Below are 57,671 nucleotides of genomic sequence, written 5' to 3'. Positions count from 1 at the left end.
ATCAAAGCTACTTGTAGTCGCAATTGCGATTGCTCTTCTCAATATCGTGTCGCACCTTTTGTTATCGAAGTTCTTTACTGAGTACTCATGGGTCGAAATGTCTTTGGCCTCAATTCCGTTTATCATGATGTTGATGTGCGTGTTTGCAGTGCGCTACGCAGCGAGAACTCTAAAGGAAAGCGATAAGGACGAAGGCTAAGGTCGTAACCTTAGCCTGTATTCAGTCATTGAGCTATGCACTGTTTTAAGGAACTTTATCTATCAGTTCAGGCATAATTTCGAACAAATCTCCGACCAAACCATAATCTGCCACCTCAAAGATTGGCGCATCTGGGTCACTGTTAATCGCCACGATGACCTTTGAGTCTTTCATCCCGGCCATATGCTGTATCGCGCCGGAGATTCCAATGGCAATGTATAGATCTGGGGCTACTATCTTCCCTGTTTGACCAACTTGTAGATCATTAGACACATACCCCGCGTCCACTGCCGCTCTCGATGCGCCTATTGCACCGCCGAGTTTATCTGCAAGCCTCTCTACCAAAGCAAAATTCTCTTTACTCGCTAGGCCTCGACCACCTGAAATTACAACGTTTGCGCTCGACAAATCGGGTCTTTCGCTCACCGTTTGTTCAATACCAATAAACTCACTAGTCGTATTTACAGTCTCTGTCGCATCGAGATTAACGACAGGAGCCGAATCTTGACTCACCGCACATGCTTGAAACGCAGACCCGCGAACGGTCATCACGATTTTACTATCGTTCGATTGCACCTTAGCAAGCGCATTACCGGCATAGATTGGACGAATGAATGTATTTGGGGACACAATACTGATCACGTCTGATACTTGCCCGACGTCTAACAACGCGGCAACTCTTGGCAGCAAGTTTTTACCGAAGGTCGTGGCAGCCGCCAACACATGGCTGTGGTCTTTCGCTAAACCAAAGACAGCTGGTGTTAACGTTTCTGCTAGTGGGTTTTGGTATCTTTCATCGTCTATTTGATAAACCTGACTTACTCCAGCAGCGCCAATCAGTGTATCGGTAACACTCGAACATTGATGCCCAATGACCAATACTGAGACGGCTCCACCTAACTGTGATGCGGCGTTTAATGCCTTCAGCGTATCTGGAGCAATGTTGTTATTGTCATGCTCGGCAATGACCAAAACTCGCGTATCCATAAGACTCTCCCTAAAGCACATTGGCGTTGTTTTTAAGCTTATCCACCAGCTCATCGACCGTGGTAACCATCACCCCTGCGCTTCTAGCAACTGGCGGTGTAACTTCCAGTATTGTTTGATGGCTAATCACATCGACATCGAGGTCTTCTAACTTGATAAGGTCCATCGGCTTTTTCTTAGCTTTCATAATATTAGGAAGTGACGCGTAACGAGGCTCATTTAACCTAAGGTCAGTACTGATGATCGCTGGCATTTCTAGGCGATTGGTCTCTAACCCACCATCCACTTCCCTGGTTACAGTTACGTGTGTATCTGAAGCGACCAGCTTTGATGCGAAAGCACCCTGAGGACGGTCGGTGATCGCAGACAACATCTGAGCGACCTGATTGTTATCGGTATCGATGGACTGTTTTCCGAGTAAAACTAATTTAGGCTCTTCTCGTTCCAAGATTTGTTTAAGCACTTTGGCAACCGACAACGGCTCTAGCTCTTCTATCGCTTCAATATGGATTGCTCGGTCCGCTCCGAGTGCCAGCGCCCCGCGCAACGTCTCCTGCACGCTAGTATCACCAACTGAGACCACTATAACCTCCTCGGCAACACCAGCTTCCTTTAATCGAATCGCCTCCTCCACCGCAATTTCACAAAACGGGTTCATCGACATCTTCATATTACTTGTCTCAACCCCGGTTCCATCGCTTTTTACACGGATCTTCGCATAAGGGTCTATTACACGCTTTATCGCCACTAATACCTTCATGTTCACTCCCTAATTCGACGTTCAACGGCTCGGATTGACCATAAACTGAGCTTAGTAAAGTTTACGTTTACGTCAACTGCACTATATTTATACGTAGGAATTTTTGAATCCGATGTTTGGCAATAAAGGTGTACATAATGGAAAGAGAATCAATGGAGTTTGATGTCGTGATTGTCGGTGCAGGACCGGCTGGCCTCTCGGCAGCCATTCGGCTAGCTCAGCTTTCTCATGATCAAAACCAAACACTTTCCGTGTGCGTGATTGAGAAAGGGTCGGAGGTTGGCGCACATATTCTTTCTGGTGCCCTATTCGAAACCAGAGCTTTAGATGAACTGCTACCAGACTGGCGTGAGATGAATGCTCCCATAGCTAATCCTGTTTGTGACGACGAGTTTATTTATCTAACAACACATTTAAATCATCTAAAAGTTCCTAGCGCAATGGTGCCTTGTACTTTAAAAAACTCATCAGATAATCACGCGATAAGCCTAGGCAAACTCTGCAGCTGGCTTGCACAGCAGGCAGAGCAGTTGGGCGTAGAGATCTTTCCTGGCTTTGCCGCGAGTAAAGTGTTGTATGACTCTGAGCAACGCGTTATCGGGGTGCAAACCACGGATATGGGACTCGATAAACAAGGAGAGAAAAAGCCAACATTCGAGCCCGGTATCAATTTATTAGCCAAATACACTGTGTTTGCTGAAGGATCCCGCGGACATCTAGGTAAGTCGCTCATCAACAAGTTCTCATTAGACAAAAATAAGCAGCCACAACACTATGCACTCGGCTTTAAAGAACTTTGGCAACTCCCTGACGATCATCCTCACTACTCAAAAGGCAAAGTGCTACATGGAGTTGGGTGGCCATTGTCCGAAAGCGGTACCACAGGTGGCAGCTTTCTATACCATATGGAATCAAACCAAGTTGCGGTAGGTTTGATAGTTGATCTCAACTACTCCAATCCTCACCTGAATCTATTTGAGGAGTTTCAACGCTTCAAACATCACCGTGCCATTGCCAAATATTTGCAAGGTGGAGAACGCGTGTGTTTTGGGGCTCGCGCTATTACCAAAGGTGGAATACGTTCACTGCCTAAACAACAATTCCCTGGAGGATTACTGATTGGCTGCGATGCCGGCACATTAAATATGGGGAAGATCAAGGGTAGCCATACTGCAATGAAATCAGGAATGATTGCGGCTGAGGCGATCTTTGAACAAATTTCGGCCGGACTAGCTCATCAAGAAGCCGACTATCAAACACGGTTTGAAAGCTCGTGGTTATATAAAGAACTGGCATCGACGCGAAACTTTGGTGCCAACCTCCACAAGTTTGGTGAACCATTGGGCGGGCTACTTAATGTAATTGAACAAAACTGGTGGTCTCGACTATTTAAGACTCCCATTCCTTGGAAAGTGACTGATAATATTGAGGACCATATGATGCTCAAAATGAAAGATAGTACAACGCCCATAAACTATCAGAAACCAGATGGCGTTTTGAGTTTTGACAAACCCTCTTCATTGTTTTTATCTGGCACACAGCATGAAGAAAACCAACCCTGTCATTTACACCTTACTGATCCTACTTTGGTATTGGATACACATATCCCCCTCTACAATGAGCCGAGTCAACGCTACTGCCCTGCTGGTGTCTATGAAATCGTTGATGTGGAAGGAAAACGGAAACTACAAATAAACGCAACTAACTGTTTGCATTGTAAAACCTGTGATATTAAAGACCCTTCAGCGAATATCGACTGGACAGCGCCCGAAGGTGGTGGAGGACCGAGCTATAGAGGAATGTAGCGGTCAACATAAGGCAAACGTCCTTGTCCTATTATCTTTTCTTCTATCAACTAGTGAGGGCTAATCTTAGCTCTCATGCCGAATAGTATGCTCAGCACTCCAGATTAAATGCCTTAGCTCTATCTCATCTTGCTTTCGACGTTTGGCATCTCCGCATTCTTTATCTGAGGCTGATCGCCCTCGACTTTCTAACTCTTGCACCACTTCTTCACTATAGCCATATGCCAGAGACTGACAAAGTTCATAATTGTCCTGATACTTTAATGGGGTATGATCACATCCTACGAGAGCAGTAAATAAAATCCCCAGCAAGTAGCGAAGTCTCATTAACTTAACCATTAAGATGCCCATTATTTTTCAAGACACACTTTCTGAAAGTCATTCCACTCTCCCACGCCTGGCGCTACTTCCATACATCCTGATTTTGTATCCATCACCGCTGTTAATGTCGTAATAAAATCAGAACCATAGGCTGCGAGTTGGGCGATGGGTTTAGTATTCAGGACATATTTAGCGGCATCAACATTGCCCTCCGGCGTATTGTCGATGAACTGCTGTGCGAATTCTGCTCGCCACTCTGTATAGGCGGTAGCAACCGTGCGCTGCTTGCTTTTCTCTCCTAAACCAACGGATTCTGCGAAAGCTTGCATGACGCCTGGGCGCTCAGAGTGGTTTGCATGACCAACACCAGCAGGACGTTTAATTATGTAGTTCTCACCATCAAGCATCTCTACGCCAACGGTGTTACCAGTGCTATCAGCAAAGTTAAAGTGAGAAGCCACTACTGTGCGGTATTGGTCGAGGATCTTTTCCGCATCATCAACACTCTTAGCATTGCGCACGAGATAGTTTTGAAGTGCACCTAGCTCAATTGCGCTGTCTGCTTCTAGCCCAACACCCTTAGAATCCGTGCCTTGGAAGTTAATCACAACGCCAATATCTTTACCTAGCGTCTGACCTGAGCCATAGAAGCCAGACGCCATCACTTGTACATAGTCATCCGCTTGCAATACCCAGTAGTTGCCTCCAGAAAGCGATGGCGTATCGTTTACCTGACCAACAACACCCGTACCAGCAAAACTTACGGTTGTACATCCACTTAGTGCAGACTGAGCTGCCGACGCCAATGCTGCATCTAGCTGCGATAGAGTGAACATGGTTTCCAAAGAAATGCCACCTACTGTTGCCAATGCCTCAACGATTTCAAAATATTCCGGGTTTAACTTTCGTGAGTTTTCCAGCACCTTCATCGAGCTTTTCTCGAACTCGACCACATTTATCCCTGCTAGCTTATAGACGTATTGCGCTTCCTTGATACCACGTCGCACTTCTTCGCCTACCTGCTTTTCAAATAGCTCAGCGTAGTCTGCCGGCTTTACGCCGCGAATATCCACAATAGGTAGGCTTTCTTGCTGCACAAATGCTTGCGGAGCATAGTAAGGCTGATTTACATCCAGGCCTGGAGCTGGCTCAAGAGAAATCGCCTGAGCTGCGCCAGATAGTGCAAGTGCAGTAGCAAGGATTGCGCGTTTAGTCGTTAGCATGGTGTTTACCCTCATCTATTTGGTTAGTCAGTTGAGACCGTTCAAGTCTCTGTGTCTGGCTATTAAATTATCATTTCAAGTTTCCGAAATTCAGATACCATTAAGGGACTAATTCCAGAAAAACGGACAAACGCTATGGCAGAAATAGAAACTGAAGGATTCGAGTTTTTTGGCGTTGAAGAGACGGTATTTCGAAAAATGGTCATAGAGCGGATCGAAGCTCTCATGGTTCAAGAAGGACTCTCTAAAAACGGACTGGCTAAAAAGGCGGACATTGGTCGTTCTGCTCTTTATGAGAAAATGGATCGAGAAGCGAAGAGCCACTTCACCATTTTGGACTTTTTCCGAATAGCCAAAGCGCTCGACGTCAGCTTACTGCAATTGTTTCCGATGACTCAGTTAGAACGATTACATGGTGGTCAGTTGCCGCTTTCTGCCAGTACGCTAAAGTTCCTCGATCTCATGTTAGCGGCCCCGAAAGAGGACATCGAGTTTCTCTCTAACTTCTACGCGTCTTTGAAAAAACGCGATGGTGACAGCGAAGGCTAACACCCAAAATACGCATCCATAATTCGTATAATGCGCCCCAATCATTTCCGAATAATGGAAATGCCCTCTAGTAATCTAAGCCTCAATCACACACAACGTGCTTACTTTGAGCTAAAGATTACCGGAGGTAGCCATGAAAGCCATCCATAGAGTTTTTCTAACCCTTTTACTAACACTTGCCCTGTGCTCTACAGCATTGGCTGCTAAATCACCAGAGGCTACATCTAGAACCAATCAAACAGAACAATATGCGATGGTCATCGCCTCAGGGAAATTGCTCAGCCTTACCCAATGGAAAGTTGAAGTCGACTTTGGGCAAGAATTGGAGATAGGGATTAGGAACAAAGATTTATTGAGAGATGAAAGCGGTAAAACTCTGACTTTTAACTCTCCAATGGACGCTCTGAACTATATGAACGTTCTAGGATGGACCCTGGTCTCTGCTACTACGTCCGACAATCGATTTACCGCCATTATTAAACGATCAGCGGAATAACCACGAGTTAACTAATATAGGAGTGGTTATGCGAAGAACTAACGATATTGCTGTGCGCATGAATTATGAGGTTGCCGAGACTCATACTCAGTGTCCACAACCTCTGTGCAAGAAAGCAGCTCAAAGCTATCTAAGCGAACTTAAACATAGTTTGGGTAGTACGGATGCTGCTAGCCCGATCGGTGAGAAGATATTGGTCTTAGCCTGTTTGGCGTTAGTGCATAGCTAAACATTTGTCGACTATAGACTGCCACTTAAAAGAGCACTTAAGGGACAGCCCTTAGTCACGGAGCCTGATTGGTCGCTTGACTATGACAAAAGGATAAAACTGATCCAAATACTTCATCTATTGACCAATATGGTTCAGAGAAAACACCTGAGTAAAAGTACCATTATTGCAGAAGCTTATTGTGCTGCCCTTGAGCTATTTGAAGACATTGGGTGCGGTATGCAAAAGGAAAGCCCCAGCGGTTGCTGAGGCTTTTCGGTATATAAGCTAATAGCGCATTATTGAGCTTTCAAAGCAAACTCATCCAAACGTACTTCAGTTTGCTTACCGATATCACCATCCATATTGATACCCGATGTATCGGTGATACGCATTCTGGTATAAATAACGGCACTGGTATTATCACCAGAATTAAACGAAAGTAACGCTTGGCGGAATGACTTCTTCACAGCACCTTTAGGGCTATCAGAAAGATCAGTAACGTGAATTGATTTCTCTTTCAGTGTCTTGCCGTTTGCACCGAGCACACCAGCAAGTAGTTGGCTCGGTGAGTTATCACCCTTCTTGTCGTTGTAGTAGAACGAAAGTGTATAGTCAGTGTTAGGTTTCAGACCAGCGACTTCTTGACTCACACCCGGTGTTGCTGAGAAGTCATCGGTCGCATTTCTAAAGCGAATGCGCACTGATCCTTCATCATCAAAAGCCGTGTCTTTTGAGCTACCAACATCGCCTTTTCCGTTCTTGTTATCCGCTTCTTTACGCCAGAAATCACTCTTACCTTTGTTGCTTCTAAACTCAGTAAACTGGGGATCTTGTAACAGCTCATTTGAAGAAGAGGTAATCACTTGAGTAGATGCTTGTGCTGCGCCCGCCATTAGGCTCGCAGCCGCTAATCCAAGTAAGATTTTTTTCATTATAGATGTCCTTGTTATCGTTGTAGGGTCTCCAGATGGATAACAAACATACTACAATGCTATTGTATTACTTAATGTGATTAAGCAAGCAATTTTAGACGATGACATAAGCCAAGCAAACATATCGTCATAAAAGCAAAGGGTTACAAAAATAAAGACCTCTACCTTTTCAGGTAGAGGTCAAATGACTCATAACGCTGACAATAAATATTTAGATAACTAGCCCACCGTCTACCTCAATCACGCGACCATTCACATATTCGTTTTCAAGAATATAACGAACGGTATGGGCGATTTCTGACGGATCAGCCATTCGACGCACTGGCACCATATTCTCTAGGCGCTCACGCGCTTCTGGTTTCATGGAAGCAGTCATCGACGTTTCTACAACACCCGGTGCAATCGCTACCGAGCGGATACCGTAACGAGCCAGTTCTTTACCCCACACCGATGACATGGTCGCAACTGCTGCCTTAGAAGCTGCGTAGTTGGTTTGCCCCATATTACCCGCTCGTGACACGCTAGAGATATTGATGATGACACCGCGAGAGTCTGACTCAATCATCTTCACTGCAGCCTCACGACCGCACAGAAAAGTACCAGTAAGATTGACATTAATGACCGCGTTAAAGTCACCTAGAGACATCTTAGTGATTTCGCCACCCCTTGCTTTGACGAGCATGCCATCACGAAGAATGCCGGCATTGTTGACAAGACCGTTAAGAGCACCAAATTCAGTGACAATGTCACTAAACACCTGCTCCACTTGTTCTTCATTCGTGACATCGACTTGATAAGTTTGCGCTTTTACCCCAAATGCCTCGCAGAGTTCTTTTGTCTCTGTTAAGGCGTCTTGATTGACATCGAGCAGTGCCAAGCTCGCTCCCTGCGAAGCTAGGCTTGTCGCCATAGTTTGACCTAATCCTTGTCCTGCACCAGTAATAGCGATAACGCTCTGTTCAAGTTCCATTTACTTCTCCCTTCTACTGCTTATTGCTAAAAAACTCAAAAAGACTTGAGAAATCTAACTCCGCATTTCCGTTTCGGTTATGGAGTGCGTAGAGACTGTGAGCTAACGCTCCCATGGGCACTGAAGATTGGCTCAATTTCGCCGCATCTAACCCAAGCCCCAAATCCTTTGACATCAACTTACACATAAAACCGGGAGTATATTGGTGGCTCGCTGGCGCGTGCTCCAAAACTCCCGGACAAGGGTTATATAGTTCTAAAACCCAGTTTCTTCCAGAACTCTGTAGCATAATATTTGATAACACCTCAGGATTGAGATCGTTATCCACACCAAGATTAAGGGCTTCACATGTCGCTGCCATGACAGAACCCAATAATAAGTTATTGCATATCTTTGCCATTTGGCCGTCGCCCGCTTTCCCAGCGTGAAACACGTTTTTTCCCATATGGGACAAGATTGCTTTCGCCTTACTAAAAGCAGAGTCCGTTCCGCCAACAATGAAGGTCAGCGTGCCAGCCGAGGCACCTGCAACACCACCAGAAACAGGCGCATCGACAAACTCGATGCCTTTTTCAGAGGCAACGCCTGCGACTGCTCTCGCCGTATCCGGGTCAATCGTCGAGCAATCAATCAAAAACGTGTCGTTCGAGATGAGCTCAAGCACCCCCTCATCAGATTCGGTACCAAGGAACACTGTTTTAACATGCTCACCCGCAGGCAACATGGTTACGACGATATTGGCACTCTCTACGGTATCTCTTAGACTTGAACACCCCACCGCACCCTCTTGCTTCAACGCTTCAATCAGCGCTGGCACACGGTCATAAACACGAACGGCAAACCCAGCTTTAAGCAGGTTACTTGCCATAGGAGTTCCCATGTTTCCAAGCCCGACAAAAGCAATCGTGGTGTTAGCTTGCTCGTTCATAATTATCTCCTTATTTATTCCACCGTAGTTGACTCAATAGTGTCCAAGTTTGGCGAGAGGATGCTCTTCATCGCGCCATAATGAGGTGAATAACTCATCAATGACGCTTCTATCCACCAAGCTGACATGTTGATACTTCCAGTTCGGCATACCATCCTTATCAACTAAACGAGCGCGCACGCCTTCCTGAAACTCACCGAGAAGAACACTTCTAAGTCCGAGGATTAGCTCAAGTCGGAAGCAGTCGGCTAAAGATAAGTGACTGTAATTCTTGATTTGTCTAAAACAGATGTGTGCTGTAATAGCGCTACCGTCCATAAGGTTTTGCTTAGCAGCCTCCATCCACTTTTCGTGACAAGGTAACGCCATGATATTGGCGTATACATCGGTGAGGTTATCTGAGTTACATGCTAACGATATATCAGGAAGTAGTGGTTTAAGCTGCGCTTCAGGCTTAGCGATATTGGCCTTGTCGGATAACTCGCTAAGGATTTCAGTGATGTAGTCATAGCTGTCTTCAACGCTATCCCACTCAGCGCTTTGAAGTTGTCCTATCAATCTCTGTTTATCAGAAGGCGCGTTTAGATGGTCAGCGAGATGGATATCTAACGCATCGGTGGCATTCATCATAACGCCAGTTAGTCCGAGAAACAGACCAATATTGTCTTCTAGTTGATTTAAAAAATAGGTGGCACCTACATCGGGAAAGAGACCGATATTAATCTCTGGCATCGCGAGTCGAGAGTCTGGCGTTACCACCTTATGGCTCGCCCCCATAAACAGCCCCATTCCTCCGCCCATGACAATACCTTCTCCCCATGCAATGATGGGTTTGCAATAAGTATGGATTAGGTAGTCGCACTCGTATTCGGTCGCAAAAAACTGCTCGCCATAGGCTTTTGCATCGTCTAAAGGCCCCTGTTTCATCTTGTCATGCAGAGCGCGTACATCGCCCCCAGCACAAAAGGCCTTATCGCCTGAGCCATCCAATAGAACGCAAAGTACGTTGTCATCCTCATGCCACACCTCTAACTGCTGCTTCAACAGCACTAACATGTCGAAGGTCAGTGCGTTGAGCGCCTTCGGATTATTGAGTGTAGCAATACCAATCACATTGCCATTGTCACAGCTAACTTCCTGGAACTGGACTGGTGCCATAAAACCTCCTAACGATTCTTCCATTGAGGTGGACGTTTCTCTAGAAATGCATTCACGCCCTCTGCTTGATCCTCGGTATCGAATAATTGAATAAATAACTCGCGCTCTTTGACTAAACCGTGTGATATAAAATGACCTCGGTTGCTTTGAATTAGCGTTTTACATGCTGCTACTGATGAAGGCGACTGATTGGCGACTTGTTTAGCAAGCTTACTCGCAGCTGCTAAGGCTTGCCCCTTATCTACAACCTCCTCAACCAGCTTAATTTGCAATGCTTGCTGCGCTGAAACTTGCTCACCACACAAGATTATTCGTTTTGCCCAGCCCTCCCCGACTAACGCCGTGAGATTTTGTGTACCACCAGCACAAGGCAATAATCCCACTTTCGCTTCAGGCAAGGCGAGCACAGCGTGTGACTCAGCAATACGAATGTCACAAGCTAGCGCGACTTCTAGGCCTCCTCCCATAGCGTAGCCATTGATGGCGGCGATCGACACTCCACGAAACTCTGATAAGGCTTCGAACGCTTCACCAAAAGTGCGTGACATCAAACAAGCACTCTCTTTATCGCCGCCTGCAAACACATTTAAATCTGCACCAGCAGAAAAAAACTTCTCTCCTTGCCCGGTGATAACTAAAGCATAGACCTCTCTGTTAGCGTTCAGCTCATCGACTAAGCTTTTTAGGTTGTTGAGACTTGCCGCCGTCCAGGTGTTCGCTGGCGGGTTGCTGATCGTGATCGTTGCAACGTGGTCCTGTATCTGATGAGGAATCAATGATGACTCAGACATGAGGCGTTCTCCTTATCCGCTCATTTTGAAGGTAGCACTATTCGATCGGGTAACTGCTATTTAGCAATCGCCTTGCAATGATGAGGCGCATGATTTCGTTGGTACCCTCAAGGATCTGATGAACACGAACATCTCGGAAGTGACGCTCTAACGAATACTCCTTGATGTAGCCATATCCACCAAATAGCTGAAGTACACCGTCACATACCTTAAAGCCAACGTCGGTCGCGTAGCGTTTCGCCATCGCGCAATATGTCGTGGCATCTGCGTGCCCAGCGTCGAGCTTGAACGCTGCCAAGCGAACCATTTGCCTTGCTGCGACCAACTCAGTAGCAAGATCAGCTAACTTAAATTGGAGTGCTTGAAAGCTCGCTAGAGGTTGACCGAACTGCTTTCTTTCTTGCAGATATTGAGTCGCCTGGTTTAGCGCGTGCTGCGCGGTCCCGACTGAACAGGTCGCGATATTGATACGCCCACCATCCAAACCTTTCATGGCAAATGTAAAGCCCTCACCTTCACGACCCAACAACTGATTCACTGGTACTTTCACGTTCTGAAAAGTAATGGCTCTTGTGGGTTGGCTATTCCAGCCCATCTTTGGCTCTTTACGGCCGAAGCTGATTCCTTCGGAATCTGCATCCAGTACAAATGCAGAAATCCCTTTTGCGCCGACCTCTCCGGTTCTCGCCATCACCAACAACACTTCAGTATCTCCTGCACCAGAGATAAAAGTTTTAGCGCCATTGAGCACGTAATAGTCGCCCTCAAGACTCGCATTTGTAGTGAGTGACGCTGCATCGGAACCAGCATTAGGCTCAGTTAAACAGTATGAGCCAAGCCATTCTCCAGAGATAAGCTTAGGTACAAATCGCTGACGAGCGGTATCGTCCGCAAAGCTGGCGACCATCCACGTCACCATGTTGTGAATCGTCATGAAAGCTGTCGTCGATGTGCAGCCCATACTTAGCTGCTCGAAAACGATGGACGCATCTAGCCGACTTAACCCCAGCCCACCTTGCTCTTCCGGTGTATAAAGGCTAAGAAAACCAATATCACCCGCTTGTCTTAGAACGTCTTTGGGAAAATGGCATTCTTCGTCCCATTTTGCAGCATTTGGAAGTAGGCTCTCTGTTGCGAACTGACTTGCTGTGTCCGCAAAGGCTCGCTGGTCTTCGTTAAGTTCAAAATCCATCATTTACCCTCCATTTGCGAAGCTCACCTTTTTTCAGCGAAGCTGAATCGTTAAATTGGGACCATCAGACACATCTTCTTCAAACCATTTTGCGGTAACGGTTTTGGTCTCGGTGTAAAAACGAACGGCTTGTTTACCGTAGGCATGAAGATCGCCATAGAAGCTGCCGCGCCAGCCTGTAAATGAAAAAAATGGTAGCGGAACTGGGATCGGAACATTGATCCCTACCTGACCCACGAGCACCTGATGTTGATATTTGCGTGCAGCTCCACCGCTCGCTGTAAAGATAGACGTACCATTGCCGTATGGATTGGCGTTTACCAAAGCAATTGCCTCCTCTAAGCGGTCCACCTCTATACACACCAATACGGGTCCGAATATCTCTTCTTTATAAATCGCCATCTCTGGTGTCACTCCTTTAAACAAAGTTGGAGAGACCCAGTTTCCGTTCGGATAACCTTTGACAGTACTGTTGGAGCCATCTAGCAGGCACTGCGCTCCCTCTGACTTCCCTTTTTCAATTAGATCCAACACACGTTTTTTCGCTTGTTTACTAATAAGTGGTCCATAAGCGGCTGAGGCATCATTCCATGCGCCAGGCTGGATCGTCTTCATTGCATCACTAAGTTCATCAATCCACTGATTTGCGCTACCGACAAACACCGCTACGGAAATCGCCATGCAACGCTGCCCCGCTGCGCCCACCGACGAACCCACCAATTGGTCAATAACCTGCTCTTTATTTGCGTCAGGCATGATCACCATATGGTTTTTCGCGCCCGCAAAGGCTTGTACTCGCTTGTGATTTGCCGTTCCCGTTTGATATATGTATTGAGCGGTGGGTACTGAACCAACAAATGAAACCGCGCAAATGTTTGGGTGAGTTAGCAAGTAGTCAACCTGGGGCTTCGACCCATGAATAACCTGCAAAATACCTTTTGGCGCACGCGCTTGATGGAATAGCTCAGCGAGTTTTAATGCGGTAAAAGGAACTTGCTCTGAAGGCTTGAGAACAAAGGCATTGCCTGCTGCTATGGCAATCGGGAACATCCAAAGCGGTATCATGGCTGGAAAATTAAACGGAGTAATACCACAGCACACACCAAGTGGCTGAATGAGCGAATAGCTATCGATATCTGTCGCCACATTCTCGACGGTTTCGCCCATCATATTTGAGGCAATGTTTGCTGCTTGCTCCACCACCTCGATCCCACGCCACACATCACCCTTGGCATCTGCCAGGGTCTTGCCTGTTTCTTTGGAGAGCACTGCTGCGATATCGTCGTGGTGCTCTTTCAGTAAGTGCTGATAACGAAGCATTAAACGAGCACGTTCTGACACTGCCACCTCACGCCACACTCTTTGAGCTAAAACAGCTTGCTCAATGGCGGCTTCCATCTCGTCCATCGGCGTCAGTGGCACCATTCCAATGACATCGTTGGTACTCGGGTCAGTGACGTCAAGCCATTCTGTCGCATTAGAGACGATGGCTTGACCATCAATAAAATTTCTAACGTTGTTGGTCATGAGTAAGTCCTCATAATGTCCGTTAAATATTCGGTACTTCGATGGCGACCGCGGTTGCCTCACCGCCACCAATACACAAAGTGGCAATTCCTTTTAGAGGTTTATCTGATTTGAGTGCTCTTTCTCTCAGCGCATGTATGAGCGTCACTAGAATTCGGGCGCCACTCGCACCGATTGGATGCCCTAAGGCGCAAGCACCACCTTTAACATTGACCCTTTCTGGGTCGAGTTCTAGCTGGTCAATTGCTATTTGAGTGACAACAGCAAAGGCTTCGTTGATCTCCCAAAGATCAACATCGTTTTTATTCCACTGGAGCTGCTTGAGTAGCTTTTGAATGGCATCCATGGGTGCCAGTGTAAACTCTGAAGGTCTTCTAGCAGCTGTTACCTGTCCCTTAACAACAGCGAGCGACGCGAGTCCCAAGTCTAGGCCTTTTGCTTTGCTTATCAGCACTAATGCCGCAGCCCCGTCCGAAATAGCACTGGAGTTTGCTGCTGTGATGGTACCGCTGCTATCAAAAGCGGGTTTTAGCGAGGGGATTTTACTGACTCGGATAGAACTGGGTAGCTCATCATTCGATATAAAAGTGTTGTTATCTAATTGGATCTTGGCGGTTTCTTGTGAAAACGAGGCATTTTCTATGGCACTTTTCGCTCTCATTGCTGAGCGTACCGCCCATTCATCCATTTGTTCACGGCTGTAGCCGAGTGCATCGGCGGTTCTCTGACCGTAAACACCCATTAGCTCGCCGTCATAGGCATCTTGAAGCCCGTCTAGGAACATATGATCATAAGTCGTTTTGTGCCCAATACGCATGCCATTACGCCCTTGCGGCAACAAGTATGGCGCATTGGTCATACTCTCCATCCCGCCCGCTACCGCACACGCAGCTTCCCCCGTGCGAATCTGAGTGGTCGCCATCATCACAGCTTTCATCCCCGACCCACACACCTTGTTGACGGTTGTGCAAGGCGTGTTGAGATTGAGATTCGCGTTCAGAGCAGCTTGTCTGGCCGGAGCTTGACCAACGCCTGCAGTCAGCACGCAGCCCATTACGACCTCATCAACGACGTCTACGTCTAGCCCAGATTCTTTCAGCGCCGCGCTAATTGCGATGCCTCCTAAATCCGTCGCACTAAATGAAGCAAGATCACCCTGAAATTTTCCCATCGGCGTTCGCTTCGCTGCAACTATCCAGACTTCGTTGTCTTCAACATGCTTATCCATCACCTTGCTTCCTCACCCACTTCATTGTTAATGATTAGCTTGACGTTTACGTAAGCATAGCACTAACATTTACGTAAACGTAAAGAAACAAGTTGCTAACTTGTCAATTTATCTTTACTCAATACAGCAGTGGTAGAGTGAAGACTGACCTGAGCCCAGTTAATCGGAGAGCAGTACCGTGGAAACCTATAAGATCAGCGAACTCGCAAAAGAATTTGATATTACGACAAGAAGCATTCGTTTTTATGAAGATGAAGGTCTAATCCAACCGGACCGAAGCGGCAGTATGCGTCTCTACAATCGACGCGACAAAATACGCCTTAAACTCATACTGCGAGGAAAACGCCTAGGTTTCTCACTCGCAGAGATCAGGGAATTGTTTGAGCTTTATGATACTCATCAAGAAGGTGACCAACTCACCAAAATGTTGAAGATCATTGACGAGAAAGAAGCCGTTCTCAAAAGACAGCTCGATGACATTAATACACTACTGGAAGACTTGACCGTTGCGCGAAAACGCTGCGAAGACGCATTAGCAAAAGACTAGAACGCTCAGTAAACCATTGCGCAACAAGCGTTCGTGACTAGGTCAATGTCCAGTATGAGGAGGAATTATGCTCGCTCAGTATCGCCCCATGGACTTTGGCTTAGATGAATCCATCAACCTACTTCGTGAACACGTGAGCGGGTTTGCGAACGAATGTATCGCGCCTCTCGCCGCTCAAATCGATGGGCAAAATGCTTTTCCAAATGAATTGTGGTCACAACTAGGAGACATGGGCTTACTCGGCGTTACCGTCGCTGAACAGTATGGCGGCGCAGATATGGGCTACCTTGCTCACGTCGTTGCCTTGGAAGAAATCAGCCGAGCTTCCGCCTCCGTCGCTCTTTCTTATGGCGCGCACTCAAACCTTTGTGTCAATCAAATATACAGAAATGGCAATACACATCAACGTGAAAAATACCTGCCAAAGCTCATTGATGGGTCGCACGTTGGCGCGCTCGCAATGAGTGAAGCAAATGCTGGTTCAGATGTGGTGAGTATGCAGTTAAGAGCCGAGCGCCACGAAGACCACTTTTTACTTAACGGCTGCAAAATGTGGATCACTAATGGTCCCGATGCCGATGTGCTAGTTGTCTATGCCAAAACCGATCCGAACGCTGCGCAACACGGTATTACTGCTTTTATCATCGAGAAGCAGTTTGATGGATTCAGCCATGCTCAAAAACTCGACAAACTTGGTATGCGCGGTTCAAACACCTGTGAGCTGGTATTCCAAGACTGCAAGGTACCGATTGAGAATGTGTTGGGTGAAGTAAACCAAGGCGTCGAGGTATTGATGAGCGGCCTTGACTACGAACGCGTCGTCCTAGCTGCCGGCCCCGTCGGCATTATGCAAGCCTGCCTTGATCTCGTCGTTCCTTATGTTCATGAACGCAAACAGTTCGGACGCGCCATTGGTGAGTTTCAGTTAGTTCAAGCCAAGCTTGCTGATATGTATACCCGTTGCAACGCTGCTCGCTCTTATCTGTATGCGGTTGCTAACGCTTGCGATAGAGGCAAAGTAACCCGCAAAGATTCTGCAGGCGTCATTCTGTACACCGCTGAACTAGCAACGCAAATGGCGCTCGATGCGATTCAACTACTCGGCGGTAACGGTTATATCAACGAATATCCTGCAGGTCGACTATTGAGAGACGCTAAACTCTATGAAATTGGCGCAGGGACCTCCGAAATTCGTCGGATGCTGATTGGTCGAGAGCTTTTTGACGAGTCGCGTTAAGGAGAGGCTATGCCACAAATTATCACCAAAATTAAGCCTGATTCTGAGTTATTCAAAGATAATACTGTCGCGATGGAGAGCCTAGTCTCGACGCTGCAAACTAATCTCGCCCAAGTTAAGCAAGGCGGCGGAGAAAAGGCGATTGAGCGTCAACGCAAGAAAGGCAAGTTGCCAGTGCGAGAACGCGTTGAAGCTCTCATTGACAAAGGCTCGGAGTTTCTTGAGATCGCCCAATTTGCCGCTTGGGAAGTCTACGATGAGTCAGTACCTTGTGCAGGGGTTGTTGCGGGCATCGGCCATGTATCGGGCGTAAGGTGCATGATTGTCGCGAATGACCCAGCGGTGAAAGGTGGGACTTACTATCCTTTAACCGTAAAAAAGCACTTGAGAGCACAGGAAATCGCAGCGAAATGTCACCTACCCTGCATCTACTTGGTAGATTCAGGTGGTGCTAACCTGCCACATCAAGCCGAAGTGTTTCCGGATAAAGAGCATTTCGGGCGGATCTTTTTCAATCAAGCTCGCATGTCTGCAAAGGGAATCCCGCAGATCGCCGTCGTTCTGGGTTTGTGTACCGCTGGTGGGGCCTATGTACCCGCCATGGCTGATGTGTCGATTATGGTGAAGCAGCAAAGCACGATTTTTTTGGCGGGGCCGCCACTGGTCAAGGCTGCGACAGGAGAAGAAGTGACAGATGAGGAGCTTGGTGGCGCGGATGTTCACTGCAAAAAGTCTGGCGTTGCGGACTATTATGCTGATTCAGAAAGTCATGCCATTGAACTCGCTCGAGAAGCGGTCTCAAACACCAACCAATCCTTGGATGAAGCAACAGCAGCGTCATTTCTTCCTCCCAAATACGACATCACAGACATCTATGGCATCGTCAACCGCGATTTAAGACTCTCATTTGATGTCCGAGAAGTGATAGCCCGATTAGTAGACGGTTCTGATTTCGATGAGTTTAAAGCACTCTATGGCTCAACCCTGGTATGTGGCTTCGCTAGAATTGAAGGTCAGCTAATTGGTATCGTCGCCAACAACGGCATCCTATTCTCTGAGTCTGCTCAAAAGGGGGCGCACTTTATCGAGTTATGTGCCAAGCGTAAGGTTCCCCTGCTCTTCTTACAAAACATCACCGGATTCATGGTTGGAAAACAGTACGAAGAAGGCGGCATTGCTAAGCACGGAGCCAAACTTGTCATGGCCGTTTCATGTGCAGACGTCCCTAAGTTCACTGTGATCATCGGAGGTTCCTATGGTGCGGGAAACTATGGGATGTGCGGCCGAGCGTATGACCCAACTATGATGTGGATATGGCCTAATGCTCGTATATCGGTAATGGGTGGGATACAAGCCGCTAATGTCCTCACTCAGGTGAAACATGATGTGAAAAAGCGTCAAGGTGAAGAATGGGAGCCTGCTCAAGCAGAAGCTTACAAACTAAGTATTGTTGAGCGCTACGAGCGAGAAGGTAGCCCCTACTACGCGAGTGCGCGGCTCTGGGATGATGGAATCATCGACCCTAAAACAACACGCAGCGTGTTGAGTCAAGCTCTCAAAGCCTCGCTCAATGCGCCTATACCCGACAGTGAGTTTGGTATCTTTCGAATGTAGGGGAAAGCTATGAGTGACCATATACGTCTTGATATCACCGCGTCTGGTGTCGCTACCATTACTTTGAATCGCCCTGACAAACGAAATGCGTTCAGCAGCAAAACGATCAGTGAACTCATAGCCGCGCTAGATTCTCTTTCCAACCAACGAAATGTCCGGTGTTTGATCGTGCAAGGAGAAGGCAAACACTTCTCTGCTGGTGCTGATTTAGCATGGATGAAATCAATGGCTAATAACAGTCGTGAAGAGAACGTCCAAGACGCCAAGCGGCTTGCGCTACTGTTGTCATCGCTGGATAACATTCCAGTGCCAACTATCGCCATCGTTCAGGGTTGCGCCTTTGGAGGAGCGTTAGGGCTACTATGCTGCTGCGATATCGTCATTGGCGAAGAGTCTAGTCTTTGCTGCTTTAGCGAAGTAAAGATTGGTCTGATACCCGCTACTATAGCCCCCTATGTCGTTCGAGCCATTGGATCTCGCTCGGCAAGACGATACTTGCTGACCGCTGAAACAATCACGGGAAAACAAGCACTTGAACTGGGTCTTTTTCATGAACTGACACAGGACGGCGATTCTGAATGTGTTGCGGCGGACATAGCCAAACAAATCCTATCCTCTAGTCCATCTGCCATCCGAAACACAAAATCATTAATTAAAAAATGCCATTTTCATATCGAAGATCCTCTCATCAATCACACCGCAGAGCTTATCGCAGACGCAAGAGTCTCTGAAGATGGCCAGCATGGACTGCAATCGTTCTTCTCAAAAACAACACCAGGCTGGGTTTGGAAGGAATAGCAAACATGAGAAACGACGACCACTCAACAAGCTTGCACAAGCTTTTACCAAAACAGGTCAACATCGTTGAAGTTGGTGCGAGAGACGGGCTGCAGAATGAAAAAATGGTGCCTCTCGACGTCAAAGTCGCCTTAATTGATAAACTCTCCCAAACTGGTCTCTGTTACATTGAAACAGGCGCGTTTGTTTCTCCAAAACGTATTCCCCAAATGGCGAGTTCCGCTGAAGTCTTTGAGGCGATTAACAGAAAGCCGAATATTACCTATTCAGCCCTTACCCCAAACTTAAGAGGTTTAGAAGAAGCCATTCAGGCGGGCGCTGACGAAGTTGCCGTATTTACTTCTGCATCCGAAACGTTCAGTCAGAATAATATTCACTGCTCCATCAACGAAAGCCTAAAGCGCTTCGAGCCCGTTATCGCTCTAGCGGCTTCTGAAAATATCAAAGTTCGAGGGTACCTCTCATGCGTCGCTGATTGCCCGTACGAAGGTCCAACCCAGCCCGCTCAAGTAGCCTCCATAGCAAAGGTAATGAGTGATCTCGGGTGCTATCAGGTATCGTTGGGCGACACGATTGGGACAGGAACACCTTTAAGAATTGCTCGAATGATTGAGTCGGTATCCCATTTATTGCCAGCCCACAACCTTGCCGTCCATTTCCACGATACCTACGGCCAAGCCCTCGCCAACATTTTTCAAGCTTTACAAATGGGTATCAACACCATTGATAGCAGTGTGGCTGGACTCGGAGGCTGCCCTTATGCTCCTGGCGCAAGCGGTAATGTGGCGACAGAGGATGTTCTGTATCTATGTGAGGGGTTGGGTATCAATACTGGTGTCAACTTAGAGGAAGTAGTTAGAACAGCTCATTATATCGCCAAGACTTTAGGCAAAGCACCAAATTCAAAGGTGGCACGCTCTCAAACGCCATATTGACGCTTCCATCATAGCAGTTCGATACCCATACCTTTCGCTATATAGACAACGACAAAGAAGCACCCTATCGATACCAATGCCCCGACACCCAGGGACCACCAAAAAGAATAACGACTCAGCAGGAGTGGAAAGAGAAGAAACATTGGCAACGTCGGCAATACATACCAAAAGGTATAGTAAGCATGATTGGCTAGCTTTTGCTGACCTTGCCCTTCTACATACATCCAGATTAAAGCAAGAATGGTCACCACAGGTAACGCTGCGATCAAAGCGCCAAGTTTGTCACTTCTCTTTGCTACTTCAGAAATCAATACTACTACGCCAGCTGTGAACAGGTATTTGGTGATAATCCATAACATATTCCCTGCTCCTTAACCCTAATGAGGAGTTGCTGTTATTCGCGAATCACTACGTCATAGAAGCGTCTTACATTTACCGTTAGCTGGCCCCACTCCGAAGAAAGAACCCTCTGCTGATGATGTTCGAATGCCTTTTGATCTTCGAACTCTTCATAGACATCAAACCTATTTGAAATAGTCGAATGCTTAGATACCTTGAAGACTAAACAACCCGGCTCTGCCTCGGTTAGCCTTGCGTGCTCAACCAATGCATTTGTTACCACATTTAGCTCTTCTGTCGGAACTTCTATATAACCCTTTAATATGACTGTAGACATCAAAATCCCTTTAGACAATTCATGTATAAATAATGCTTTTGATCAATAGTTTACGAAGCAGGTAATGAAGGTCAATCCGATAGATACAAAAAAACCCGGAGTCAGGCACTTCGGGTCGAGGGTCAATAGATATTGGGGTATCTAATGATTAAAGCAGTTCAACAGATTGTTGAGCGATAACGAATTCTTCGTTAGTTGGGATAACCATAGCAACCGCGTCTAGCAGTTCAGATTTACCGATGATGCCTGCGTTACCGAAGCGTGCATCTTCGTTGCCTTTCGTATCTTCAACGAAACCTAGTAGTTTTAGGTTGCTTAGGATTTCACGACGGATGTCTAGAGAGTTCTCACCAATCCCGCCAGTGAAGATTACTGCATCTAGGCTAGATAGTGGGATCATGTAAGAACCGATGTACTTAGCTACGCGGTATGTGAATACCTCGAACGCTAGTTTCGCGCCTTCATGACCTTCTTCCATCGCTTCTAGGATGCCACGTGCGTCTGACGTTAGACCAGATACACCTAGGAAACCAGATTTTTTGTTAAGCGTTTCGAAAACTTTCTCTTGGCTCCAGCCTTTTTTCATCAAGAACTCAATGATACCTGGATCAAGGTCACCAGAGCGCGTGCCCATCATAAGACCAGCTAGCGGAGTAAAGCCCATTGACGTATCAACACTTTCGCCGTTGCTGATAGCACATACTGATGCGCCGTTACCTAGGTGAACAGAGATAAAGCTCGATTCTTCAACCGGTTTGTTCAGCATTTTCGCCGCTTCACGGCTTACAAAGTAGTGGCTTGTGCCGTGGAAACCGTAACGACGGATACCGTACTCTTTGTAAAGCTCGTTAGAGATTGCGCCAGTGAATGCTTTCTCAGGCATAGTTTGGTGGAATGCAGTGTCGAACACAGCAAACTGAGGAAGAGAAGGAAACGCTTCCATCGCAGCTCGGATACCGATAGCACCTGCAGGGTTATGTAGTGGAGCAAGATCCGCAAGTTTTTCGATTTCCGCCGTCACTTCTTCGTTAATGCGTACAGTCTTAGTGAATTTCTCACCACCGTGAACGATACGGTGACCAACAGCTACGATGTTCTCTTGCAGACCTAGTTCATCAGTCAGACCTACTAGCTTGCTGATAGCAATTTTGTGGTGGCTGTCATCGCCTTCGATAGCGATTTCAGTTTTTTCACCATTGAATTTCCAGCTCATACGAGACTCAGGAAGGCCAAAGCACTCGCCAAGACCAGAAAGTACTGCTTCACCATTTTGTGAATCAATCACGGCAAACTTCAAAGATGAGCTACCAGAGTTGATTACGAGAACAAACGAATTAGACATGGGGGGATTTATCCTGTTATTGAGCATTGATGGAAGTCGACTTCCAAACATTAGTAGTATTATTCAATATTTTTTGAATGTTTCAACTTTCTTTTAAGAATTCGATTGTATCAAAATGATATTTATTGATGATGATCAACATATTATTTAATTCACGATTTGAATTTAATCGATTGCATCCCTTGATTATAGTAGCTTCGCAGACAGGTTGCATATTCATCATACAAAAAAGCCGAGCTTACGCTCGGCTTTCAACTATTTTTGAGTGCTCAACTATTTTTAAGCTTCATCACGACGGTTGCGTGAGAATGAACGCTCGCCACGGTGGCTACCACGGTGATCGCCACCACGGTTACGATCAAAACGACGCTCGCCATCACGACCACGGCCACGACCGCCCTCACGGTTACCGTCACGGTTGCCACGGTAGCCACCGCCATCGCGATTACCACGGTAGCCGCCACCATCGCGACGACCGCCGTCACGACGACCACGAGGCTCACGGAAGTCGTTGAAATCAACCACTACCGCACCCGCTTCTTTTTGGCGGATACGTAGTTTCTGTAGCTTACCAGCAACGTCTGAAGTCATTGCTTTTGGAAGCTGAACGTAAGTTGATTCACGGTCTAGCTTGATAGCACCGATAGAACCTTTAGTTAGGCCTAGTTCGTTTGCTAGTGCGCCAACGATGTCTTTAACCTGAACACCCTGCTCGCGACCAACTTGTAGTTGGTACGTATCCCAGTCTTGAGTGTTGAAGTTACGACCGCCGTCACGACCACCGTCGCGATCGCGGTTTTCACGGCGCTCTTTGCGACGCTGCTTGTCACGCTCGATAGCAGCGATCATTGGGTCTTCACCAATGTAGAACAGTGGACGTTTACCCTGTTGGCGCTTAAGAAGGATTGCCGCAAGTGTTGCTGCGTCAATCTCTAGAGTTTCTTGTAGCTTCTCAACAAGCTCAGCAAACTTGTCTAGTGACTTGTGCTCAGTTTCTTGAGCTAGTTCTTCACCAAGTTTAACGAGGCGAGCTTCTGCAACCTTGTCACGTAGAGGAAGTTGGATTTCTTCCATTGAAGACTTAGTTACGCGCTCGATAGTGCGAAGCATACGGATTTGGTTAGTGCGAACTAGAAGGATCGCTTTACCTTTACGTCCAGCACGACCAGTACGGCCGATACGGTGGATGTAAGACTCAACATCGAATGGGATGTCGTAGTTGAATACGTGCGTAATACGTGGAACGTCTAGACCACGTGCAACAACGTCAGTCGCAACTAGGATGTCGATAACACCTTGTTTGATGTGATCAACAGTACGCTCACGTAGAGACTGAGGAATGTCACCGTGCAGTGCCGCTGCTTTGAAGCCGCGTGCTGATAGCCAATCTGCAAGACGCTCAGTATCTTGACGAGTACGTACGAATACGATTGACGCGTCAGTTTCTTCTGTTTCAAGAAGACGAGACATTGCTTCGTCTTTCTCGACGCCTTTAACAACCCAGAACTGCTGCTCTACTTTGTCAACTGTGTGGTTTTTACCAGCAACGTCGATGTACTCAGGCTCACGAAGGAAACGGTCAACGATCTTCTTAAGCATTGGAGGCATAGTTGCAGAGAAAAGTACGCGCTGTGCTGTTTCTGGAGCGTGCTCCATGATCTCTGTTACGTCGTCAACAAAGCCCATGTTTAGCATTTCATCAGCTTCATCAAGAACAAACGTGTGTACTTCGTCTAGGTGTAGACGGTCACGGTTGATAAGGTCTTGAACACGGCCAGGAGTACCAACAACAATGTGAGCACCAGATTTAAGTGCACGCATTTGATCAACGATAGATGCACCACCGTAGATTTCTAGAACTTTAAGACCAGCAACGTTTTTACCAAGGTTCTTAACTTCAGCAGCAACCTGAATCGCTAGTTCGCGAGTTGGGGCAAGAACGATAGCCTGTGGCTTACGTTGACCAAGGTCTAGCTTGTTAAGTAGAGGAAGAGAGAAAGCAGCTGTTTTACCAGTACCAGTTTGTGCTTTACCTAGCGCGTCTTTACCTTCTAGAAGGTGAGGAATAGCTGCAGCTTGGATAGGCGTTGGAGAAACAAAACCCATTCCGTCAAGAGCAGAAAGGATTGCGTCGTTCAGCGCTAAATCGCTAAACTGGATAGTAGAATCTGTCATTGGGATCCCATTCTTAGATTAATAACTAGGTCCCACGAGCTCTACCAATTCCAAACTGATCCAGATTGTCTCTAAAAACAATCGATTAAGAGCTGATTCCATTCAGATGCGGATAAGTAACAAATCGCATCAAGCCGCTAGGGACGTAAACAAGGAGGCGGATTATTCCCTAAAAGCACAAAAAAAGCTAGAAAAAATTGAAATACATCACAATTTTCTCCTCAATGACAAAAATCTGTATAAACCATAGTCAAACTGACACATTTCTCGGTTAGAAAACAAACATTCATGCTTTTAGGGACTTAGCAACTTAACTATTGCTGCGACTGTCCTGTCTCGATTTACTTCAACTTGTGTGTGACGCCATATCAATCCAATGGTAGAATCCACCGCAATAATCGCTTCTCTCAAGCAAAGGTATATAAACGCTACATGTTTCAAGACAATCCGTTACTCGCTCAACTTAAGCAGCAAATTCAAGAAAACCTTCCTAAAAAAGAAGGGACCATCAAAGCGACTGAGAAAGGTTTTGGCTTCCTAGAAGTGGACGCTAAAAACAGTTTCTTTATTCCGCCTCCGTACATGAAGAAGTGTATGCATGGCGATAAAGTTGTCGCGATCATTCGTACGGAAAAAGAGCGTGAAGTAGCAGAACCTCAAGAGCTTGTAGAGCAAGGCGTAACCCGCTTTATTGGTCGCGTTAAGTTGTTTAAAGGCAAACTGAACGTTACACCCGATCATCCGCAACTAAAGAAGCTGACGTTGAAAGCTAAGACCATCAAAGGTCTTAAGTCAGATGAGCTAAAAGAAGGTGACTGGGTTGTTGCTCAGCTTATTCGACACCCTCTTAAAGGCGACAATGGTTTCTTTGTTGAAATCACTGAGAAGATCACTGATGCTGATGACAAGATTGCTCCTTGGTGGGTAACCTTGGCGCAAAACGATTTGCCAAACACTGAGCCAGAAGGTCTTGATACTTGGGAAATTAAAGATGACGCAGCACTAGAGCGCATTGACCTAACTGACATGCCTTTCGTCACTATCGATGGTGAATCCACCAAAGATATGGACGATGCACTGTATGCGAAAAAGAGAGAAGATGGCCAGTTCGAACTTACGATTGCTATCGCTGACCCAACTGCATACATCACTCCAGAAGATAATATGGATAAAGTAGCGCGCGAGCGTGGCTTTACTATCTACCTACCTGGTCGAAACATTCCGATGCTACCTCGCGACCTTGCTGATGACCTTTGCTCTCTCATTGAGAATGAAGTACGCCCAGCAATCTGCTGCCAAGTGACCGTTGATGCCGATGGTGTTATTGCAGATGACATCAAATTCTTCGCTGCCAACATCAAGTCACATGCTCGTTTAGCGTACGACCATGTGTCGGATTGGCTTGAAACAGGCAGTTGTGAAAAATGGCAACCGACAGAAGAGATCGCTAAAGTTGTGACTGACCTGAGCGAGTTTGCCAAAGCACGAGCCAATTGGCGTGAAACTCACGCAGTTGTATTCCCAGATCGTCCAGACTATCGTTTTGAACTAAGTGAAGACAACGACGTCGTCGCTATTCACGCGGATATGCGCCGTACAGCTAACCGCCTAGTGGAAGAGTCGATGATCACGGCTAATATCTGTGCGGGTCGTGCAATTAGCAAAGCATTTGGTTACGGCGTGTTCAACACCCACCTAGGCTTTAAAGCTGACAAATTAAAAGACGTGGTAGAACTTGTAAACCAAGATAAGGAAGAAGCGACGTATACCGCTGAATCTCTATCGACACTCGAAGGCTTTGCAGCGCTTCGTCGCGACCTTGGTGCGCTTGAGTCAAGCTACTTAGACAACCGTATTCGCAAGTACCAAGCCTACAGCGAAATCAGCAACCAGCCTGATGCGCACTTCGCGATGGGACTGGATGTTTACGCGACTTGGACCTCTCCGATTCGTAAATACGGCGACATGGTTAACCACCGTCTTCTCAAAGCATTGATCCTTGGTAATGAACCAATTCAGAAGCCAGATGATGCGCTAGGCGAAGAGCTCGCTATTCACCGTAAGCACCACAAGATCGCTGAAAGAACCGTCGGTGATTGGCTGTACGCTCGTACTCTTGAAAACGAACCAAAAGCTGGAACAGAGTTCACTGCTGAGATCTTCGACATCAACCGTGCAGGCATGCGTGCTCGTCTTCTAGAAAATGGCGCTGGTGTGTTCATCCCTAACCCGCTAATCGTTGCCAACAAAGAGCGTATCGAAAGCAACAACGAAACAGGCACAGTGTCGATCGATAAAGAAGTGGTTTATCGCTTAGGCGACACGCTGAAAGTCGTACTTTCAGATGTAAACCAAGAGACGCGTAGCCTAGTTGCTAAACCTGTTGAGGTATTTGCTGAGTTACCTGCTGAGGTAGAGACGGCGACAGAGACCGAAGAAGAGAAGTAATTCTCCATTCGCAAAAATGGGAGCCTAGGCTCCCATTTTTTGTATCTTTTAATACATAACTCTCAAACGCTTTACCAGAAGTACGCCTTCGGGTCTTTTTCGATTTCTCGCATAACGGCGGTGAGATCTGAACTTTTGCCAAGAAACGGATAAGGTATCCAAGTTTCGCCGTCTTCTTCATCGGGAACAAACACCAACCAATTCTGATCATTTGGATCCAGTTCGACCTTGGCTACTGCACTGGTGTAACTCGAAGAAGTAGAATCAAGCAGATAGTGTGCTTTAGAAAATACTACGCCCTGCTCTAGCATTTCAAATAGAGACTTTCCGAGTTCAACGGGCATACTGCGATTACGGTTACTGCAAACAATCTCCGCACACCGCTCTAAACGGCACTGTGACATTTGAATAAGCGTCATACACCACACCTCTAGTTAGATACATTTAATATAACTGCTTTTTGGGTAGTTTGTTAGCGTTGCATAGTCCAAAAGAATGTTTTTGGGAGCCAGCCCAACAGCGAGTTTCGCCAATTCACAAAAGTGTCACACTAACGAAATATGATGTGGCAAATTCTTACTTTATTTGGAGTTTTCCTATGCTTCGCATCGCGCTAGCCACCCTACTCTCTATTACCAGCATTGCCCATGTTCAGGCAGAAGAAGTGAACGTTTCAGGTTCAACCTCTGTTGCGCGAGTAATGGATGTTTTAGCAGAACAATACAACAACCAAAACTCAAACACATTCGTTGCAGTGCAAGGCGTGGGTTCAACCGCAGGCATCACTCTTTTGGAAAAAGGCGCGACCGACATTGGTATGAGCAGCCGTTATCTCACAGTTCAAGAAAATAATGAGTCTCTAGAAGTCTTTCCAATCGCCTACGACGGTCTTGCGGTTGTCGTTAACCTTGCAAACCCAGTTCAAAACGTAACTCGAGAGCAGCTGTTCAATATCTATAAAGGTAAGATCTCCAACTGGAAGCAACTTGGTGGTCCAGATCAAAAGATCGCAGTAGTAACTCGTGAAGCCTCATCAGGTACTCGCGCAAGCTTTGAAAACCTTCTCGGTCTAACTCGCGTCATTAACGACAGAACCGTTTCAGATATCAACCCAACCAACTTGGTCGTTAATAGCAACAGCATGGTAAAAACCATTGTGAACCACAACCCACACGCGATTGGTTTTATCTCTGAAGGCTCAGTAGACCGCTCAGTTAAAGCGATTCAGTTCGAAGGCATTGACGCTTCAACCAAAAATATCTCGGAAGGTAAATACAAACTGGCTCGCCCATTCTTGTTGCTGCACAAGAAAGACGATATCGATGACGATGCAGACAAGTTCATCAAATATGTTCTTTCAGCCGAAGGGCAGATGTTGATCGAAGAGTACGGTTACACCCCAGTTAAGAAATAATCTTTGAGAAGGAGAGCGTTGCTCTCCTTCTCTATATCTCATATCCCCAAACCCCACCTCTACAAAACACTTCACAAGACACTGTGATGCACCCTTTGATTCCATAATTGATACTTTTCTCTAATCCAACCAAGCTGCTATGGTGAATAACACACCATCTCTTTCTTCATTAAGGAACTCTTCATTAAGGAACAACGCATGATAGTAACAACAACACAAACCGTTGAAGGAAAAAGAATTGTTAACTACAAAGGCGTGATTGCCGGCGAAGCAATACTGGGCGCTAACGTCTTTAAAGACATGTTTGCAGGACTACGTGACATCGTCGGGGGTCGCTCTGGTACTTATGAGCGTGAGCTACAAAGAGCGCGTGAGATTGCTTTGAAAGAACTCGAGCAAAAAGCCAGCGACATGGGCGCGAACGCAGTGGTTGGCGTGGATCTCGATTATGAAGTACTGGGTAGTGGGAATGGTATGTTGATGGTATCGGCGAGTGGTACCGCGGTGGTAGTCGACTAACATCAATCGCCTAACTCCATTTAATACCGACACAATGAGAAAAGGCAGCGAATGATCGCTGCCTTTTTAGTTATCGGTTACAAAACCTTATAGCTGTGTAACGGTAAGCACTGGTGCGCTCTTGTCAGCAAAGTTAACCTCGAAGCGGTAATCACCTGCGCTCGGGATTGCAATGCCTAAGTTCTTAGTTGCTGGACCAACGCCCAGTGTTAGTGGCGTACCGAACTCAACTGAAACACCTTCTGCATCCGGAGCAAAGATAGTTGCATCTGACCAACCAGAGTCTGCTACTTTCATGTCAAAGTTACCCGCGCTTAACGCGACTTCAAGTGCGTACACATCGTTAGCTACGTAGGTGAACTTAGCAGAATCAATCGCAGCCCAACCAGAATCAGTGACATCGCCACGTAGGTATAGTGCTGTATCACCCCAAGTTGGCGCATCTGGTGCCGCAACAACGGAAACTACTGGTTTATCTGCTGTATCGTTTTGCATGTAAGACGCATCAAGAGTGAACGTGTACTTGCCTGCTGTTTCAACAGATAGCTTACAGTTACCTTCTGTACCAAGGTCGATAGAGTCGCTTGCTTGGTCAGCCCAGTCACAAGGGATATTTACATCACCCCAGTTTGCATCTGCAAACTTGAACTCATGATTGCCCGCATCTAAACCAACAGTCAACGTATAGATGCCGTTACCAACGAAGCTCATCTTGAACTCGTCAATCGCAGGCCAGCTATCACCCGTTAAGCTACCACGAACATACACATCAGTCTCGCCATAAGGAGGCAAGTTTGATACATCTTTATTCGACATGTCTACCGGTAGACCAGCACCTTGTGCGCCGTTTTGAGGCAGAACAAATACTGCTGTCGTTAGTGCTGGAACAGTGAACGTGCTATCCGCAAACTCTGCCGTCTTCACGATATCATCAGCAGAAGCTTTCTGAACATCGTGCAGAACAAACCCTGCAGTATCTTCGATAGTGAAGTCTTGAGTTGTAGCCGTTGAGTTAATCACAACCACAATCGCATCGTACTTGCTATCTAAATCAGCACCAGCGCTTGTACCATCATCAATCGTCATCACAATCAGACCTTGAGTTTGGTCTGCGCCAACGTTACGGAAGTCTACGCGATTCTTAACTTCAGCTGCGGTCGCAAGGCGGAACAGCTCGCTGTCGTTACGGATAGTAAGTAGCTCCATGAACTGCTGTTTAGACAGTTCGATATCGTCTGCATCTGGCTTAGCCGTCGAATCTGCGATGATCTCTTTGATCAAGTTCCAGTTTGAACCGTCTTTGTCTTCACGAGGTAGACCAACGTTCCAGTTGTTGTCTGTACCGTCGAAACGAACGCGGTTATACCAGTCACCCGAATCGTAAGAGTCACGTTGCATTGACTTAGAACGAAGTAGCTCAGAGCCCATGTGGATGAACGGAATACCTTGGCCCATCATCACAGTAGACAGAGAGACTGTTTGCATGCGCGCACGCTCTGCAGACGATGTACCTGACGCAATCTTATAGGCATTGTTATCCCAAAGCGTTTGGTTATCGTGCTTAGAAACGTAAGAGATGTTCTCTGAAGGTTGCTCTGTGTAACCAGCAGGTGCACCATTGTAGTCTACGTTCTTACCTAGCTTAGTCTCACCCTGTGAATCAAGCAGTACATAAGTCGCTAGGTTACCTGCCATACCCAGACGAACTAGGTCTTGGTTATGAAGCATCGCCTTAGTTGTTGCAGCAGAGTCTTCAACCTCATCGTTCATGTAAGCAGCGTTACCAAAGCCTTGGTTGTACTTAAGTGAACGGCGACCATCTGTGTCTTCGCCACCGTCGAACGGACTACCGCCACGAACAGCGTCACGTAGACGATCCGAGAAGGTACCGATACCTGTACCAGCCATTGCGATCTGGGTTGCTTGCTCAAAACGAGCATGGTTTGCAACTTCACCGAAGTCCCAACCTTCGCCGTAGAAGATAGTATCCGGGTCAATCTTCTTAACTTCTGCTAGCGCTTCTACCATTAGGTCTTTAGGTTGGTGACCCATCAAGTCAAAGCGGAAACCGTCTACGTTATAATCGTTCGCCCACACTTTTAGTGAGTCGATCATAAGTTTACCCATCATTAGGTTTTCAGTTGCTGTGTTATCACAGCACGTAGACATTTCTACGTCACCCGTGTTGATGTTTAGACGGTGGTAGTATCCTGGGACAATTTTATCTAGTACTGACTTATCATTCACGCCCGATGCATTAGTGTGGTTGTACACCACGTCCATAACGAACTTGAGTCCCATGTCATGAGTTGCTTGAACCATTTCACGGAATTCTTTGATACGTGCAGAGCCGTCAGCGTCACTTGCATAGCTACCTTCAGGCACCGTGTAGTGGAACGGGTCATAACCCCAGTTGAAGCTATCCAGCATACGAAGGTCATTCATCAACGCCTGGGCATCACCAGTTGAGCTATCAAAGCCTTCAAGCACGGATTCAATGGTGTCACCCATGTTACCCGTCGCACAAATAGCAGCGTCTGACTTAGCTTCACACAAGTCACCAACAGTATCTGTGATATCTACGCGGTTCACTTCATCGACAGTTGCAATATCAAATGCTGGCAGCACGTGCAGAGTTGTCATACCTGCGTCTTTTAGCGCTTGTAGGTGTTTTACTGACTCACGCTCTGACTCAGTAAATGCAAGGTACTTGCCGTTGTTTGCAGTAGTACCGTTAGTGTCGCTAAAGCTGAAGTCACGAATGTGTGACTCGTAAAGTACGTGGTCAATATCTTTCGTTGTTGGACTAGTAAAGGCAGCGCCCCAGTTTTGAGGAGCTAGATCAGGATCATCAAGATCAACAACATGAGAATAGAGAGAGTTTGCAGATACGCTCAAAGAGTACGGGTCAGTCACTAGACGCTCTTCAACCTTACCCGTTGTTGGATGATAAACCGTCACTTTATAGCGGTAGAACTTACCAACTGCGCCAGAAACAGGATCACTAGACCAAACACCATTGTCGGTGTTTTCATTCATAGTAATCGTTTCTTCTAGACCTTTATCGTTATCATAGATTTCAAGAGACACAGACTGAGCCGTTGGCGCCCAAAGTTTGAAGGTTGCCGAGCTACCTTCAACGATCGCACCCAGCTCTTCAGACATTGCGTCACCTGCATCTTCTGAAGCGTAGACAGAGTCTAGTACGCCCGCTGACTGAACTTCAGTTGCAGAGATGATTTCGTCATTAGCGTTATATGCAACAAGAACAATTTGTCCTTTGAGAAGGTCGTGAACCTCAGCCGCGGTAAAGTTATTCGTTACAGCTTTTAGGCTTGCTAGGTGTCTGAAGCGCTCTTTCTGCGAATCATTTAGATCGCCACCAATGGATAGATCAAGCTTTTCACCACCAGAGATGTTTTTGTCTTCATCAAGCTCAATACCACCCGTCTTGCTGTGGTAAAGTGCCACTTTGCTCGCTGAACCTGCTGATTCCCAAGCAATAGTATCTGCATCAATCCAGTGTGCAGAACGGCCATCAATCACTACCGGGCGCTCTTCAATAGGTGCGTAGTAAAGTTTGCTGCTGCCATGGAAGCCGAAGATACCTTTGTTTTCATCTAAGTTGCGAAGTTCAACTTTAAGGTTGTTGCCACCAAACGCTTTCTCGTCACCTTTATGCAAAATGAAGTTCATACACTCATGAGGGTCTGACGCATTTGGGTTAACTTTAAGTACGTAATAAGCACCATAAGTATCACTGATACCAGAGTGAGCGTATGGGCTATCCCATGATGTGCCACCCTCTGCGATGCTCATCGCTTCTAAATCTGTACTCTCACACCCTTCGCCATTCCAAAGGTGCAAGCCCCAGCCATCATATGTCCCGCCAGATTGCGCAGCTACATCGCGTTTGTAGTAGATTACAACTTCGTTTTCACCCGCCTGATATAGACCTTCAATATTACCCGTGTTTCCGCCAGCATCCGTACCAGAATCACTACTCGAGTTACAACCTGCTAATACAGCTGCTGAGAGCAGAGGTATTAGGGTTTTAGCAACCACTGTCATGTTTAGTTTTTTATTGTCCACTTTCTAAACCTTTTGTTATAGAGGGAAAAGAGGCGTCTTACATCAAAGACTTGACCTGTCTCTATCCTAAAAAAGGTCCTGCCGAACAAAATGTGAAAAATGTTACTAAAGTTTTTGAAATTGATGAAATAACCTTTTCATTGAACACAATTCACACTACTGGACGTAAAAAACCCTACAAAATGCAATCAAGCGCACAACATTTAGACTGACCAGCCTGAGGCGTAGTCGAGGGGGTGGAGATAGGTAGGCGTAGAAATCAGCCTCCAATGAGATAGATAGCTCGCATTTTAAGACAAACTTAATATTCGACGAAAAATAAGAGTTCAATGATTCGCTTGGCGGTTAACCAAACTTGAAATGAAAAGCGTAAATTTGAGCGAAAGCGTACATCACCAATGGCAATGTACGCTCATATTTTTATTCCTGAGTAACGAGTTGAACGGATACATTTCCGCTAACCGTATTATCTTGGTCATCCTTGACACTGACAACGACTGCATCTCCAGCGTTAGCATTAAAGTTAACCGCGGTTACGTCATCAAGACCTGCCTCGAAGTCCACGACAAAGGCACACAAGTAAGTGTCGTTACCTGAACCGGCATACTCTATATCTTTATTGAGTTCACATGCTGGATAGAACACTTCGTTATAGGTGCCTCCTACATTTCTGAAGGTGAAACCGTCATCGACGACATCATCCTCTAGCACGTTCTGGCTAAACAATGTGAGACCAGACAACTTAACGTTTTCGATACTGGTATTCTTGATCTGCAAGACCACAACGATTCGCGGCGCAAACGCGAGTTCAAGAGTTGGCATCACATCGGTAAAGTTGACCGTTTCAGTCGCTACAGCCATAACCATCTGACCATCAGCGTCGACACCTTTGACATTCGCTATATTCACATGACTATCACCTGCACTGCCCTGTAGATCACGGGAGATTACACAAGAGAGCATTTCTCCTGGATCTGCCACATACTCGCTTAACTTAGTTGAACCGCCTACCAAACATTCATCGACTAGCTCACCAAATTTATCATCTAGCAACGAACTAAATGTCACTGTGTCAACTCCGGAGCTATTCACTGTAATGGTGAAGGTGTAGTCAATAGCACGAACAACAGATGGATCGTCTCCAGTTTCCGGTACAGAATTCGGTGTCGCCAGTTTAGTTAACGAAATGCTAGAAGGAACATCTAGTATCGCAACAGCATGTGTATTGCTGCTACTTGCTGTGTCACCCTCATTGTCCGAGATCGTAATGCTAGCCTCATTGACAATGGCTGCATCACCAAAGTTGCCTATAAGATTAGTTGTATAAGTACACACGACTTGTTCACCAGCATTCAGCGTAGCTCCTGTGGTACAAGTTCCGGTACCACTCGAGATATCAAACAAATTATCGCTGAGGGAATCGATAGACACTGGCGAGTCAAAATAAGATGACGTATTCGTAATCGTTACAGTATAAGTTACTGGTCCACCCGGCTCTGTTACTGCAGCCACATCACCTTCTTTAAGGAGGTTAACACTTGGCATAACATTAGTGATGGTCACGTCAATAGGCCCACTACAATTACTGCCATCGCCAGAACTCAGCCACGTAGGACATGTCGAACCATCGCCAACTGGTTCATTATTTTTGTCAGCTAAACCAACATTAACAACATCTCGATACACCTCAGTTTTAGTCGTGTTATCTAGATCGATGTCTTTGACATACACAGAAAATGCACAGCTAAACGTTGCAGAAGGCACTACTTCGGTCGGTTGTGTGTGACATGTATTTGCTACAAGGTAAACACCATCTGGATCAGACTGCGTGGGCGTTGATACTGGTGGTAAGAGTAAATTTACCGAGTAATCCGCCGGCGCACTGCTCACTGGAACAACAGAGACTTCGTCAATTAGCGAAGTAACAAACAGTGATGAAGCGGTGCTTGGGTTAGTAAAGCTTAACGTATAGTCGAACTTGCCACCGGGTTCTGAAACACTGGTTGCTGATACCACTTGTTTGTTAATTGCCGGTGGATTAGGTCTAATAAACAGATCAATATTGAACGTGTCACAGTTACATTTAGATTTTGTGTTGGGGATTTGGCCTGAGGAGAAGTTGCTATCATCAACAGTACAATTGCTTCTTTCAATATTGTCCCAGGCAGCACAGTATGAGAAATCTGCACGACCATCTTCATCATTATCGACACAGAGCATATTTATACGTTCATTGACTAGCACGTACTGGTCGCCTGTGTTGGTTTTGATGATGTCCCCACATTCGTCGCCGTCAATATTAACATCTTGATCGGCTCCGCTATCCCCTGGCTTGGGTAATATGAGACTACAATTCTCCGCTCCTCCTTGAACAACTTGGGGTGATTCTGGCGTGAGTGGAAGATAAAAAGTGGTATCGTAACGCTCTTTTGCATTGGTTCGAATGGTAACATCCGCATCAAAGCTAACGATTTGGCCGGGCGTACACTCACTGATTCCCACTGGTACAACATTGGTAATTTCAACGTCGTTAGCGGTACAGTTCAATTGGTTTTGGGGTAAGGAGTTTCCTGGTTTGAGAAGATAGGCATCTGCCATACATCGGCGTTCATAATCATCGCCAAAATCCCAACCAGCGGCTTGTGTGTGAGATGGACTGGCATATAAAAACATACCAAGTGCGATAACTGCCCCATGCCGAGGCAGGTGCTGCAATAGACTGTTATTCATCGTTCTGTCCTTCTGAGCAAAAGAATACGCATACTGCTAAGTGCGTTTTAAGAGACAGAGGCCAGTGAGCATAGTTTATGCCAATGGTTAACTTACTAATTTTGAAGTGATTATTTTATTGGGAAGATTGACCGTGATACAGAGTGTAACGCCTTGGTACTTTAAGGTCAGTTAACTACAAGAAATCATTAAAGTCTTATGAATTTACAACGTGTAAATAGGCCTGGTATGTCAGTGATGAAGCGCTCAAAAAGAGAGACTTTAGAATAGGATATGGAGTAAGAATGGAGGCGCCTCCCGGAGTCGAACCGAGGTCCACGGATTTGCAATCCGCTGCATAGCCACTCTGCCAAGGCGCCTTTAAATTGTGTACTAATTGAATAGTAAAATGAGAGATGGTGCCCCGGGCCGGAATTGATGGTCCGACATATCGGCCGGCACTCCGAGCGGGATGCTAAATCTCATAAATGATGGTGCCCCGGGCCGGACTTGAACCGGCACAACGCGAACGTCGAGGGATTTTAAATCCCTTGTGTCTACCAATTCCACCACCAGGGCACACAAATTTCTTTGTGATGCCGTTTAGATTGTATAAACACCATCTTTTCAATTCTGTTTCTAACGGGCTTCCCCGTGAGAACGAGGTGTACTTTAGCGGATTCAGGATTTCCGTCAACAGGTATTTTTCACTTTATGAATCAAGTGATTAAATAGCGAACTTTGCGGTATGAAGCACGAACAATTCGCCGAAAATTACAGCAAACTAGAGATTGGCAATCTTGCGGTCTAGCTGATATTTCTCGTCGGTGATAATTTTCTCCAACACTTCGACACGTTCTGAAAGCTTGTCCACTTTCTCTAAAAGCTCACTATTTTCACGTTTTGTATCCGCAGAAGAATTATGGAGCTCAATTGCACGCATTTTCTCTCGATGACTGTAAAAAGAGCGCAACAACCCTCTTCCAAAAATTGCGCCGAAGATAATCAGTACTATTAATACTTCTGCCATAAGCACCTCCATGCATTAGCTACTAATGCTAGATTATGCCCGCTCTGGTTGATTTGCAATCAATCTGATTGGCTAAGATACGCTGCTGTGCTCTTACTCTCAATCTCAGTCAACTGAACTAATGAGTGCGCCTCTCGTAACACGTTAAGTAACGAGGAAATTGTATGAAAAACATTAATGTTGTTTGGTTTAAAAGAGATTTGCGACTTACAGACCATCAACCATTGAACTTAGCATTAAAGAATGACGCCCCTACGCTACTGCTCTATCTTTTTGAGCCTGAACTCCTTAACGATGGTCACTATGACGACAGACATTGGCGATTCGTGTGGCAATCACTGGATGACATGAATCAGCAACTCAAAGGCTGCAATACGAAAGTTCTGATCCTTTTTAGTTCAGCAGTAAAGGCGTTTAGAATGCTCGATACTAAGTTTGGCATCGAAAACGTCTTTTCATACCAAGAAATAGGGCTTGAGGTTTCGTTTGCAAGAGACAGAGAACTTACACAGTGGTTTCAGGACGCAAATATTAACTGGCATGAAAGCCCTTATGGTGCAGTGGTTCGAGGTGCACGCGACAGAATCGACTGGGACACTCATTGGAAGTCAGTAATGAGAGCACCGATAGAATCAACGGACCTCAAGCACGGCTCGTTCGTTCCACTAGAATTACTCGATTTCGATGAGGAACAGCACACTCCAGAATCTTGGAAAACAAAACAAAAAGGAATGCAGACCGGTGGAACGACTTTAGCTTGGCAGACACTCGAAAGTTTTTTCCAAGAGCGGGGACGACATTATTACTATCAAATATCCAAACCGCTAGAGAGTCGAAGTGCCTGCACCCGCCTGTCCCCTTATCTAGCATGGGGCAACATTTCTCTTAGAGAAGTTTACCAAGCCCTGCTTGCTCACTGGAATGTGAAGGGGTTCAGACGTAGCCTAGTGGCACTCTCATCACGCCTGCATTGGCATTGCCACTTTATTCAAAAGTTTGAGTCCGAAGCGGAAATGGAATTTAGACCAGTTAATCGCGCTTACAAACACCTGGAGTACGAAAACGACCTCAATATGCTTGATGCGTGGAAATCTGGGAATACTGGTTATCCACTGGTGGATGCCTGTATGCGCTGCCTGCAGGCAACTGGATACATCAACTTTAGAATGCGCGCCATGCTGGTCAGCTTTTTAACTCATCATTTGAACATTCACTGGGAGCATGGAGTGAAACACCTAGCACAGCTGTTTCTAGACTTCGAACCTGGTATTCATTACCCGCAATTTCAAATGCAAGCGGGCGTGACTGGCACTAACACGATTCGAATCTACAACCCCACCAAGCAAGCCATTGAACATGACCCCAACGGACACTTCATTCATCTTTGGATACCTGAACTCGCGTCGGTTCCTCCTCCGCTGCTATTTGAGCCATGGAAGCTGACTAGCCTTGAAGCGCAGATGTACCAACTATCAGAAGGCAGCCCTTATCTTGCTCCAATCATCAATCTAAAAGAATCAGGAAAAGCAGCACGTGAGAGGCTTTGGGGCTTTAAGCGACGTTTGGACGTAAAGCAGGAGTCTAAACGGATACTCGCAAGACACGTAAGACCCGATTAACCAAGAATTCTGAGCCAGAAACGACGAAGCCCCGACGTAATGTCGGGGCTTCTGAATAATGGAGGCGCCTCCCGGAGTCGAACCGAGGTCCACGGATTTGCAATCCGCTGCATAGCCACTCTGCCAAGGCGCCTTTCTTTTCAACACGTTAGAGAAGCTCTCTCGCCGTGTTCGAGGCATACTTTACGGATATGAGAAAATTAGTCAAACAAAAACTCGAAAAAAAAGTTTGTTCGCTGACTTTCCAACCAAGGTGAGTGTAAATGCGTCAGCACTGCACAACGATTGAACATATCCGCCTTCAATTAAAGATACGTTCACGCATTACCATTTTTTCATCAAACGCCCTACTAGCGTCGGATGATAGGACCAGCAGTGATCAAACATACTCATCAATGATGGGTTACCATATTTGGACAAATTAATCGCATGAAAACGATTCTTGCGCGCTTTAAGATCGGCAACTTTGTCAATCATCTCTTGCGTTTGCTCTGGTGCAATAAAATCCGAAATGACCACCATGTCAGCGTTCTTGTAGGTATCCGATTGCATGAGATCAATCGATTTATTGAGTACCGGCTCAAGATCAGTGCCGCCATGGAATGAATAACTTAGGAAGTCTGCCGCTTCTCGCAAGCCATCCTGTTTGGTTAGCTCATACGTAATGTGAGTCGTCGAGAATAGAATCACATAGCATTCGCGCTCTTCCGCTAGCGCTATCTGCATCAATGCATACGCCATCGCCTTCGCACACTGCTCTGGGAATCCACTCATCGAGCCCGATGCATCGATACATACGATAAACGGTCCCTTCTCGATATCCACCTTACTATTATCTGGAGCACTGGTACGAACTTTCTTCAGCGTTCGAGCCTTACCCTGCGTTTTGTAATTCATAAGGCGTTTGTCGGCAAGATGCTTGTAAAAGACAACCTCAAGCTCAGGGTATGCCAGGAACATGGTTTCGTTAGGAAGGAGTTTGTTTAAGTCGTCAGATTCATGAATACCGACAATATCGTCGGTCGCTTCGTCGCTCTGCTCCTCGACCATTTCAACATTGTCAGCTTGGGCTTTGTTTAACTCAGGGTCGTCTTGCTCGCTCGCCATACGTCCCAACTGCGCCGCTATTTGTTTAAGTGCATCGTTCTTTTTCAAAAACTCTGCGTGGCTGTGCATGGTTTTAAGGTCTGTCTTGGTCAGTTTCGCAGCGGCCATGTCCCACAAGCGCCCCATCGTCGCTTCATCACCTTGCTGAGTAACCGTATCCATATCTTTGATGGTTTCCATGCGCTGATAGAGATCTGCCAGAAATTTCTCCTTGCTCGCTTCTAGTTCTGACACTTCCGCTTGCTTAATAGCATCAGCTAGACTCTTGTACCAAAGATCGCAAAAATAGCGCGGGAACATAGGATTATGAACGGACTTGTTTTTCTCGAGCAAACGACGAGCTTGTAGGTAGAAAGCAGAGTGCCATTCCAGCTTTTTCACCACGCCAGGGATTCGTTCAAAGAAAGTCACTTCGTCCCAATGAATCACTTCTTGGTATAGCGCGAGTTCTTGTTGGAAGCGCTCCGTTTCACACACGCGCGTCATGCGCTTTTTCACCGAGCCACGCCATTTGAGCAGATGATTCTTCACCGAGCTTCGCATGCCACGGTTTTCGCTGATCGCCAAAACCTGAGAGCGCGCCATCAAATCGTTGACTGCCGAATCAATTAAGCCTGATTCTGCCACCATTAATGCGAGGTTTAATCCATCTGCTCCGAGCATTCTTGTCTCCGTTTCTCACCTTTACATGGTTTTGCGTATTACACAGCCCGCTCTCAATCTTGTTTGTCTCTTATCAAAGTGTCGCTTCATCAAGCAAAAAAGGTTTGTAGTCCTTTTATTCTTGCCACTGCTTTTTCGGCTTCTGCTGTTGTCGACTCTAATGTTTGAGTCACTGTTTGCAGACTGACTTCCATTTCTGTTGGTATGTCTGGTTGAATGAAGCCGTGTGGCAGAGCACCGTGGAATTTTGAACGTACCGAGCGAAGGTGATGCTCGGCATGTTTTAACTGAGTAAGAACTTGATCGGATTTAGTCACCCACTCTTGAAGCATGCTCTCGTCAATACCATTGGTAGTCACTAAGGTCGTCAGGACTGAACGATTCGCGATGTCTTTAACAACCAGATGACTAGAGGCATTGATATCGAGTCTTAAACGGCATAAGTGGGTATTTTGGTTTACATAACCATAAACCTCACTGCCCCCCTCTTTGATAGCGCGGCTGAGTTCATCTTTTGCGATATAGACCCAACGACTGTCGCCTTTTTCACTTTCAGATACCGACATATTGCTCTGCAGCAGGACCAGCTTCACCAAGTCTGTAGCAGGTCCTACTTTGTAAGATTTAGCGTTACTGATGTCGTACTGATAAACATCTTTGCGAAGCAACCCTGTTGTGGTTTCCATTGATAGTGGCATAGCAAACTCAGCCTCGATCTCCTCTTGGATTTCTTCAAGCTGCTCTTTGCCCTCTTCGATCTGTTGAAACACTTCTTGCTGATCAAAGGCATGATTTAAGGCGAAGTCTTTAATCACCGTTCGTACAATCTCTAATGACTCAGGGCTGTTCCATAAACAGTCTTGAAGTAACAGAAGATCCAGCGGGTTAACGCTGTCACGACCATTAAAGAAAGCACTTGCTTTGAGAAGCTTGACGGCCTTCTTCCAACGTCTATCAGAGACATACAAATCCGCCTCAGAAAGTGTTGCCCTATGCTCGTCCGCAGACGCTTCTAGCATGGTTTTTAATTGATAGAGTTTCTCAAATACGTCATCACTGAGCGCGACATCGTTTAGCTCTCGCTGCCATTGATGGTATTCAGCATCAGTAATTGCGAGCCCCTCAGGGATCTTCGCTTCCTCTGAAGTGCCGACCGTCAACATTGACTTGAAGTTCTGCTTGTTTTGAATACGGTTAACAAAAATGCGTACAAGCATACGATCGTATAGTGCTTCTAGACCGCTATCTTCATCTGGCAGTTCATTCGATGCAGACACGAGTAGACGCATGGGCACCTTCTCGATATCGCTACCATTTTTAAAAGTCTTTTCATTAACAACGGTCAATAGCGTATTTAGAATCGCTGGACCTGCTTTCCAGATCTCGTCGAGAAACACAACTTGGGCGGTAGGCAGATAGCCATCGGTAAGACGCAGGTAGCGTCCATTATCTTTTAACTCTTGAATACTCAATGGACCAAACACCTCTTCAGGCGTCGAGAAACGAGTCATTAGGTACTCAAAATAGCTACTGTTATCAAATGCTTGAATTAGACGCTTCGCAATTAAGCTTTTGGCGATACCTGGAGGACCCAATAGGAAAACACTCTCTCCAGCAAGCGCAGCTAAAAGACATAGCTTGATGGTCTCTTCACGCTCATACACTCCGTCGGAAAGTGCTGAGGCAAGTTTTGTAATTCGTTCTGATAGCAACGCTTTGTCGGCGTGTGAGACAACTGTGGGCTTAATCATGCCAATACCTCTGTGCACAAAATTGGAATGCATAATTAATTTTATACATTTGTTATCATTATGTTACAAGATCTTTCAATCCTGCGTATTTTAAGCATGCGCATCAACGCAAAATTATCAAGTTGATTTAATTAGAATTTTGCTAAAAAAACGGCGATATACGCCGTTTATATTAGCCAAAAGTATGAGAAAAAACTTGTCGAGCTCTTTGAAAGCCCGCAGTTGGTTTCTTGACAATTTTACCAACTAAGCTCGGATGATATCGCCACTGGGTGTCGAATAGCGATAATACCTCTGGGTTACCGTACTTTGATAAGCACAATGAATGAAATCGGTTATAGCTTCCTTTCAACGACATCACTTTTTCAATGATATTTTCTTCCTGTTTTGGCGCAATAAAATCGGAAATCACCAAGAGGTCAGCGTTTTTGTAATGTTCACCCTTCATCACATCCACCGCATAATCTAGGACCTTACTGAGATCGGTACCACCTTTGAATGTGTAAGAGAGAAAATCACACGCCTCTTTTAGTCCTTTTGATCCAGATAAGTCATAGGAAATAAAGGTCGATGAGAAGAGAATTACATGGCACTCGCGAGACTGCTCTGCTGCCATTTTCATCAGCGCGTAAGCCATAGCCTTCGCCGATTTTTCAGGTGCACCCTGCATAGAGCCCGAAACGTCCACCGCGACAACCATGGGACCTTTTTCCTTTATCGCTTCTCCATGTGATTGCGATGGGTTATGAAGCTGGCGAATCGTTCGCTGTTTTCCTTCGGCTTTGTAGGTCAACAAGCGCTTCTCGACAAGGTGCTGGTAGAACACGGTTTCTAGCTCTGGATAGGCAAGATACATGGTCTCGTTTGGTAGCAGTTTATTGATATCGTTACTGGTGTGGATACCAACAATGTCGTCTGTGGCAAAATCAGACTTTTCTTCAACCACCACATCATCATGCGTCTCAACTCTATTTAGCTCAGGCGCATCGACTTCATCAGCCATACGACCTAGCTTGTCTGCTATTGAGTTTAGTTCGCTGTGCTTAGATAGATATTCTGCGGTGCGCTCTATGGATTTCCAATCTTGCTTAGTAAGCTCGGCACCTGCTAGATCCCATAAACGACCAAGCTTCGCGTTTTCGCCCGTCTGATTAAGATTCTCCATATCCTTGAGCGTGTCTATGCGCTGGTACAACTGTTTTAGAAAACGTGATTTCTGCTCATCAAGGGTATCTTGCTGTTTAGACTGAACGGCTGTGGTTAAGCTCTCATACCACTGACGACAAAACTGTCTTGCAAATAGAGAGCTAGGGTAACTTTGCTTCGAAGCAATCAATTTTTGCGATTTTTCGATAAACAGCGAGTCTTCAGGTAACTGTGCAACGAGAGTACTGAGGTTGTCGTCAAACTCAGACTCAGTCATATATACCGCTTGTTGATACAGGTTTAACTCAATTTGAATCGAGTCTTCATCTTGAGTTTTGACTAGCTTGCGCTTAACGCTCTTCGACCACTTGGCCATAGATGCGGTGAGGCTCTGCTTAACGCTGTCCTCATTGCCAAGCGCCATAAGATCAGTGTGCTGCATGATTTCTCGTACTGCGGAGTCAATCATGCCTGATTCCGCTACCATCAATGCTAAATTTAGCCCATCTGCCCCTAACACGCTGTCGCTACCTTTTTATGAAATACACCTGAAGCCTTTGATATACCTAATCTCTCGATGTCAAAATAGTGCAGAAAACACTGTTTCCATTTTCGGAAGGCAATCAACACTTTTATCACTGCAGACTAATCATCGACATTTGATGCTTTGTGTGGTGATATTATCGCTTCAACATCGCAGTCACGGATGATTTATGACCTACAAAACCATTCATCAATGGAAATCTATTTCTCTCATCGAAGAAGAAGTCACCCTACCGAATGATCAATCAGTGACACATACCACCATCAAGCATCCTGGCGCTGCCGTAATTCTGCCAATCAACGACAATGGTGAAATCCTACTACTCAATCAATTTCGCCCATCGCTAAAGAAATGGTTGTTAGAACTGCCTGCAGGCACAATGGAGCCAAATGAGGATCCCACGCAATGCGCGTCTCGGGAGTTGATTGAAGAAACCGGTTTCGCCGCTGGTGAGATGATTTCGCTCGGTCAGGTAACCCCATTGGCGGGTTTTTGCGATGAGATTCAACACCTGTTTATCGCAAAGTCCTTATCGCCTAGCGATGAATATTCGTGTGACGACGATGAGGTCATCGAAGTTGTGACAATGTCACACACACAACTACAACAATATATTATCGACGGTAAAATCACCGACGCCAAAACCATAGCTTGTCTTAGCAAGGCAGCGCTATGCGGATACATTTAGGAGATATTCAATGGATTTTCGCTCAGATACGGTCACCAAACCAACCCAAGCTATGCGCGAAGCAATGGCAAACGCTCCTGTGGGCGATGATGTTTACGGTGATGACCCAACGGTTAATGAGCTAGAGGCGTGGGCAGCAGAGCGACATGGTTTTGAAGCTGCCATGTTTACTACATCAGGCACACAAGCCAACCTTTTGGGCTTGATGGCGCATTGTCAGCGCGGTGATGAGTACTTATGTGGTCAACAAGCGCACAACTACAAATACGAAGCAGGTGGTGCGGCGGTCTTAGGTTCTATCCAGCCGCAACCTATCGAAAACAACCCAGATGGCACGCTTGATTTTGGTAAACTGAAAGCTGCGATTAAGCCTGATGACAGCCATTTTGCTCGCACCAAGCTGCTAAGCCTAGAGAACACAATCAACGGAAAGGTGCTCCCTCTCTCCTACTTGGCGGAAGCAAGGCAGTTCGTTGATGAACACGGATTGAGCCTCCACCTCGATGGTGCTCGAGTATACAACGCAGCAGTCGCTCTTGATGTAGATGTCATTGAAATTGCCAAGCATTTCGACTCAATGACTATCTGCCTATCGAAAGGCTTATCTGCTCCGATTGGCTCCCTACTTCTAGGCTCAAAATCCTTTATCGAACGCGCTCGTCGTTTACGTAAGATGGTTGGTGGCGGTATGCGTCAAGCCGGTATTTTAGCCGCAGCAGGTAAGCTGGCTCTTACCGAGCAAGTGGCTCAACTTGCGACTGACCACGCGAACGCGAAGAAACTGGCCGAGGGACTTAACGCTGTTGCTGGATTTAGCGTTAACGCCGATTTTGTCCAAACCAATATCGTTTTCGCTAAGCTCGATGAAAGTGTCGATATCAACCGCATTGCCGAACAGCTCGCTCAAGATGGCATTACGATCTCACCAAGCAACCCAGTTCGCTTTGTGACTCATAAAGATGTTTCCAGCAACGATATTGATGTCTTGCTTGAGAAGCTAAAGACGCTGGTGTAACTCAAGTCACACCACACTTAAAATAGAGTTGAGCTTAACCTAGGGGTAAGGTTTATCTTATTGCCTAGGTTATGTTTTTTTTGAGTATTGATATGAATTTCCTTCCTGCTGTCTCCGTACTATCGATTTTATTCTCGGGCACTGCACTCGCCAGCAACTTTGGTGATGCTGAACTTGGAAAGGTTAAGTCACCCAGTTGCGTGTTTTGCCATAACCCGAACGGTCCCACCAGCCAGCCGAGCTACCCAGACCTTAACGGACAAGATCCACTTTACTTATATAACGCGATGAGAGCCTATATCAACGACGAGCGTTCAGGCCCCATGGCTGCACTGATGAAAGCTCAACTGCAAAACTTATCAGATGAAGATCTTAAGGATGTCGCGGCGTTTTACTCTGAGCAATAAATCGCGAACTCTACACTTTCTCGACTAGGTTATCTTTATAGATAAGTTGTTAATTTAACGTCTAAATACTAAGCTAGACAGCTTTACACAGTACGACCGATGTAACGCGATGTCACAGCTTAAACAAGAAATTACTCTACTCGGTGGCATTGGCCAGATGTCTACCACTCTCCTTGGTACTGGCTTATTCATGGTACCCGCTATTGCCGCCAGTATTGCCGGCGAGCAAATCCTTTGGGCTTGGTTTGCTCTATTACTTGCCATCTGCCCGATTGCAATTACGTTCGCATCGCTTGGAAAGCGCTACCCTAACGCGGGAGGAGCATCGTACTTTGTGCGCCAAGCATTCGGTCCGCGACTAGAAAAAGCCATTGCCCTGCTATTTATTAGCGTCATACCCGTCGGTGTTCCCGCTGCCATTGCAATTGCTGGTGGCTTTGCACAGCAATTCTTGCCAAGCTTTATGTCTCACCCACTATCCGCACAGCTATTTGTGGTCGCCCTGCTCATGGCGGTGAACTTTTCAGGCAGCAAATCATCAAGTCGACTTCAAACCCTCATAGCGGTGGGCATTATTGTATTAGTGGCGAGTTTTGTGTGGAGCAGTGATGTGCACGCGACAAACTTTGCTCCGACTGCCTCGTCAAATGCTGATATCGGTTCTATTGCTCAAGCTATCGCAGTTATGTTTTGGTGCTTCGTAGGAATCGAAGCGTTTGCTCATATGGGCGAAGAGTTCAAAAGACCTGAACGTGATTACCCTATCGCCATTTTGGTCGGGTGCCTTCTCGCTGGCGCTGTTTATTACGTTTTCTCAGCTGTGGTCTTAGAGCATCACGCATACGGTACTCAAACTTTAAACACCACCTCAGTCCCCTTCATTGCCGACAAATTATTTGGTCCTCAAGCCACTTGGATTATCAGTATCGTTGGCTTTTTAGCATGCTTTGCAACTATAAACCTCTACACCCAAAGCCTGGCTCGTATGATCTGGTCGCTGGCTCGAGAGTATCGTCCAGAGAGTTCAGTTGCTCGAGTGTCCGTGAAAGGTGTTCCTACTATTGCCACATTAATGGTTGGAGCCACACTTACTGTGTCATGCGTATTTGGCTATTTGTCTGGTATCGACATCAATATCTTTTTAACGCTCGCCAATGGAATTTTTGTGGTGATATACCTTTTCGCAATGTGGAGTGCGGTGAGACTGCTTAGTGGCTGGCGAAAGAAACTCGCAATATTGTCTCTTATCTTATGTGTCTTAGTTCTGCTCTCGATTGGTTTGGCGATGATATATGCCAGCGTCGTATTGGCTTTGCTTTGGGCACTACTGGGTAGAATTAGCAAATAGAATCAAATACAAGCTCAACCAAAAATGGAAGTCCTAAGACTTCCATTTTTTACTTAAGACGGTTCGTGATTCATGAAGCCTTGCTTTTCGAGGTAGTTAAGTACGTTATTTGAGAAGGTTACATGCGATTTTCGCGTGTACTTAAGCTTGGTATAAACCTGCGCAAGGTTCTCCACATCAGAGTCCTCGATCATCTTTTTAAGCTCAGGATAAGACATGTAACGAGCCCATCCTGCGGTTTCTCTGTCGTGGTAGATTGATTGAATCGTATCGTCATCATGATCTTGATAAACCTCATGATGTATTAACCCATCCATCGGTAGACGGTCGCGGATCTCAGGGTTTTCGGCGGGATAACCAATTGAGTAGCCGACAACGGGTACAACACCTTCTGGGAGTTCTAGAATCTCACCAATCTGGTCACAGTTTGCTAGGGTTGAACCCATGTAACATAGACCTAGTCCCTTCGCCTCAGCAGCAACTGCTACGTTTTGCGATACCAAAGTCGCATCAATCGCAGCGATCATAAAACTCATAAAGTTATCAAAGTTTAAAGGCGCTTCGCTTTGCTTTAACCACTTACGCATTCTTCTAAAATCAGCACAGAAAGTCAGCAATACGGGTGCATCAACCACCATGTTCTGCTTCATATGAGGTTCAAATAAAGCCTCACGACGTGCCTTGTCTTGGGTAACGATGATTGAGTACGACTGCATGTTTCCTGACGAGGAAGCTCTCACGCCTGCTTGCAAGATTTCATCAAGTAATTCTGGTGCGATAGGGTCATCGTGGTACTCACGAATTGAGCGGTGCTGATGAAGAACATCAAATACATCCATGTTAAAACTCCTTGTTAGATGTAATCTCGAACAGACTGCATGTTACATCAAACTATTTGATTTTTCGCACGATTAACTTAAAAACTGAGAAATGTCCAAGCCGATTATGAACACCGTAATTCTCCTTATTTTGAGTTACATTTCACTTCGAGAGTAATCATCAAAATAAACAACGAAAGTATGTGGTGAATAATCTCGGTAAACGCCCGCCTTAAAATAAGGTCCCACACAGTCAAGATAGCTAGTTGGACCCTGATAATCCACAACTATAGTGTCATCTATTTGGACTTGCAGATAGCCCTCAGAGCTTGGCGTCCACATCACCTTAATATCAAATTGATACCAACGATCTTTTTCAATTGGTTCACTTAAATAATGGCGAACTCGAGTCATACCCTCTTTGTTGTGCAAATTCACAGGGAGGTCACTGGTTTGCCCTCGAATTAAAAAGCGATCATTCCGTAGCTCTATACCTAAGTTAGGGCTTCGACTTATCTCTCCCAAGTGTAAATCCGGCGTAGCATGCCATTGGGCGATAAGAGCCCGCACGTCGTCAAACTCCCATTCCTCGGAGATGAGCGTTCTAAATCGATAACGCATTTCCGTATTAAATGGTGCTTTATAGCGCTCATAGACTTCAGCCCGGTAGGCATCACCCGTTCTTGTAGCAAATACATCATTTTCTCGAACTTCTACTCGCAATACGGTGTGTTCCTCGTTATGCGGTTCGGGAACGAGTGTTGCGGAGTGTGCATAAGAGAAGTGCCGTCCCCAATCCGTTAGGTTGGAAAAACTCACTGATCTTTCATATTGCTGCTTCGAGGCATCGTTGGACGTTGGACATGCCAAGCTTCCACTAAAAGCTGACATGGGGGCCCAATAAAGTATCTGCGCGCAAAGCAATACTACATATCTAATCATGACGAGAGTGCACTTTATAAAAAACGGAAGTTGAGTTTAATTCTATTAGAAATGAGCGACTTAAAGTAAGCCCCATGACGTGTTTTCGCATTACATCGACTGACCTAGCCGTTGAAAATAACAGAATACGTGATGATCAAAATCACTATTCCTTATCAAAACTATCCACGACTATCGCCCCCATCGAAGCGGGCATTGAAATCAACAAGACTCGTTTAAAAGCAACGACAGGATCATCCAATAACGGTAACTTATCAAGGCATATTAGTATCAACGCAACAACAACCATGGTAAGCGCATAAGCCCAAAACACACGAGACACAAAAGCCAGCTTACGCTCGACAATGTTGCGTTGAAACACAGCTTCATAGGTGTACAAAGTAACAAAACAAACCGACAACAGCACAATCATTAGCAAATTGATTGCGGGGAGCGTTACCCCTAGGTGCCAGGCTTCTTCTGAAAAAGAAATCGGCATACCAAGGGCAAACGCGCCAACAAGTAGTTGACTCACATCTTCAAAGTTAAAACTAGGCTTCATGATTCACCCTGAGAGATTATAGGCCGTCTGATAAGCTGATTCTTTAAATTACATTGGTCGAAGCTATCAAATATCATGAAGCCTAGTTGATAGAGTTTAAGTTAGCGACCCATACAGCTAACTACACGCTTTATATTAGGCCAATTGATCGTCCTACTAAACGCGCAACGTCTGACTATAGTAAAACTAACTAAACACAAAACCGGGAAGAAGAGATGAGATTACTCTTGATAACAATAATGCTAACGCTCCTATGGCAAGGGCCGGCTCTGGCACAATCCACAAAATACTCTGATTCTGAATTGCTCGATCGCCCCCTGATGGAGCGATACATACTTGATGAGCTCAAATCGCTAAGACAAGACCAACAAGAGCTTGAGAAAAGACTGGTAGTTCAAATTACTGACCGAGAACTAGCAGTGGCTGATAAGTCATTGAACTACGCGAATGTCACCGTCACCTACTTCTTCTACATCATTGCCGGTGTGGCTTCTTTAATTGCGTTTGTTGGATGGCAATCGTTGCGTGAATTTAAGAACAACACGAAAGAGATGGCAGATAAAAGGCTAGACGCTATTGCGAGTGAATATGAAAAGAAATTTAGTGCGTTGGAGCGAGATCTGAAGAGAAAGACAAGGATCATCAGTGAGAACAACAAAGAAATCGAGCGAATCAATGAAATCCACAATCTTTGGTTAAGAGCTCAAAGTATGCCAACCGCTGAGCAGCGTATCGATGTCTACGATGAAATCTTAACGATTCGCCCCGGTGACCTCGAAGCACTCACCTATAAAGCGGATGCAGCTATGGAAATTAGGGAATATCACTGGGCACTGAGCTTATGTAATCGAGTATTAGAACTGGATACTACAAACGGCCCTGCACTGTATCAACGTGCTTGCGCATTCTCTCGTCTTGGGGTGGAAGAACAAGCTATTGAAGATTTAGAACTTGCTATTGAAGCAAGTCCCTCGATTCGTGAGCTGATCAACACCGAACCAGATTTGGAAGGCTTACATGGTAATCCTAGATTTGATGCGTTACTGGAGCTAACACACTCTTCAGAAGGTGCAAGCAATTAAGAGCCATTCAATAAGAGGCTAGCTCACACCTTTCTCGCTAGTCTCTTGTTCTACCGACGGTGCATCATCTGAGCGATTGCGCCAAATCTTATAGCCGCGGGCTTGCATACTTTTACCCAACAAGTGGGCTGCGACGGGTGCAGTTAGGACGATAAACACCATAGTGCCTATCACCCGTGATAGCACTGTCAGATCATGAATAGACAAGGCAACAGAGAAGAGTATGGCAGCAAGCCCAACAGTACCTGCTTTCGTTGCAGCATGCATACGCGTATAGAGATCGGGCATGCGCAGAACGCCAATACTCGCGACCAGAACTAACAGAGTTCCGAATATTAATAGTAGCGCGACAACCACTTGCATTACGACCCTCCTGCTTGTTTGTCTTTAACAATTAAACGAGCAAACGCGATTGTGCCCAAAAAAGCGACCAATCCTAAAGTAATCGCAATATCAAGTAGCGACGTTTGCATCGTATCGAGGGTCACTATGGCAATGAATCCAATAGTAATGAACGCCATAAGGTCCAAGGCAACGACTCGATCTGCCAACGTTGGCCCCTTAGCAAGCCTCACGAAAGACAGCACCAAGCTCACTAACAATCCCACATAGGCAAACTGGATACTCATTTGAACGAACTCACCCACGGGTCACCTCCAATATTCTTCTCTCCATTCCTTGTTTAATGCTTTGGATCACCTCTTCATGCTCAGGTGCAAACATCGCGTGAACCACAAGATGCTTCTTGTCCTCCGTAACATCGAGGCAAAGACTACCTGGAGTTAATGAAACCATATTTGCAAGTAAGGTTATTTCCACATCACTCTTGGCATCCAGTGGGACATAAACAATATCAGGGTCACTTAGGTGAGTTGGCGTAATGACATCCCACATCACTCGAGCAACTGACACTATCATCTCGTAGATAAAATAAACAAAGAGGGATAGCGTCGCCGTAAAGCGTTTGAAGTAACTCGTTTTTAACCCAAAAGGCTGACTAAGGCGCAAAGCAAAGAAACCGACAATAAATCCAATAACAAAGTTACCGCTGCTGTAGCTGCCATTAATTAGCATCCAAGCGAAAGCAAGAAACAAGTTAAGCAAGAAGTAACTCATAATCGGCCTCCTAACACGGCATCTACGTAGGCACTGGGTACTAAAAGCTGGTTTGCAGCCCCCATGGCGAATTGAAAAAACGGCTCTGCGGCGAAGCCAATCACTAAACTGGTTGTTGTTAAGATAACGATGGGGGTGTAATACAAGAGTTGAACAGCCTTGGGCAAAGCCACCGATCTCGTCTCCTCAGGTTGAGGCTTCCAAAACGCTTCACTCCAAATCTTGGTCATCGAGAAAATGGTCAACAGTCCCACCACTAAAGCAGTTACAGCGAGCATGTAGTGTTCCGTATGAAGGCTGTCTTTGATAACCAAAAACTTGCCCCAGAAACCAGATAAGGGTGGAAAACCCGCTAATGAGAAGGCTGGAATAACGAACAAGAAGGCCAGTAAAGGCATGGACTTATAAACGCCACCAAGCTTGGACAGGTGACTGGAGCCATATCGACGCTCGACAAATCCACCAATCAAGAACAGGTTGGCTTTCACTATGATGTGATGAACAATATAGAAAATCGCCCCCGCTAGTGCTAACGGCGTGTAGATAGCTAACCCCATGATCATGTAGCCGATCTGACTGATGATATGAAACGATAAGATGCGCTTAATATCAAACTGAGCGGCAGCCCCCAATACGCCTGTTAACATGGTTAAACCAGCTACCCATATGAGTAGCGGTTGCCATCCACTCTCCGCCAGTGGAAATACCAAAGTAAACAGTCGAATAAGCGCGTACACCCCTACTTTAGTCAGCAAGCCCGCAAACAAGGCAACCACTGCATTCGGCAAAGTATGGTATGACGCAGGTAACCATGAAAAGAGCGGAAACAATGCCGACTTAATGGCAAATGCGAACAAGAACAACACTGAGAGCAGAGCTTTGGTTTCTGTTGGTATTGTTTGGGCTTTGGTGTGCAAATCTGCCAGATTGAGCGTGCCAGTCGCACCGTACAGTAAACCTATCGCCAGCAAGAAGACCAGTGTAGAGACCAGATTAAGCACCACATACTTGACTGCCCCATCGACCTGAACTTTTCCAGCATCCAGAACCATCAGACCAAATGAGGCTATTAGCATCACCTCAAACCACACATAGAGGTTGAAGATATCTCCGGTGAGGAAAGCGCCATACACCCCCGCGAGCAAAACATGTATCAGCACGTGGTACATGCCGTATGAAGGTTTATCTCTAAGATCGGCCATCGCGTAGAAGACACAGACGGCCCCTATTATTGCTGTCACTAAAACCATGGCGGCACTGAGCAAATCAGCTACAAACACGATTCCAAAAGGTGCTGCCCATTGCCCGAATGCCACGGCTTGAGGACCACCATTAAGCACACCAACTAGCAAGGCTAACGCGATACAAAACGTGACGCTGACGCTGATGCCGCTAACATAGTCCAAAACGCGCAAATGGCGTCGAGCAAAGAATGTCAGTATCGATGTCAGCAGTGATATGACAACGGGTAACGTCAAACCTAGCTCTGTCATGAATCCTCCTCAGAGCGAGTTAGTTGCTCAACATCTGCACTCCCTGACTCCTGATAAGAGCGGTAAAACAGTAACAAGGCAAACACCAGTAAACCAAATCCAATCACGATCGCAGTCAGAACTAAGGCTTGTGGTAATGGGTTTGCGTAGCCCTCTGGCGGCAATACGTCATTTGCGTCGATAAGCGGCGCCACGCCGAAAGTTAATCGACCGCTAGTAAATATTGCTAGGTTAACGGCACTGCTAAGTAGTATTAATCCGAAGATAACTCGAAGATAGTGACGCTCCAACATCAAGTAGATACCGGCTGCGACAAAGATACCCATCACCCCACTCCATAATATTTCCATCAGTCGAGCTCCTCATTCACTTTTAGCAGCATCCCCATCACTCCACCGATAATCGACAGGTAAATACCGACATCAAATAGCAGCGGCGTTCCAAGGGGCACGACTTCTTTCCACCACAAACCCGTGAGGTACGGCAGACCCACCAACAAACTCATTACGCCTGACAAAGCACTCACTGCAATCCCCACCATCGCGATGCCAAACGGTGAGTAATACAATCGCTCCCTTACGTAACTTGGCGATTCGGCAAACATAAGTAGAGACAGACCAATGACGGCGATAAGTGCGCCAATGAAGCCGCCTCCCGGTGTGTTGTGACCTCTCAGCAACAGATAGAGTGAGAACACCAGCATAAGCGCTGCGACAATGTGCGCTGTGGTGGCGAAAATGAGCGAATTGATCTTGTTCTTTTTATGAACGCTTGAGTTGACTAGACTTGCGGCTGATAGCCCCGCGATAACAACAACCACTACCTCGCCAAAGGTGTCGAAGGCACGAAAATCTACCAAAATCACATTCACAATATTGCGACCATGACCGCCAGGCACGCTTTGCTCTGCAAAGAACTGCGATAAGCTCGTATCTATAGGCTGGGAGGTGATCGTAATTAGCAACATAGTGACTGCAACGCCAATGAAAATAGCGACGACTGCGTGCAGTGCTCGACGTCGACGTGGATGTTTAGGAACGGTTGAGAACAACGGTAAATGGCGCATTAAAAGTGCAACGAAGACCACCAGCAGCGTCTCTACCAATAAGAGAGTTTTGGCGACATCCGGCGCGCTGTAGAGCATAAAAACCAATGTCGTCATAAAGCCAATCACACCTAATGACGCGACCGCTAAAAGACGAGAAGTCGAAACAATACAAAGCAGTGCAGAGGCAATCATGATCGCAGCAATGACGACCTCGAAATAGCGAAGTTCAGCAAGACTAGACGACCAATTAACATTCCCCAACGAGATATGACTGAACAGCAAGATCGCGAGGACTGCAAATGAGGTGAGCACGTAGCCACCAAGCTTTTTGTGTTGAAGCAAATTGGTTTGCCATTTAGCGACACCGACCAATGATGCCATGAATCGATGGAACACAGGGTCAGCTAAAGGTGTTGTTACGCCCCCCCTATCCCACCATGTTTGTGCGCGACCTGATAATTTGTAAAACAAGACGCCTAAGCCCAAAGTAAACCCACTGAGGATCAGAGGAAGATTTATGCCTTGCCATAATTTAACGTCGCCGACTAGAAGATCGGGTGAGACGGTTTGCACGCCAGGGGCCACAATATTGCTATTAAGCCAACCAAGAGCCAAAACAGGTAAAGCGATGCTACCCAGTGCCAGTAAAGCTGGCGGTATCCAGAGCATGAAACTCGTCTCTACCGGCTTTGCTACTGCCGCTCTCTTTTCTTGAGAACCGTGAGGTTTTGAAGAAAGAAACGGTTTGAAAATAAGTGACATTGCTAGCGACACCATAAGTGCGTTGACAACAAGCAGCACCAGCAAAATCCATGTGTTGACCTCAAGTAGCGCCTTGTACATGTACTCCTTGCTCAAGAACCCCATAAAGGGTGGGATACCAGATTTTGATAATGCAGCAATAGCAGCAGCAATTAACGATATAACCAGCACACTTTTCAAACCGCGAAGCAGCCGAATGTCTCGTGTCCCCGTCGCTTTATCTATGTTACCCACGACCATAAACAGTGCTGCTTTATAAAAAGCATGAGCAATAATCAACAGAAATGCTGATACCAACGCGAGTTCGCTACCAATACCCAGTAGCAGCACCAGCATGCCCAACACGACATTGGTACTGTATGCGAGCATCAGTTTGAGGTCCGTTTGCCTTACTGCCAGCAGCGCGCACCATAAAGCGGTAAACCCACCCACTGTTGTTAAGGTATAAAACCAAACGTCTGATTCCGAGTAGACCGGAGACAATAAAGCTAACAAGAATACGCCCGCTTTCACCATGGTCGACGAATGCAAATAGGCACTGACTGGCGTGGGTGCTGCCATCGCATTTGGCAGCCAGAAATGAAATGGAAACTGAGCAGATTTCGTTAATGCGCCGAGCATGACCAAAACCATCGAGGCGTGGTAGATCGGAGCTTGTGCTATCACAGCTTGCTCAGAGATGATCACACTAAGTTGAAAACTGCCTGCGGCTTGCCCCAATAGGATGAGTCCCGCAAGCAAAGCAAGCCCACCAGCACCAGTAACGATCAGCGATTGCAGTGCATTTTTTCTCGATTGCTCCTTTTCATGGTTAAAACCGATAAGCAGATAGGAAGTAAGTGTGGTCAGCTCCCAAAATACGAACAACAGAAGGACGTTGTCACTCACCACAACACCTAACATGGCGAGCATAAACAGCGTTAGATAGCTGTGGAACAACCAACGATCTTTTGCCCCTTTTAAGTAGGCATAAGCATAAAGCTGAACCATTACGCCGACACCAGAGATCATTGCCGCGAACAGATAAGATAAACCAGTGAGCCTAAAGCTAAGATCGATCCCTAAGCTAGGCACCCACTCTACTGTCCAGCTCAATCCTGATGGCTGATACCAATAACTTAGGGCAAGGAGAATCCCAGCTGGTAGGACTGCAAAAATCCAAAGCGGCTTATCCCTTACATTGGGCTCTGTTACATAGACTCGATTGATTCCATTACTCATCATCTGGCTACACTGGCTCCATGTATAGATTGATAGGGTTAGTGAGCTCGGGGGCTCACTAACAATCTCGGTGCACTGGTTATCAGTATGTTGCAGTCAGCAATTAACTGATGAAGATGAGGTCAGAAGACTCTGTCGGTAGGTCGGGAGGCAAGCGTGTCTGGATGATGAGCAATCAAGGTTTTCACCCCTTCGTTTTGCTGCTCCAACAGCTCTAGCGCATTATAGGTACATTCGCCAATATCATGTCGTGGGCAAACGTGTGTTTGGTGGCGTTCTATCAGTTCAGTATTACAATGTGGACAGTAGTGCTTCATGATATCCTCCTGTGATTACTCACAAAATTGTGTTGCCAAGTCAGTGTCATTACGTTTGATTAACTCCGTTCTCCCTATGGTTGTCAGTTCTGTTTGGTTTGTTTCAACTTGATATTGGTGTTTTGAAGCCTTGTGGTTTGAGCGCGACCAACGAGCAGTGAATCGATTGAAGTACATTCTCCGCTGTATTGCCGATCACAAATCCTGATATGCCCGTTCGAGCGACGGTTCCCATTACTAATACGTCTACATCACGCTCTCTTACACATTTTGGAATCTGATCGTCCGCTTTACCATGCAGATGGTGGACCACGGTACTCCCTTTTATTCTCGATTCATCAATCAAAGCTTGAAGCGCTTCTTCATGTCGAACTCTCTCTTCTTCAACTTCTTTCGCCACATCTTCATGCTCAATCTTGATCCAGGTATTTCTGTCGATATAGTTTTCCATGTAGTGTTGCCAGCACGAAATAACATGAAGCCTACTGTCGCAACTGTCCGCGATCGAACGCGATAGTTCTAACAGTCGCAGGGCTAAGGCATGTTGTTCCTGCGTCGAAGCGACAGGGTCAATCGCAACCGCGACTCGCCGTTTTTGTTTTGGCTTGGACGTAGGTCTATGAAGCCACACAGGGCTTGGACATTTACGCAACAATGTCATGTCGATCGCCTTGAAGCCATCGCCACCATCGGTGATGGGTTCCGCTTCTTTGATAACTAGGTCGTTGTGATTGTTGAGAACATGTCTAATGATGCAAACTGCAGGCTGCTCGCTACTTTGAACCTCAATCGGAAAAAGCACATCATCGTCGGACAAACCAACGTCGCTTTTAGTTTTTGTAACGCTTTGATCAAGAGAGTTTTGCAACGAACTCTCATAGGCACGTTGATATTCGGATAGATCATCTGGAAAGGTGGGACTGGCAATCAACCCCTTAACTGGAACGCGATTGTTGGCCGCCAGCATAATCGCCTGCGCCAGTGCATCACTGTGTCCCGGCAAACCTTGGGTAGCAAATAGTATGTTCTCAAATCGTCTCATACACTCCTCCTTGGTTGCACAAATATTAACCAGCACTACCCCTTAATGGCTAGTTAACAATTGTAACCATAAATTAACAAGTGATAGTCATTCTCATTAAAAGACTGATTGTATGAGACAAAAAATTCCGTTGGCAGATTATAAAAACTAAAAAAGACAGGCCTCAGCTTGTCTTTTTTAGTTGGTGT

Annotated in this window: 52 protein-coding genes and 3 tRNA genes (1 of these 55 only partly in view); 19 read left to right on the top strand and 36 right to left on the bottom strand. The window is 46.2% G+C overall.

Features of this window, described 5'->3' with window-relative positions:
- Positions 1 to 199, top strand: partial view of a hypothetical protein gene (locus LY387_RS23930; protein ID WP_128650124.1) — the 3' portion only. The gene continues 11 nt to the left of window position 1, outside the view; the window shows 199 of its 210 coding nt (coding positions 12-210); the start codon falls outside the window, past its left edge; its stop codon occupies positions 197 to 199.
- A gap of 45 nt (positions 200 to 244) precedes the next feature.
- Here the strand turns inward: LY387_RS23930 and LY387_RS23925 are convergent, their stop codons facing one another.
- Positions 245 to 1,186: an electron transfer flavoprotein subunit alpha/FixB family protein gene (locus LY387_RS23925; protein ID WP_234496662.1), complete on the bottom strand. Its 942-nt coding sequence runs from the start codon at positions 1,184 to 1,186 to the stop codon at positions 245 to 247.
- A 10-nt stretch (positions 1,187 to 1,196) separates the two neighbouring features.
- Positions 1,197 to 1,946, bottom strand: coding sequence for an electron transfer flavoprotein subunit beta/FixA family protein (locus tag LY387_RS23920; protein ID WP_234496661.1), 750 nt, complete (start codon positions 1,944 to 1,946; stop codon positions 1,197 to 1,199).
- A gap of 137 nt (positions 1,947 to 2,083) precedes the next feature.
- Between LY387_RS23920 and LY387_RS23915 the strand changes: the two genes are divergently transcribed.
- Positions 2,084 to 3,751, top strand: coding sequence for an electron transfer flavoprotein-ubiquinone oxidoreductase (locus LY387_RS23915; protein WP_234496660.1), 1,668 nt, complete (start codon positions 2,084 to 2,086; stop codon positions 3,749 to 3,751).
- Positions 3,752 to 4,101: 350 nt separating this feature from the next.
- Here the strand turns inward: LY387_RS23915 and LY387_RS23910 are convergent, their stop codons facing one another.
- Entirely contained in the window at positions 4,102 to 5,295 is a 1,194-nt protein-coding gene (locus LY387_RS23910) for a C45 family autoproteolytic acyltransferase/hydolase (RefSeq protein WP_234496659.1), read from the bottom strand.
- 135 nt (positions 5,296 to 5,430) lie between these two features.
- Here LY387_RS23910 and LY387_RS23905 point away from each other — a divergent pair, with 135 nt between their 5' ends.
- The 3 genes from LY387_RS23905 to LY387_RS23895 all read left to right on the top strand — a co-directional run bounded on the left by LY387_RS23905 (position 5,431) and on the right by LY387_RS23895 (position 6,569).
- On the top strand, positions 5,431 to 5,844 hold the full coding sequence (locus LY387_RS23905; protein ID WP_234496658.1) for a helix-turn-helix domain-containing protein: 414 nt from the start codon (positions 5,431 to 5,433) through the stop codon (positions 5,842 to 5,844).
- A 133-nt stretch (positions 5,845 to 5,977) separates the two neighbouring features.
- Positions 5,978 to 6,340, top strand: a complete 363-nt coding sequence (locus tag LY387_RS23900) for a hypothetical protein (RefSeq protein ID WP_234496657.1) — start codon at positions 5,978 to 5,980, stop codon at positions 6,338 to 6,340.
- A gap of 28 nt (positions 6,341 to 6,368) precedes the next feature.
- The gene (locus LY387_RS23895) at positions 6,369 to 6,569 is read left to right on the top strand and encodes a hypothetical protein (RefSeq protein ID WP_234496656.1); all 201 of its coding nucleotides are present in this window, start codon (positions 6,369 to 6,371) and stop codon (positions 6,567 to 6,569) included.
- A gap of 278 nt (positions 6,570 to 6,847) precedes the next feature.
- Here LY387_RS23895 and LY387_RS23890 read toward each other — a convergent pair whose 3' ends face one another.
- The 8 genes from LY387_RS23890 to LY387_RS23855 all read right to left on the bottom strand — a co-directional run bounded on the left by LY387_RS23890 (position 6,848) and on the right by LY387_RS23855 (position 15,277).
- A complete protein-coding gene (locus tag LY387_RS23890) occupies positions 6,848 to 7,483 on the bottom strand; it encodes a hypothetical protein (RefSeq protein ID WP_234496655.1) in 636 nt (211 codons plus the stop codon).
- Between the two features lie 211 nt (positions 7,484 to 7,694).
- Complete coding sequence (locus tag LY387_RS23885) at positions 7,695 to 8,453, bottom strand: SDR family oxidoreductase (protein WP_042470355.1); 759 nt, start codon at positions 8,451 to 8,453, stop codon at positions 7,695 to 7,697.
- 13 nt (positions 8,454 to 8,466) lie between these two features.
- Positions 8,467 to 9,381, bottom strand: a complete 915-nt coding sequence (gene mmsB / locus LY387_RS23880; protein WP_234496654.1) for a 3-hydroxyisobutyrate dehydrogenase — start codon at positions 9,379 to 9,381, stop codon at positions 8,467 to 8,469.
- Positions 9,382 to 9,414: 33 nt separating this feature from the next.
- Positions 9,415 to 10,539, bottom strand: a complete 1,125-nt coding sequence (locus LY387_RS23875) for an enoyl-CoA hydratase/isomerase family protein (RefSeq protein ID WP_234496653.1) — start codon at positions 10,537 to 10,539, stop codon at positions 9,415 to 9,417.
- A gap of 8 nt (positions 10,540 to 10,547) precedes the next feature.
- Positions 10,548 to 11,330, bottom strand: a complete 783-nt coding sequence (locus tag LY387_RS23870) for an enoyl-CoA hydratase (RefSeq protein WP_234496652.1) — start codon at positions 11,328 to 11,330, stop codon at positions 10,548 to 10,550.
- Positions 11,331 to 11,367: 37 nt separating this feature from the next.
- Entirely contained in the window at positions 11,368 to 12,522 is a 1,155-nt protein-coding gene (locus LY387_RS23865) for an acyl-CoA dehydrogenase family protein (RefSeq protein WP_234497841.1), read from the bottom strand.
- 33 nt (positions 12,523 to 12,555) lie between these two features.
- Positions 12,556 to 14,049, bottom strand: a complete 1,494-nt coding sequence (locus tag LY387_RS23860; protein WP_234496651.1) for a CoA-acylating methylmalonate-semialdehyde dehydrogenase — start codon at positions 14,047 to 14,049, stop codon at positions 12,556 to 12,558.
- A gap of 22 nt (positions 14,050 to 14,071) precedes the next feature.
- Positions 14,072 to 15,277, bottom strand: coding sequence for an acetyl-CoA C-acyltransferase (locus LY387_RS23855; RefSeq protein ID WP_234496650.1), 1,206 nt, complete (start codon positions 15,275 to 15,277; stop codon positions 14,072 to 14,074).
- A 178-nt stretch (positions 15,278 to 15,455) separates the two neighbouring features.
- Between LY387_RS23855 and LY387_RS23850 the strand changes: the two genes are divergently transcribed.
- The 5 genes from LY387_RS23850 to LY387_RS23830 all read left to right on the top strand — a co-directional run bounded on the left by LY387_RS23850 (position 15,456) and on the right by LY387_RS23830 (position 20,408).
- Complete coding sequence (locus LY387_RS23850; RefSeq protein WP_128650128.1) at positions 15,456 to 15,824, top strand: MerR family transcriptional regulator; 369 nt, start codon at positions 15,456 to 15,458, stop codon at positions 15,822 to 15,824.
- A 67-nt stretch (positions 15,825 to 15,891) separates the two neighbouring features.
- Positions 15,892 to 17,061, top strand: coding sequence for an isovaleryl-CoA dehydrogenase (locus LY387_RS23845; protein ID WP_234496649.1), 1,170 nt, complete (start codon positions 15,892 to 15,894; stop codon positions 17,059 to 17,061).
- A 9-nt stretch (positions 17,062 to 17,070) separates the two neighbouring features.
- Entirely contained in the window at positions 17,071 to 18,675 is a 1,605-nt protein-coding gene (locus LY387_RS23840; protein ID WP_234496648.1) for a carboxyl transferase domain-containing protein, read from the top strand.
- Positions 18,676 to 18,684: 9 nt separating this feature from the next.
- Positions 18,685 to 19,473 carry an enoyl-CoA hydratase-related protein gene (locus tag LY387_RS23835; RefSeq protein ID WP_234496647.1) on the top strand — a complete coding sequence of 263 codons (789 nt, stop codon included), beginning with the start codon at positions 18,685 to 18,687 and terminating at the stop codon, positions 19,471 to 19,473.
- Between the two features lie 5 nt (positions 19,474 to 19,478).
- Positions 19,479 to 20,408: a hydroxymethylglutaryl-CoA lyase gene (locus LY387_RS23830; RefSeq protein ID WP_234496646.1), complete on the top strand. Its 930-nt coding sequence runs from the start codon at positions 19,479 to 19,481 to the stop codon at positions 20,406 to 20,408.
- 8 nt (positions 20,409 to 20,416) lie between these two features.
- Here LY387_RS23830 and LY387_RS23825 read toward each other — a convergent pair whose 3' ends face one another.
- From LY387_RS23825 to LY387_RS23810, 4 genes are all read right to left on the bottom strand, one after another.
- Positions 20,417 to 20,767 carry a DUF3147 family protein gene (locus LY387_RS23825; RefSeq protein WP_234496645.1) on the bottom strand — a complete coding sequence of 117 codons (351 nt, stop codon included), beginning with the start codon at positions 20,765 to 20,767 and terminating at the stop codon, positions 20,417 to 20,419.
- Positions 20,768 to 20,802: 35 nt separating this feature from the next.
- A complete protein-coding gene (locus tag LY387_RS23820; protein WP_234496644.1) occupies positions 20,803 to 21,084 on the bottom strand; it encodes a putative quinol monooxygenase in 282 nt (93 codons plus the stop codon).
- A 148-nt stretch (positions 21,085 to 21,232) separates the two neighbouring features.
- The gene (locus LY387_RS23815; protein WP_234496643.1) at positions 21,233 to 22,426 is read right to left on the bottom strand and encodes an acetate/propionate family kinase; all 1,194 of its coding nucleotides are present in this window, start codon (positions 22,424 to 22,426) and stop codon (positions 21,233 to 21,235) included.
- Between the two features lie 279 nt (positions 22,427 to 22,705).
- Positions 22,706 to 24,601, bottom strand: a complete 1,896-nt coding sequence (locus LY387_RS23810; RefSeq protein ID WP_234496642.1) for a DEAD/DEAH box helicase — start codon at positions 24,599 to 24,601, stop codon at positions 22,706 to 22,708.
- Positions 24,602 to 25,033: 432 nt separating this feature from the next.
- Between LY387_RS23810 and rnb the strand changes: the two genes are divergently transcribed.
- On the top strand, positions 25,034 to 27,049 hold the full coding sequence (gene rnb, locus LY387_RS23805) for an exoribonuclease II (protein WP_234496641.1): 2,016 nt from the start codon (positions 25,034 to 25,036) through the stop codon (positions 27,047 to 27,049).
- Between the two features lie 71 nt (positions 27,050 to 27,120).
- Here rnb and LY387_RS23800 read toward each other — a convergent pair whose 3' ends face one another.
- A complete protein-coding gene (locus tag LY387_RS23800; RefSeq protein WP_042470331.1) occupies positions 27,121 to 27,468 on the bottom strand; it encodes a DUF3024 domain-containing protein in 348 nt (115 codons plus the stop codon).
- Positions 27,469 to 27,647: 179 nt separating this feature from the next.
- Between LY387_RS23800 and LY387_RS23795 the strand changes: the two genes are divergently transcribed.
- The gene (locus LY387_RS23795) at positions 27,648 to 28,463 is read left to right on the top strand and encodes a phosphate ABC transporter substrate-binding protein (protein WP_128649045.1); all 816 of its coding nucleotides are present in this window, start codon (positions 27,648 to 27,650) and stop codon (positions 28,461 to 28,463) included.
- Between the two features lie 198 nt (positions 28,464 to 28,661).
- Complete coding sequence (locus LY387_RS23790) at positions 28,662 to 28,982, top strand: heavy metal-binding domain-containing protein (RefSeq protein WP_234496640.1); 321 nt, start codon at positions 28,662 to 28,664, stop codon at positions 28,980 to 28,982.
- Positions 28,983 to 29,069: 87 nt separating this feature from the next.
- On the opposite strand, the gene pulA is transcribed toward LY387_RS23790, so the two are convergent.
- The 5 genes from pulA to LY387_RS23765 form a co-directional block, all read right to left on the bottom strand.
- On the bottom strand, positions 29,070 to 33,074 hold the full coding sequence (gene pulA, locus LY387_RS23785) for a pullulanase-type alpha-1,6-glucosidase (protein ID WP_234496639.1): 4,005 nt from the start codon (positions 33,072 to 33,074) through the stop codon (positions 29,070 to 29,072).
- Between the two features lie 420 nt (positions 33,075 to 33,494).
- Positions 33,495 to 35,804: a DUF7507 domain-containing protein gene (locus tag LY387_RS23780; RefSeq protein WP_234496638.1), complete on the bottom strand. Its 2,310-nt coding sequence runs from the start codon at positions 35,802 to 35,804 to the stop codon at positions 33,495 to 33,497.
- Between the two features lie 285 nt (positions 35,805 to 36,089).
- A tRNA-Cys gene (locus LY387_RS23775) sits at positions 36,090 to 36,163 on the bottom strand.
- 112 nt (positions 36,164 to 36,275) lie between these two features.
- Positions 36,276 to 36,362: transfer RNA gene (locus tag LY387_RS23770), tRNA-Leu, on the bottom strand.
- A 205-nt stretch (positions 36,363 to 36,567) separates the two neighbouring features.
- Positions 36,568 to 36,813, bottom strand: a complete 246-nt coding sequence (locus tag LY387_RS23765; protein WP_234496637.1) for a nitrite reductase — start codon at positions 36,811 to 36,813, stop codon at positions 36,568 to 36,570.
- 164 nt (positions 36,814 to 36,977) lie between these two features.
- Between LY387_RS23765 and LY387_RS23760 the strand changes: the two genes are divergently transcribed.
- Positions 36,978 to 38,432 (top strand): cryptochrome/deoxyribodipyrimidine photo-lyase family protein, encoded by a 1,455-nt coding sequence (locus LY387_RS23760; RefSeq protein ID WP_234496636.1) that lies wholly within the window; start codon positions 36,978 to 36,980, stop codon positions 38,430 to 38,432.
- Between the two features lie 59 nt (positions 38,433 to 38,491).
- Here LY387_RS23760 and LY387_RS23755 read toward each other — a convergent pair.
- The 4 genes from LY387_RS23755 to LY387_RS23740 form a co-directional block, all read right to left on the bottom strand.
- A tRNA-Cys gene (locus tag LY387_RS23755) sits at positions 38,492 to 38,565 on the bottom strand.
- A 191-nt stretch (positions 38,566 to 38,756) separates the two neighbouring features.
- Positions 38,757 to 40,202 (bottom strand): ATPase RavA stimulator ViaA, encoded by a 1,446-nt coding sequence (gene viaA / locus LY387_RS23750; protein ID WP_234496635.1) that lies wholly within the window; start codon positions 40,200 to 40,202, stop codon positions 38,757 to 38,759.
- 89 nt (positions 40,203 to 40,291) lie between these two features.
- Positions 40,292 to 41,953, bottom strand: coding sequence for an ATPase RavA domain-containing protein (locus tag LY387_RS23745; RefSeq protein WP_234496634.1), 1,662 nt, complete (start codon positions 41,951 to 41,953; stop codon positions 40,292 to 40,294).
- A gap of 172 nt (positions 41,954 to 42,125) precedes the next feature.
- Positions 42,126 to 43,568: a VWA domain-containing protein gene (locus tag LY387_RS23740; protein ID WP_234496633.1), complete on the bottom strand. Its 1,443-nt coding sequence runs from the start codon at positions 43,566 to 43,568 to the stop codon at positions 42,126 to 42,128.
- A gap of 244 nt (positions 43,569 to 43,812) precedes the next feature.
- Here LY387_RS23740 and LY387_RS23735 point away from each other — a divergent pair, with 244 nt between their 5' ends.
- The 4 genes from LY387_RS23735 to yjeH all read left to right on the top strand — a co-directional run bounded on the left by LY387_RS23735 (position 43,813) and on the right by yjeH (position 47,101).
- Positions 43,813 to 44,331, top strand: a complete 519-nt coding sequence (locus LY387_RS23735; RefSeq protein ID WP_234496632.1) for an NUDIX hydrolase — start codon at positions 43,813 to 43,815, stop codon at positions 44,329 to 44,331.
- Between the two features lie 10 nt (positions 44,332 to 44,341).
- Entirely contained in the window at positions 44,342 to 45,346 is a 1,005-nt protein-coding gene (ltaE, locus tag LY387_RS23730) for a low-specificity L-threonine aldolase (protein ID WP_234496631.1), read from the top strand.
- Positions 45,347 to 45,438: 92 nt separating this feature from the next.
- The gene (locus LY387_RS23725) at positions 45,439 to 45,753 is read left to right on the top strand and encodes a c-type cytochrome (RefSeq protein ID WP_234496630.1); all 315 of its coding nucleotides are present in this window, start codon (positions 45,439 to 45,441) and stop codon (positions 45,751 to 45,753) included.
- Positions 45,754 to 45,862: 109 nt separating this feature from the next.
- Positions 45,863 to 47,101, top strand: coding sequence for an L-methionine/branched-chain amino acid transporter (gene yjeH, locus LY387_RS23720; RefSeq protein WP_234496629.1), 1,239 nt, complete (start codon positions 45,863 to 45,865; stop codon positions 47,099 to 47,101).
- Positions 47,102 to 47,154: 53 nt separating this feature from the next.
- Here yjeH and LY387_RS23715 read toward each other — a convergent pair whose 3' ends face one another.
- The 3 genes from LY387_RS23715 to LY387_RS23705 all read right to left on the bottom strand — a co-directional run bounded on the left by LY387_RS23715 (position 47,155) and on the right by LY387_RS23705 (position 49,402).
- Positions 47,155 to 47,940, bottom strand: a complete 786-nt coding sequence (locus LY387_RS23715; protein ID WP_234496628.1) for a nitroreductase family protein — start codon at positions 47,938 to 47,940, stop codon at positions 47,155 to 47,157.
- A 135-nt stretch (positions 47,941 to 48,075) separates the two neighbouring features.
- Complete coding sequence (locus LY387_RS23710; RefSeq protein WP_234496627.1) at positions 48,076 to 48,810, bottom strand: polysaccharide lyase; 735 nt, start codon at positions 48,808 to 48,810, stop codon at positions 48,076 to 48,078.
- Positions 48,811 to 49,006: 196 nt separating this feature from the next.
- Positions 49,007 to 49,402, bottom strand: coding sequence for a DUF2391 family protein (locus LY387_RS23705; RefSeq protein ID WP_234496626.1), 396 nt, complete (start codon positions 49,400 to 49,402; stop codon positions 49,007 to 49,009).
- A 215-nt stretch (positions 49,403 to 49,617) separates the two neighbouring features.
- Here LY387_RS23705 and LY387_RS23700 point away from each other — a divergent pair, with 215 nt between their 5' ends.
- Positions 49,618 to 50,484 carry a TPR end-of-group domain-containing protein gene (locus LY387_RS23700; RefSeq protein WP_234496625.1) on the top strand — a complete coding sequence of 289 codons (867 nt, stop codon included), beginning with the start codon at positions 49,618 to 49,620 and terminating at the stop codon, positions 50,482 to 50,484.
- A gap of 18 nt (positions 50,485 to 50,502) precedes the next feature.
- Here the strand turns inward: LY387_RS23700 and mnhG are convergent, their stop codons facing one another.
- From mnhG to LY387_RS23660, 8 genes are all read right to left on the bottom strand, one after another.
- On the bottom strand, positions 50,503 to 50,847 hold the full coding sequence (mnhG, locus tag LY387_RS23695; RefSeq protein WP_234496624.1) for a monovalent cation/H(+) antiporter subunit G: 345 nt from the start codon (positions 50,845 to 50,847) through the stop codon (positions 50,503 to 50,505).
- Positions 50,847 to 51,113 (bottom strand): monovalent cation/H+ antiporter complex subunit F, encoded by a 267-nt coding sequence (locus LY387_RS23690; RefSeq protein ID WP_419153475.1) that lies wholly within the window; start codon positions 51,111 to 51,113, stop codon positions 50,847 to 50,849. The genes mnhG and LY387_RS23690 overlap by 1 nt, the downstream gene beginning before the upstream one ends.
- Positions 51,114 to 51,123: 10 nt before the next feature.
- Positions 51,124 to 51,600: a Na+/H+ antiporter subunit E gene (locus LY387_RS23685; protein WP_234496622.1), complete on the bottom strand. Its 477-nt coding sequence runs from the start codon at positions 51,598 to 51,600 to the stop codon at positions 51,124 to 51,126.
- A complete protein-coding gene (locus LY387_RS23680) occupies positions 51,597 to 53,093 on the bottom strand; it encodes a proton-conducting transporter membrane subunit (protein ID WP_234496621.1) in 1,497 nt (498 codons plus the stop codon). The genes LY387_RS23685 and LY387_RS23680 overlap by 4 nt, the downstream gene beginning before the upstream one ends.
- Positions 53,090 to 53,443: a Na+/H+ antiporter subunit C gene (locus tag LY387_RS23675; RefSeq protein ID WP_234496620.1), complete on the bottom strand. Its 354-nt coding sequence runs from the start codon at positions 53,441 to 53,443 to the stop codon at positions 53,090 to 53,092. Before LY387_RS23675 ends, LY387_RS23680 begins: the two co-directional genes overlap by 4 nt.
- Positions 53,443 to 56,124 carry a hydrogen gas-evolving membrane-bound hydrogenase subunit E gene (gene mbhE, locus LY387_RS23670; RefSeq protein ID WP_419153474.1) on the bottom strand — a complete coding sequence of 894 codons (2,682 nt, stop codon included), beginning with the start codon at positions 56,122 to 56,124 and terminating at the stop codon, positions 53,443 to 53,445. Before mbhE ends, LY387_RS23675 begins: the two co-directional genes overlap by 1 nt.
- Positions 56,125 to 56,246: 122 nt before the next feature.
- A complete protein-coding gene (locus tag LY387_RS23665; RefSeq protein WP_234496618.1) occupies positions 56,247 to 56,441 on the bottom strand; it encodes a hypothetical protein in 195 nt (64 codons plus the stop codon).
- A gap of 103 nt (positions 56,442 to 56,544) precedes the next feature.
- Positions 56,545 to 57,483 (bottom strand): universal stress protein, encoded by a 939-nt coding sequence (locus LY387_RS23660; RefSeq protein WP_234496617.1) that lies wholly within the window; start codon positions 57,481 to 57,483, stop codon positions 56,545 to 56,547.
- Positions 57,484 to 57,671: the final 188 nt, after the last annotated feature.

It is taken from the genome of Vibrio maritimus (assembly GCF_021441885.1).
In the GTDB taxonomy this organism is placed as follows: Bacteria; Pseudomonadota; Gammaproteobacteria; order Enterobacterales; family Vibrionaceae; genus Vibrio; species Vibrio maritimus_B.
Note: the sequence above shows the minus strand (reverse complement) of the source record. Positions and strands in the feature narration are given on the sequence as shown.

What these genes read in the sequence shown, in the direction of transcription:
- LY387_RS23725 (WP_234496630.1), top strand. Translation starts at nt 45,439, where the DNA reads ATGAATTTCCTTCCTGCTGTCTCCGTACTATCGATTTTATTCTCGGGC.
- LY387_RS23870 (WP_234496652.1), bottom strand. Translation starts at nt 11,330, where the DNA reads ATGTCTGAGTCATCATTGATTCCTCATCAGATACAGGACCACGTTGCA.
- LY387_RS23680 (WP_234496621.1), bottom strand. Translation starts at nt 53,093, where the DNA reads ATGACAGAGCTAGGTTTGACGTTACCCGTTGTCATATCACTGCTGACA.
- LY387_RS23815 (WP_234496643.1), bottom strand. Translation starts at nt 22,426, where the DNA reads ATGTCTAATTCGTTTGTTCTCGTAATCAACTCTGGTAGCTCATCTTTG.
- LY387_RS23735 (WP_234496632.1), top strand. Translation starts at nt 43,813, where the DNA reads ATGACCTACAAAACCATTCATCAATGGAAATCTATTTCTCTCATCGAA.
- LY387_RS23840 (WP_234496648.1), top strand. Translation starts at nt 17,071, where the DNA reads ATGCCACAAATTATCACCAAAATTAAGCCTGATTCTGAGTTATTCAAA.
- LY387_RS23865 (WP_234497841.1), bottom strand. Translation starts at nt 12,522, where the DNA reads ATGGATTTTGAACTTAACGAAGACCAGCGAGCCTTTGCGGACACAGCA.
- LY387_RS23795 (WP_128649045.1), top strand. Translation starts at nt 27,648, where the DNA reads ATGCTTCGCATCGCGCTAGCCACCCTACTCTCTATTACCAGCATTGCC.
- LY387_RS23760 (WP_234496636.1), top strand. Translation starts at nt 36,978, where the DNA reads ATGAAAAACATTAATGTTGTTTGGTTTAAAAGAGATTTGCGACTTACA.
- mnhG (WP_234496624.1), bottom strand. Translation starts at nt 50,847, where the DNA reads ATGCAAGTGGTTGTCGCGCTACTATTAATATTCGGAACTCTGTTAGTT.
- LY387_RS23845 (WP_234496649.1), top strand. Translation starts at nt 15,892, where the DNA reads ATGCTCGCTCAGTATCGCCCCATGGACTTTGGCTTAGATGAATCCATC.
- LY387_RS23740 (WP_234496633.1), bottom strand. Translation starts at nt 43,568, where the DNA reads ATGATTGACTCCGCAGTACGAGAAATCATGCAGCACACTGATCTTATG.
- LY387_RS23905 (WP_234496658.1), top strand. Translation starts at nt 5,431, where the DNA reads ATGGCAGAAATAGAAACTGAAGGATTCGAGTTTTTTGGCGTTGAAGAG.
- LY387_RS23765 (WP_234496637.1), bottom strand. Translation starts at nt 36,813, where the DNA reads ATGGCAGAAGTATTAATAGTACTGATTATCTTCGGCGCAATTTTTGGA.
- LY387_RS23915 (WP_234496660.1), top strand. Translation starts at nt 2,084, where the DNA reads ATGGAAAGAGAATCAATGGAGTTTGATGTCGTGATTGTCGGTGCAGGA.
- LY387_RS23890 (WP_234496655.1), bottom strand. Translation starts at nt 7,483, where the DNA reads ATGAAAAAAATCTTACTTGGATTAGCGGCTGCGAGCCTAATGGCGGGC.
- LY387_RS23790 (WP_234496640.1), top strand. Translation starts at nt 28,662, where the DNA reads ATGATAGTAACAACAACACAAACCGTTGAAGGAAAAAGAATTGTTAAC.
- LY387_RS23660 (WP_234496617.1), bottom strand. Translation starts at nt 57,483, where the DNA reads ATGAGACGATTTGAGAACATACTATTTGCTACCCAAGGTTTGCCGGGA.
- ltaE (WP_234496631.1), top strand. Translation starts at nt 44,342, where the DNA reads ATGGATTTTCGCTCAGATACGGTCACCAAACCAACCCAAGCTATGCGC.
- mbhE (WP_419153474.1), bottom strand. Translation starts at nt 56,124, where the DNA reads ATGAGTAATGGAATCAATCGAGTCTATGTAACAGAGCCCAATGTAAGG.
- LY387_RS23835 (WP_234496647.1), top strand. Translation starts at nt 18,685, where the DNA reads ATGAGTGACCATATACGTCTTGATATCACCGCGTCTGGTGTCGCTACC.
- LY387_RS23920 (WP_234496661.1), bottom strand. Translation starts at nt 1,946, where the DNA reads ATGAAGGTATTAGTGGCGATAAAGCGTGTAATAGACCCTTATGCGAAG.
- LY387_RS23830 (WP_234496646.1), top strand. Translation starts at nt 19,479, where the DNA reads ATGAGAAACGACGACCACTCAACAAGCTTGCACAAGCTTTTACCAAAA.
- LY387_RS23825 (WP_234496645.1), bottom strand. Translation starts at nt 20,767, where the DNA reads ATGTTATGGATTATCACCAAATACCTGTTCACAGCTGGCGTAGTAGTA.
- LY387_RS23875 (WP_234496653.1), bottom strand. Translation starts at nt 10,539, where the DNA reads ATGGCACCAGTCCAGTTCCAGGAAGTTAGCTGTGACAATGGCAATGTG.
- LY387_RS23810 (WP_234496642.1), bottom strand. Translation starts at nt 24,601, where the DNA reads ATGACAGATTCTACTATCCAGTTTAGCGATTTAGCGCTGAACGACGCA.
- LY387_RS23705 (WP_234496626.1), bottom strand. Translation starts at nt 49,402, where the DNA reads ATGAAGCCTAGTTTTAACTTTGAAGATGTGAGTCAACTACTTGTTGGC.
- LY387_RS23700 (WP_234496625.1), top strand. Translation starts at nt 49,618, where the DNA reads ATGAGATTACTCTTGATAACAATAATGCTAACGCTCCTATGGCAAGGG.
- LY387_RS23715 (WP_234496628.1), bottom strand. Translation starts at nt 47,940, where the DNA reads ATGGATGTATTTGATGTTCTTCATCAGCACCGCTCAATTCGTGAGTAC.
- yjeH (WP_234496629.1), top strand. Translation starts at nt 45,863, where the DNA reads ATGTCACAGCTTAAACAAGAAATTACTCTACTCGGTGGCATTGGCCAG.
- LY387_RS23925 (WP_234496662.1), bottom strand. Translation starts at nt 1,186, where the DNA reads ATGGATACGCGAGTTTTGGTCATTGCCGAGCATGACAATAACAACATT.
- rnb (WP_234496641.1), top strand. Translation starts at nt 25,034, where the DNA reads ATGTTTCAAGACAATCCGTTACTCGCTCAACTTAAGCAGCAAATTCAA.
- LY387_RS23685 (WP_234496622.1), bottom strand. Translation starts at nt 51,600, where the DNA reads ATGAGTTACTTCTTGCTTAACTTGTTTCTTGCTTTCGCTTGGATGCTA.
- LY387_RS23780 (WP_234496638.1), bottom strand. Translation starts at nt 35,804, where the DNA reads ATGAATAACAGTCTATTGCAGCACCTGCCTCGGCATGGGGCAGTTATC.
- LY387_RS23665 (WP_234496618.1), bottom strand. Translation starts at nt 56,441, where the DNA reads ATGAAGCACTACTGTCCACATTGTAATACTGAACTGATAGAACGCCAC.
- LY387_RS23745 (WP_234496634.1), bottom strand. Translation starts at nt 41,953, where the DNA reads ATGATTAAGCCCACAGTTGTCTCACACGCCGACAAAGCGTTGCTATCA.
- LY387_RS23885 (WP_042470355.1), bottom strand. Translation starts at nt 8,453, where the DNA reads ATGGAACTTGAACAGAGCGTTATCGCTATTACTGGTGCAGGACAAGGA.
- mmsB (WP_234496654.1), bottom strand. Translation starts at nt 9,381, where the DNA reads ATGAACGAGCAAGCTAACACCACGATTGCTTTTGTCGGGCTTGGAAAC.
- LY387_RS23690 (WP_419153475.1), bottom strand. Translation starts at nt 51,113, where the DNA reads ATGAGTATCCAGTTTGCCTATGTGGGATTGTTAGTGAGCTTGGTGCTG.
- LY387_RS23860 (WP_234496651.1), bottom strand. Translation starts at nt 14,049, where the DNA reads ATGACCAACAACGTTAGAAATTTTATTGATGGTCAAGCCATCGTCTCT.
- LY387_RS23895 (WP_234496656.1), top strand. Translation starts at nt 6,369, where the DNA reads ATGCGAAGAACTAACGATATTGCTGTGCGCATGAATTATGAGGTTGCC.
- LY387_RS23800 (WP_042470331.1), bottom strand. Translation starts at nt 27,468, where the DNA reads ATGACGCTTATTCAAATGTCACAGTGCCGTTTAGAGCGGTGTGCGGAG.
- LY387_RS23675 (WP_234496620.1), bottom strand. Translation starts at nt 53,443, where the DNA reads ATGGAAATATTATGGAGTGGGGTGATGGGTATCTTTGTCGCAGCCGGT.
- LY387_RS23820 (WP_234496644.1), bottom strand. Translation starts at nt 21,084, where the DNA reads ATGTCTACAGTCATATTAAAGGGTTATATAGAAGTTCCGACAGAAGAG.
- LY387_RS23910 (WP_234496659.1), bottom strand. Translation starts at nt 5,295, where the DNA reads ATGCTAACGACTAAACGCGCAATCCTTGCTACTGCACTTGCACTATCT.
- viaA (WP_234496635.1), bottom strand. Translation starts at nt 40,202, where the DNA reads ATGCTCGGAGCAGATGGATTAAACCTCGCATTAATGGTGGCAGAATCA.
- LY387_RS23900 (WP_234496657.1), top strand. Translation starts at nt 5,978, where the DNA reads ATGAAAGCCATCCATAGAGTTTTTCTAACCCTTTTACTAACACTTGCC.
- LY387_RS23855 (WP_234496650.1), bottom strand. Translation starts at nt 15,277, where the DNA reads ATGGATAAGCATGTTGAAGACAACGAAGTCTGGATAGTTGCAGCGAAG.
- LY387_RS23710 (WP_234496627.1), bottom strand. Translation starts at nt 48,810, where the DNA reads ATGTCAGCTTTTAGTGGAAGCTTGGCATGTCCAACGTCCAACGATGCC.